At 71.3% G+C, this 54370-nt stretch carries 56 protein-coding genes and 2 tRNA genes (2 of these 58 only partly in view); 25 read left to right on the top strand and 33 right to left on the bottom strand.

Annotation, left to right across the window (positions count from 1 at the left end; genetic code table 11):
- Window positions 1-24, bottom strand: the 5' portion of a protein-coding gene (locus A7B18_RS05775; protein ID WP_146009472.1) for a PH domain-containing protein. Its footprint begins 480 nt before the window's first position; only the first 24 of its 504 coding nucleotides appear in the window; the start codon lies at window positions 22-24; its stop codon lies beyond the left edge, outside the window.
- 77 nt (window positions 25-101) lie between these two features.
- On the opposite strand from A7B18_RS05775, the gene A7B18_RS05770 reads away from it, so the two are divergent.
- Complete coding sequence (locus A7B18_RS05770; RefSeq protein ID WP_102125734.1) at window positions 102-1130, top strand: aldo/keto reductase; 1029 nt, start codon at window positions 102-104, stop codon at window positions 1128-1130.
- Between the two features lie 86 nt (window positions 1131-1216).
- Complete coding sequence (locus A7B18_RS05765; RefSeq protein ID WP_102125772.1) at window positions 1217-1963, top strand: chlorite dismutase family protein; 747 nt, start codon at window positions 1217-1219, stop codon at window positions 1961-1963.
- Between the two features lie 51 nt (window positions 1964-2014).
- On the opposite strand, the gene A7B18_RS21300 is transcribed toward A7B18_RS05765, so the two are convergent.
- From A7B18_RS21300 to A7B18_RS05710, 12 genes are all read right to left on the bottom strand, one after another.
- Window positions 2015-2941 (bottom strand): endonuclease NucS domain-containing protein, encoded by a 927-nt coding sequence (locus A7B18_RS21300; RefSeq protein ID WP_146009471.1) that lies wholly within the window; start codon window positions 2939-2941, stop codon window positions 2015-2017.
- A gap of 22 nt (window positions 2942-2963) precedes the next feature.
- On the bottom strand, window positions 2964-3632 hold the full coding sequence (locus A7B18_RS05760; RefSeq protein WP_102125733.1) for a response regulator: 669 nt from the start codon (window positions 3630-3632) through the stop codon (window positions 2964-2966).
- Window positions 3629-4690, bottom strand: a complete 1062-nt coding sequence (locus A7B18_RS05755) for a DUF4097 family beta strand repeat-containing protein (protein ID WP_102125732.1) — start codon at window positions 4688-4690, stop codon at window positions 3629-3631. The genes A7B18_RS05760 and A7B18_RS05755 overlap by 4 nt, the downstream gene beginning before the upstream one ends.
- Entirely contained in the window at window positions 4687-6411 is a 1725-nt protein-coding gene (locus A7B18_RS05750) for a sensor histidine kinase (protein ID WP_102125731.1), read from the bottom strand. The genes A7B18_RS05755 and A7B18_RS05750 overlap by 4 nt, the downstream gene beginning before the upstream one ends.
- A 69-nt stretch (window positions 6412-6480) precedes the next feature.
- Entirely contained in the window at window positions 6481-7176 is a 696-nt protein-coding gene (locus A7B18_RS05745) for an alpha/beta fold hydrolase (RefSeq protein WP_102125730.1), read from the bottom strand.
- Window positions 7177-7185: 9 nt separating this feature from the next.
- A complete protein-coding gene (locus A7B18_RS05740; protein ID WP_245872754.1) occupies window positions 7186-8655 on the bottom strand; it encodes a M1 family metallopeptidase in 1470 nt (489 codons plus the stop codon).
- Window positions 8656-8659: 4 nt separating this feature from the next.
- Window positions 8660-9136, bottom strand: a complete 477-nt coding sequence (locus tag A7B18_RS05735) for an NUDIX domain-containing protein (protein ID WP_102125729.1) — start codon at window positions 9134-9136, stop codon at window positions 8660-8662.
- Between the two features lie 51 nt (window positions 9137-9187).
- Window positions 9188-9469: a hypothetical protein gene (locus A7B18_RS05730; protein ID WP_146009470.1), complete on the bottom strand. Its 282-nt coding sequence runs from the start codon at window positions 9467-9469 to the stop codon at window positions 9188-9190.
- A gap of 51 nt (window positions 9470-9520) precedes the next feature.
- Window positions 9521-9943, bottom strand: a complete 423-nt coding sequence (locus A7B18_RS05725) for an acyl-CoA thioesterase (RefSeq protein WP_102125727.1) — start codon at window positions 9941-9943, stop codon at window positions 9521-9523.
- The gene (locus A7B18_RS05720) at window positions 9940-10227 is read right to left on the bottom strand and encodes a ribosome-binding factor A (RefSeq protein WP_102125726.1); all 288 of its coding nucleotides are present in this window, start codon (window positions 10225-10227) and stop codon (window positions 9940-9942) included. The genes A7B18_RS05725 and A7B18_RS05720 overlap by 4 nt, the downstream gene beginning before the upstream one ends.
- Window positions 10228-10328: 101 nt before the next feature.
- On the bottom strand, window positions 10329-11714 hold the full coding sequence (locus tag A7B18_RS05715) for a LysM peptidoglycan-binding domain-containing protein (protein ID WP_102125725.1): 1386 nt from the start codon (window positions 11712-11714) through the stop codon (window positions 10329-10331).
- A 122-nt stretch (window positions 11715-11836) separates the two neighbouring features.
- The gene (locus tag A7B18_RS05710; RefSeq protein ID WP_102125724.1) at window positions 11837-12124 is read right to left on the bottom strand and encodes a hypothetical protein; all 288 of its coding nucleotides are present in this window, start codon (window positions 12122-12124) and stop codon (window positions 11837-11839) included.
- A gap of 131 nt (window positions 12125-12255) precedes the next feature.
- Between A7B18_RS05710 and A7B18_RS05705 the strand changes: the two genes are divergently transcribed.
- Window positions 12256-13212 carry a LysR family transcriptional regulator gene (locus A7B18_RS05705; protein ID WP_102125723.1) on the top strand — a complete coding sequence of 319 codons (957 nt, stop codon included), beginning with the start codon at window positions 12256-12258 and terminating at the stop codon, window positions 13210-13212.
- A 59-nt stretch (window positions 13213-13271) separates the two neighbouring features.
- Here A7B18_RS05705 and A7B18_RS05700 read toward each other — a convergent pair whose 3' ends face one another.
- Together A7B18_RS05700 and A7B18_RS05695 are read right to left on the bottom strand one after the other, a co-directional pair.
- Window positions 13272-14186, bottom strand: coding sequence for an ABC transporter permease (locus A7B18_RS05700; RefSeq protein WP_102125722.1), 915 nt, complete (start codon window positions 14184-14186; stop codon window positions 13272-13274).
- The gene (locus A7B18_RS05695; RefSeq protein WP_102125721.1) at window positions 14187-16184 is read right to left on the bottom strand and encodes an ABC transporter permease; all 1998 of its coding nucleotides are present in this window, start codon (window positions 16182-16184) and stop codon (window positions 14187-14189) included.
- A 153-nt stretch (window positions 16185-16337) separates the two neighbouring features.
- Here A7B18_RS05695 and ndk point away from each other — a divergent pair, with 153 nt between their 5' ends.
- A complete protein-coding gene (gene ndk, locus A7B18_RS05690; protein ID WP_102125720.1) occupies window positions 16338-16754 on the top strand; it encodes a nucleoside-diphosphate kinase in 417 nt (138 codons plus the stop codon).
- Window positions 16755-16889: 135 nt separating this feature from the next.
- Window positions 16890-17942, top strand: a complete 1053-nt coding sequence (locus A7B18_RS22835) for a GGDEF domain-containing protein (protein WP_281260146.1) — start codon at window positions 16890-16892, stop codon at window positions 17940-17942.
- Between the two features lie 44 nt (window positions 17943-17986).
- Here the strand turns inward: A7B18_RS22835 and A7B18_RS05680 are convergent, their stop codons facing one another.
- Window positions 17987-18478: a hypothetical protein gene (locus A7B18_RS05680; RefSeq protein WP_102125719.1), complete on the bottom strand. Its 492-nt coding sequence runs from the start codon at window positions 18476-18478 to the stop codon at window positions 17987-17989.
- Window positions 18479-18513: 35 nt separating this feature from the next.
- On the opposite strand from A7B18_RS05680, the gene A7B18_RS05675 reads away from it, so the two are divergent.
- The gene (locus tag A7B18_RS05675; protein ID WP_180970032.1) at window positions 18514-18831 is read left to right on the top strand and encodes a hypothetical protein; all 318 of its coding nucleotides are present in this window, start codon (window positions 18514-18516) and stop codon (window positions 18829-18831) included.
- Between the two features lie 43 nt (window positions 18832-18874).
- Window positions 18875-19705, top strand: a complete 831-nt coding sequence (locus A7B18_RS05670; protein WP_102125717.1) for a nitroreductase family protein — start codon at window positions 18875-18877, stop codon at window positions 19703-19705.
- Window positions 19706-19715: 10 nt separating this feature from the next.
- Here the strand turns inward: A7B18_RS05670 and A7B18_RS05665 are convergent, their stop codons facing one another.
- On the bottom strand, window positions 19716-20651 hold the full coding sequence (locus A7B18_RS05665) for a GNAT family N-acetyltransferase (RefSeq protein ID WP_102125716.1): 936 nt from the start codon (window positions 20649-20651) through the stop codon (window positions 19716-19718).
- A gap of 164 nt (window positions 20652-20815) precedes the next feature.
- Here A7B18_RS05665 and A7B18_RS05660 point away from each other — a divergent pair, with 164 nt between their 5' ends.
- Together A7B18_RS05660 and A7B18_RS05655 are read left to right on the top strand one after the other, a co-directional pair.
- Window positions 20816-21709: an aldo/keto reductase gene (locus A7B18_RS05660; protein ID WP_102125715.1), complete on the top strand. Its 894-nt coding sequence runs from the start codon at window positions 20816-20818 to the stop codon at window positions 21707-21709.
- Between the two features lie 154 nt (window positions 21710-21863).
- Window positions 21864-22931 carry a type III polyketide synthase gene (locus A7B18_RS05655; protein ID WP_102125714.1) on the top strand — a complete coding sequence of 356 codons (1068 nt, stop codon included), beginning with the start codon at window positions 21864-21866 and terminating at the stop codon, window positions 22929-22931.
- Window positions 22932-23130: 199 nt separating this feature from the next.
- Here the strand turns inward: A7B18_RS05655 and A7B18_RS05650 are convergent, their stop codons facing one another.
- Window positions 23131-23475 (bottom strand): hypothetical protein, encoded by a 345-nt coding sequence (locus tag A7B18_RS05650; protein ID WP_102125713.1) that lies wholly within the window; start codon window positions 23473-23475, stop codon window positions 23131-23133.
- Between the two features lie 325 nt (window positions 23476-23800).
- On the opposite strand from A7B18_RS05650, the gene acnA reads away from it, so the two are divergent.
- Window positions 23801-26521 carry an aconitate hydratase AcnA gene (gene acnA, locus A7B18_RS05645; protein WP_102125712.1) on the top strand — a complete coding sequence of 907 codons (2721 nt, stop codon included), beginning with the start codon at window positions 23801-23803 and terminating at the stop codon, window positions 26519-26521.
- Between the two features lie 498 nt (window positions 26522-27019).
- Here the strand turns inward: acnA and A7B18_RS05640 are convergent, their stop codons facing one another.
- Entirely contained in the window at window positions 27020-27565 is a 546-nt protein-coding gene (locus A7B18_RS05640; RefSeq protein WP_102125711.1) for a Uma2 family endonuclease, read from the bottom strand.
- Between the two features lie 155 nt (window positions 27566-27720).
- Complete coding sequence (locus A7B18_RS05635) at window positions 27721-28305, bottom strand: Uma2 family endonuclease (RefSeq protein WP_102125710.1); 585 nt, start codon at window positions 28303-28305, stop codon at window positions 27721-27723.
- 98 nt (window positions 28306-28403) lie between these two features.
- Between A7B18_RS05635 and A7B18_RS05630 the strand changes: the two genes are divergently transcribed.
- Window positions 28404-29768 carry a S8 family serine peptidase gene (locus tag A7B18_RS05630; protein ID WP_102125709.1) on the top strand — a complete coding sequence of 455 codons (1365 nt, stop codon included), beginning with the start codon at window positions 28404-28406 and terminating at the stop codon, window positions 29766-29768.
- Window positions 29769-29842: 74 nt separating this feature from the next.
- On the opposite strand, the gene A7B18_RS05625 is transcribed toward A7B18_RS05630, so the two are convergent.
- From A7B18_RS05625 to A7B18_RS05615, 3 genes are all read right to left on the bottom strand, one after another.
- Complete coding sequence (locus A7B18_RS05625; protein WP_102125708.1) at window positions 29843-30118, bottom strand: hypothetical protein; 276 nt, start codon at window positions 30116-30118, stop codon at window positions 29843-29845.
- 89 nt (window positions 30119-30207) lie between these two features.
- Window positions 30208-31296 carry an enolase C-terminal domain-like protein gene (locus A7B18_RS05620; protein WP_102125707.1) on the bottom strand — a complete coding sequence of 363 codons (1089 nt, stop codon included), beginning with the start codon at window positions 31294-31296 and terminating at the stop codon, window positions 30208-30210.
- Entirely contained in the window at window positions 31293-32072 is a 780-nt protein-coding gene (locus tag A7B18_RS05615; RefSeq protein WP_102125706.1) for a DEAD/DEAH box helicase family protein, read from the bottom strand. Before A7B18_RS05615 ends, A7B18_RS05620 begins: the two co-directional genes overlap by 4 nt.
- 122 nt (window positions 32073-32194) lie before the next feature.
- Here A7B18_RS05615 and A7B18_RS22830 point away from each other — a divergent pair, with 122 nt between their 5' ends.
- Both A7B18_RS22830 and A7B18_RS05610 read left to right on the top strand, forming a co-directional pair.
- On the top strand, window positions 32195-32329 hold the full coding sequence (locus A7B18_RS22830; protein ID WP_281260145.1) for a hypothetical protein: 135 nt from the start codon (window positions 32195-32197) through the stop codon (window positions 32327-32329).
- A 40-nt stretch (window positions 32330-32369) separates the two neighbouring features.
- On the top strand, window positions 32370-34064 hold the full coding sequence (locus tag A7B18_RS05610) for a PRC-barrel domain-containing protein (protein WP_102125705.1): 1695 nt from the start codon (window positions 32370-32372) through the stop codon (window positions 34062-34064).
- A 61-nt stretch (window positions 34065-34125) separates the two neighbouring features.
- Here A7B18_RS05610 and A7B18_RS05605 read toward each other — a convergent pair whose 3' ends face one another.
- Window positions 34126-35373 (bottom strand): ABC transporter permease, encoded by a 1248-nt coding sequence (locus tag A7B18_RS05605; protein WP_102125704.1) that lies wholly within the window; start codon window positions 35371-35373, stop codon window positions 34126-34128.
- Window positions 35363-36118, bottom strand: a complete 756-nt coding sequence (locus A7B18_RS05600) for an ABC transporter ATP-binding protein (protein WP_102125703.1) — start codon at window positions 36116-36118, stop codon at window positions 35363-35365. Before A7B18_RS05600 ends, A7B18_RS05605 begins: the two co-directional genes overlap by 11 nt.
- Before the next feature lie 380 nt (window positions 36119-36498).
- Here A7B18_RS05600 and A7B18_RS05595 point away from each other — a divergent pair, with 380 nt between their 5' ends.
- Together A7B18_RS05595 and A7B18_RS05590 are read left to right on the top strand one after the other, a co-directional pair.
- Window positions 36499-37002, top strand: a complete 504-nt coding sequence (locus A7B18_RS05595) for a transcription initiation factor IIE subunit alpha family protein (protein WP_102125702.1) — start codon at window positions 36499-36501, stop codon at window positions 37000-37002.
- 66 nt (window positions 37003-37068) lie between these two features.
- Window positions 37069-37398, top strand: coding sequence for a cyclic-di-AMP receptor (locus A7B18_RS05590; RefSeq protein ID WP_102125769.1), 330 nt, complete (start codon window positions 37069-37071; stop codon window positions 37396-37398).
- 13 nt (window positions 37399-37411) lie between these two features.
- Here A7B18_RS05590 and A7B18_RS05585 read toward each other — a convergent pair whose 3' ends face one another.
- The 3 genes from A7B18_RS05585 to polA all read right to left on the bottom strand — a co-directional run bounded on the left by A7B18_RS05585 (window position 37412) and on the right by polA (window position 41321).
- On the bottom strand, window positions 37412-38011 hold the full coding sequence (locus A7B18_RS05585; protein WP_102125701.1) for an HAD family hydrolase: 600 nt from the start codon (window positions 38009-38011) through the stop codon (window positions 37412-37414).
- 98 nt (window positions 38012-38109) lie between these two features.
- Window positions 38110-38433, bottom strand: a complete 324-nt coding sequence (locus A7B18_RS05580; RefSeq protein ID WP_102125700.1) for a hypothetical protein — start codon at window positions 38431-38433, stop codon at window positions 38110-38112.
- Window positions 38434-38594: 161 nt separating this feature from the next.
- A complete protein-coding gene (polA, locus tag A7B18_RS05575; RefSeq protein ID WP_102125699.1) occupies window positions 38595-41321 on the bottom strand; it encodes a DNA polymerase I in 2727 nt (908 codons plus the stop codon).
- Window positions 41322-41397: 76 nt separating this feature from the next.
- On the opposite strand from polA, the gene A7B18_RS21295 reads away from it, so the two are divergent.
- Window positions 41398-41748, top strand: coding sequence for a hypothetical protein (locus tag A7B18_RS21295; RefSeq protein WP_146009469.1), 351 nt, complete (start codon window positions 41398-41400; stop codon window positions 41746-41748).
- A 34-nt stretch (window positions 41749-41782) separates the two neighbouring features.
- On the opposite strand, the gene glmM is transcribed toward A7B18_RS21295, so the two are convergent.
- Window positions 41783-43117 carry a phosphoglucosamine mutase gene (gene glmM / locus A7B18_RS05570; RefSeq protein WP_102125698.1) on the bottom strand — a complete coding sequence of 445 codons (1335 nt, stop codon included), beginning with the start codon at window positions 43115-43117 and terminating at the stop codon, window positions 41783-41785.
- Window positions 43118-43232: 115 nt separating this feature from the next.
- Here glmM and A7B18_RS05565 point away from each other — a divergent pair, with 115 nt between their 5' ends.
- A complete protein-coding gene (locus A7B18_RS05565) occupies window positions 43233-43508 on the top strand; it encodes a hypothetical protein (protein WP_102125697.1) in 276 nt (91 codons plus the stop codon).
- A complete protein-coding gene (locus tag A7B18_RS05560; protein ID WP_245872753.1) occupies window positions 43505-44533 on the top strand; it encodes a phosphotransferase family protein in 1029 nt (342 codons plus the stop codon). Before A7B18_RS05565 ends, A7B18_RS05560 begins: the two co-directional genes overlap by 4 nt.
- A gap of 130 nt (window positions 44534-44663) precedes the next feature.
- On the opposite strand, the gene A7B18_RS05555 is transcribed toward A7B18_RS05560, so the two are convergent.
- The 3 genes from A7B18_RS05555 to yedA are packed head-to-tail and all read right to left on the bottom strand — an operon-like array spanning window position 44664 to window position 47021.
- Window positions 44664-45785, bottom strand: a complete 1122-nt coding sequence (locus tag A7B18_RS05555; RefSeq protein ID WP_102125696.1) for a DNA glycosylase AlkZ-like family protein — start codon at window positions 45783-45785, stop codon at window positions 44664-44666.
- Between the two features lie 40 nt (window positions 45786-45825).
- Window positions 45826-46110, bottom strand: coding sequence for a hypothetical protein (locus tag A7B18_RS05550; protein WP_146009468.1), 285 nt, complete (start codon window positions 46108-46110; stop codon window positions 45826-45828).
- Between the two features lie 32 nt (window positions 46111-46142).
- The gene (yedA, locus tag A7B18_RS05545) at window positions 46143-47021 is read right to left on the bottom strand and encodes a drug/metabolite exporter YedA (protein WP_102125694.1); all 879 of its coding nucleotides are present in this window, start codon (window positions 47019-47021) and stop codon (window positions 46143-46145) included.
- Window positions 47022-47091: 70 nt separating this feature from the next.
- Between yedA and A7B18_RS05540 the strand changes: the two genes are divergently transcribed.
- Both A7B18_RS05540 and A7B18_RS05535 read left to right on the top strand, forming a co-directional pair.
- On the top strand, window positions 47092-47469 hold the full coding sequence (locus A7B18_RS05540; protein WP_102125693.1) for a ComEA family DNA-binding protein: 378 nt from the start codon (window positions 47092-47094) through the stop codon (window positions 47467-47469).
- A complete protein-coding gene (locus A7B18_RS05535) occupies window positions 47469-49700 on the top strand; it encodes a DNA internalization-related competence protein ComEC/Rec2 (RefSeq protein ID WP_102125692.1) in 2232 nt (743 codons plus the stop codon). The genes A7B18_RS05540 and A7B18_RS05535 overlap by 1 nt, the downstream gene beginning before the upstream one ends.
- A gap of 55 nt (window positions 49701-49755) precedes the next feature.
- Here A7B18_RS05535 and A7B18_RS05530 read toward each other — a convergent pair whose 3' ends face one another.
- Window positions 49756-51573, bottom strand: coding sequence for a 30S ribosomal protein S1 (locus A7B18_RS05530; RefSeq protein WP_102125691.1), 1818 nt, complete (start codon window positions 51571-51573; stop codon window positions 49756-49758).
- A gap of 276 nt (window positions 51574-51849) precedes the next feature.
- Between A7B18_RS05530 and A7B18_RS05525 the strand changes: the two genes are divergently transcribed.
- The 5 genes from A7B18_RS05525 to A7B18_RS05505 all read left to right on the top strand — a co-directional run.
- Window positions 51850-51923: transfer RNA gene (locus A7B18_RS05525), tRNA-Gln, on the top strand.
- A 160-nt stretch (window positions 51924-52083) separates the two neighbouring features.
- Window positions 52084-53058 carry a thioredoxin-disulfide reductase gene (gene trxB, locus A7B18_RS05520; RefSeq protein ID WP_102125690.1) on the top strand — a complete coding sequence of 325 codons (975 nt, stop codon included), beginning with the start codon at window positions 52084-52086 and terminating at the stop codon, window positions 53056-53058.
- Between the two features lie 70 nt (window positions 53059-53128).
- Window positions 53129-53626, top strand: coding sequence for an HD domain-containing protein (locus A7B18_RS05515; RefSeq protein WP_102125767.1), 498 nt, complete (start codon window positions 53129-53131; stop codon window positions 53624-53626).
- Between the two features lie 96 nt (window positions 53627-53722).
- Window positions 53723-53797 (top strand) — tRNA-Glu (locus A7B18_RS05510).
- Between the two features lie 61 nt (window positions 53798-53858).
- Window positions 53859-54370: the 5' portion of a hypothetical protein gene (locus A7B18_RS05505; protein ID WP_102125689.1), read on the top strand. 169 nt of this gene lie beyond the right edge of the window; 512 of the gene's 681 nt are visible here — the first part of the coding sequence; the start codon lies at window positions 53859-53861; its stop codon lies beyond the right edge, outside the window.

Below are 54370 nucleotides of genomic sequence, written 5' to 3'. Positions count from 1 at the left end.
GGCGAGGGGGATGGGCTGTCTCACGGCCAGATGATAGTCGCCTTCCCCTGACCGCTCGTTCGGGGTGCATTGTCCCCGTGAGGCGGTGAAATACTCCGGGCATGGAATACCGACAGCTACTTGGCACCGACCTCACCGTGAGCGCGGTGGGCTTCGGCGTGTGGACGGTGGGCACGACGTGGTGGGGCGTGAAGGACGAGGACATGGCCGTGCGGCTGCTCCGGCGCGCCTTCGACCTCGGCCTCACCTTTTTCGACAACGCCGACACCTATGCCTCGGGCCGTGCGGAGGAGATCCAGCGCCGGGCCCTCGGCGATGTGCGCGATCAGCTCGTCATCGGCACGAAGTTCGGCTACGACATCTACACCCACCCCGAACGCCCCGGCCAGCAGGAGCGCCCCCACGACTGGACACCCGCGTACCTCCGCAAGGCGCTGGAGGGCTCGCTGAAGAGATTGGGCACCGACTACATCGACTACTACCAGCTTCACAACTGCCGCGTGGACGCCATCCGCAAGGACGACTTGTGGGCGGAACTGGAGGGGCTCAAGGCGGAGGGATTGATCCGCGCCTACGGCACCGCCCTCGGCCCCGCGCTGAACGAGCGGCAGATCGAGGAGGGCATCGCCTCCATCAAGGAGCGCCGGGCGCCCACCCAGATCATCTACAACCTGCTGGAACAGGTGCTCGGCGAGCAGATTCTTCCCGTCGCCGAGGGGGAGGGCGTCGGCGTGATGGCCCGCGTGCCGCACGCCTCGGGGCTGCTGGAGGGGTACATGACCCTCGACACCGAGTTCGAGCCCGGCGACCACCGCAACTGGCGGATGACCACCAACGCCCGCCGCAAGGCGTGGATGGAGGACGGCCTGAAGAAGGTCGAGGGGCTGAATGCTGAGTTTGTCGAGGGCCGGGGCCGCACCATCGGCCAGCTCGCCCTCCAGTTCGCCCTGCGCTCCCCCGCGATGGCGAGCGTTCTGCCCAACATCTACGACGAGAAGGGGCTGGAGGAGTACGCCGCCACCTTTGGGGCCGCGCCGCTGACGGACGCCGAGTACGACGCGATTCAGGCGCTCTACCGGGAGAACTTCGGCCTCACCCATGACCTGCGCGGGCAGGAGGTGGCGCGGTGACCGACGATCAGAAGCCGACGCAGACGGAGAACACCCCGCCGCCCACGGGAGGCAGGCCCGGCAGTGCCCCCGGTGGCCGCCCGAAGATGATGGTGGACCTCGACCCCAGCGGGCAGGTCACCCAGCGGGAGCCCGACCGCGCCCAGCGCCAGTTCCTGAATTACGCCTTCTACAAGCTCGACCCCGCCTTCCGCCGCCTGCCGCAAGCGGAGCGCGAGGAGCTGAAGGCCGAGTTCCTGGCCGCCGCGCAGGGCTGGGTGGACGACTCTCCCGCCGAGAAGGGCATCATCCAGCGCACCTACAGCCTCGTCGGCGTGCGCGGGGACGTGGACTTCATGCTGTGGCGGATCGCCTTCGACGTGCGCGAGTTTCAGGAGGCGCAGGGGAGGCTCAACCGCACCCGCCTGATGGGTTACCTGACCCAGCCCTACAACTTCGTCTCGATGCAGCGTCGCAGTCAGTACGTCAACCGCGTCGAGGGGAGCGGGCACGGCCTCGAAATCCTGCCGGGGCAGGGCAAGTACCTGTTCATCTACCCCTTCATCAAGACCCGCCCCTGGTACGACCTGACCCCGCACTCGCGCCAGGGCATGATGGACGAGCACATCTACGCCTCGGGGCCCTTCAAGGGTGTGCGGATCAACACCTCGTACTCCTACGGCATCGACGACCAGGAGTTCGTGGTGTCCTTCGACTCCGACTACCCGCAGGAGTTCGTGGACCTCGTTCACCGCCTGCGCTACACGGAAGCGAGCATGTACACGCTGCGGGACACGCCGATGTTCACATGCGTGAAGAAGGAACTGGCGGACGTGATGGAGGATTTGGGGTAAGGGAAAGAGGGGTGAGGCGGACGTGGTGGGAAGGGCGTCCGTCGCTTCATCTCATAGGTTTTCAGAGTAAGCTCGATCAATGAGGGGAAGGGCTCGTTCGGCGTTCTCCTGAGAGCCAATTACGACCTCCAAGTCACCCGTTCCATGATGACCGATGTTACGCGCATCACTTGTAAAGCCGTCTATGAGTTCGACCGACTTCGGGTCTAGCTTCAAGTAGACGTATAACTTGTTCTTGCGGATGAGTACACACGCAAAATTTTTGACTTTACGATAGGCTATGTACGCCTTTAAAGGTCGTTTCTCAACGTCGCTTCCTAAGGAGAGGATGTGTTGATCCATGATATGGAAGGCATCTTGTATGTAAGGATCACTTGTGGGCAAAACATCAAGGTGACTCGCACCTATTGCTTCGGGCAGAATAAAATCAGATGAGTCGGTAATATCGGCCAAACTACTTAAATTTCCTTTGCCGAAGGGGTTTGCCGCCTCATTTAATAATTCTAAAAGCAGCAAATCGCCTGGGAGACGAGAATATTGTATAAGTTGGATTTCTCTACCAATTTGATTAACTGCATACCTGTCGTAGGGACTATAATTCTCCGCTATACATACGAGTCTTGGCTTTGACCAATCGATCAGGCCAGCTTTGTCACCCCCCAATTTTTGTTGTACAAGCAAAGTGAAGTCTGCCCTGTGATTTACGAGCCAATCAAGGTAAAAAAGTGCCTGCGAAAGAACGGAGTCGTTGATCCCTCTCTTGTACTCGACAATAACAGGACTATTGTTTTCGTCTAGGCCGAGAGTGTCTATTCTCCCGTTAGATATCACGTGCTCGCTTTTGATAAAGCGAATCCCGAGCAGGCCCTCCATGTTCTGCTCGATGAGTCGTTGAAGTTCACGCTCAAGTTTGAACGATTCATGATTGAGTCGCTCGCAATGACCCTCACTTACTCTGAACAAAGAAAAAGTTCCCACGGCCTTACAATACCCCTTCCCCCTACCCCTCCTCCAGTCGCGCCAGCCCGTGCCGCAGCGCGTACAGCGCCGCCTGCGTCCGGCTCTCCAGCCCCAGCTTGCTCAGCAGGCGGCTCACGTGCGTCTTCACGGTCGCCTCGCTCACCCCCTGATCCTGGGCGATGTCGCGGTTGGAGTGGCCCCGGGCGATGAGCTGCAAGACGATGGTCTCCTTGGGGGTCAGCGTCTCGCGCATGTCGGGGGAGCGGAAGTCGCGCACCAGGCGGCGGGCGGCCTCCGGGTGCAGCCGCACCTCGCCCCGGGCGGCGGCGTGGATGGCGTCTGCCAGCGTGTCCGAGGAGGCGTCCTTGAGCATGTAGCCGATAGCCCCTGCCTCGATGGCGCCGTTGACCTTGTGTTCCTCCAACGTGCTCGTCAGGGCGATGACTTCTGTGTCGGGCCATGCGCGGCGCAGGAGCCGGGTGGCCTGGATGCCGTCCATCACGGGCATCATCAGGTCCATCACGACGACCTGGGGGCGCAGGGTGCCCGCCTGGGCGAGCGCCTCCTCGCCGTTGGCCGCCTCGCCGACGACCTCGATGGAGGGGTCGAGGCCCAGGAAGAGGCGCAGCCCCTGCCGGACGACGGCGTGGTCGTCCACGAGGAGAACGCGTACGGTGGGGGTGGGGGCAGGGGTGGGGTCGGCGGTCACGGCGTCGGGTCTCCTTCGGGGGTGGTGTCCGGCTCGCGGGTCGAGAGGTCAATCGTCCGCGCGTCGATGAACAGGTCGAGGTCGGGGGCGTCGAGGGCGCGGGAGGTGCTCGCGGCGGTGTTGCCCTGGCGCAGCCACCCTCGCGGCAAGTCCACTGCACCCCGGTCGGTGAAGCGAACCCGGGTGGAGCGGTCTCGCGGCACCACGAGCGTCACCCGCCCCCCCTCCGAGCGGAAGTCGAAGGTGCCCGCCGCCCCGTCGGGGAGATTGAGGTCCACGTCGCCCGAGCCCGTGGTCACGCTCAGGCGGTCCACGCGCGGCAACTCGCCCGTCACGTCGCCGCTGCGGGTGCCGATGTTCAGGGCCTCGGTGCGGGCGTTGCCCAGGCCCAGGCGCACGTCGCCGCTCTCGGTGTTCACACGCAGGGCGGGCGAGCGCCACCCGGGCCCGGCGCGCAGGTCCACGTCGCCCCCCAGCGTGACGAAGGTCAGCGGCCCGCTCTGGCGCTCCGGCAGGGTGGCCGTCACGTCCCCGAAGCCCGACCGCACGCTCAGGGCCCGCAGCCGCAGGGCGTGGAGGTCCAGCCGCGCCTCCCCGCTGTAGGAGTCGGTGGTCAGGGTGACGGGCACCCCCCGGGTCAGGCCCACGTCCAGCCGGTGTTGCAGGGGCGTGATGCCTCCCCGGATGACGCCCTCGTCCAGCGGTTTGACGTTCAGCCGCACGTTCGCGTGGAGGGTGTTCTCCCGCCGGACCGTCGCCAGTTCCACCGGGTTGCGCTCGCGCCGGGTGACCGTGCCGACGAGGGCCGAGCGCTCCGGCCACGCCAGCCCGCCGACGAGGAACGTCGTGCGGTCTCCCTCCAGCCGGACGTTGAGCGAGTTCGCCCCCGAGAGGGGCACGCGCAGCGGTGTCCTGACCGTCTTCAGGCCGGGCACCGGCGTCACCCGCGCGCCCTGCCAGCCCAGCCCCACCCCGCCCGCCACGAGCGCGAGCCCCAGCGCGATCCGCGCGAGGACGGGGGGGAGGGGTCGGTCGGGGGGTCGGCGGGCGACCGTCACGCGCCCACCTCCGCGCCCGGCTGAGGCACCGGGTGGGGCCCGGCGGGAAGAGTCAGGGTGACGGTGGTGCCCTGGCCGGGTTCGCTCCTCACGTCGAGGGTGCCCTCCACCTCCCGCGCCCGCTCCCGCATCCCCCGCTGGCCGAGGGTGCCGCCCGGCAGGCTGTCGGCGTCGAAGCCGCGCCCGTCGTCACGCACCCGCACGGTGACCTGCCCCCCTTCCTCGCGGACGGTGAGCCACACCTGAGTCGCGCGGGCGTGCTTGACGACGTTGTGCATGGCTTCCTGCGCCACCCGGTAGGCGGCGGCCTGGGCGGCGGGGGAGAGGCGCGGCTCGGCCCCCAGCTCCGCGTGGACGGTCAGCCCGTGGCGGGCCTCCAGGGCGTGCGCGTGCTGCGCGAGGGCCGCGACCAGCCCGCCCTCCTCCAGCGCGTCGGGGCGCAGGCTGAAGAGGAGGGCCTTCATCTCCGAGACGCCCCCTTCCGCGAGGCGGATGGTGTAGTCGAGGCTCGCCCGGGTGCGTTCCGGGTCACGGCCCAGGGTGGCGCGGGCGGTCTTCGCGCCCAGGGTGATGCCGTAGAGGGCCTGGGCCACGCTGTCGTGCAACTCGCGGGCCAACCGGGCGCGCTCCTGCTCTCCGGCCCGCGCGCTCGCCCGCTCGATGAGTTCGGCGGCGTGCAGGGCCGTGCCCGCGTGGTCGGCGATGCTCAGGAGGAAGGCGAGTTCGTCCGGGGTGGGCCCGGTGCCGGGGGCGTACACCGCGCGCAGGGTGCCGCCGTCACGCCCCCCCGCCACGACCGGCAGGGTCGCCAGGGCGCCGCCCCCCGAGGCGAGGCGCACGTCCGCCCCGCCCGCCTGAACGAACGGCCCGGGACCGTGCAGCTCGGGGTGGTCGGGGCCGCTCGCCGACCGCACGCTGCCGTCGGGCGTGACGAGCGCCACCGCCCGCGCCGTGCTTGCCGCCTGCGCCTGGGCCGCCAGGTCGGCGAGGGTCGCGCCCAGGTCGTCGCCGAGGGCCACCCGGCCCGCCGCCCGGCGCAGCGCGGCCACCTCGCGCCGGGCGATCACCTCGTCCGCCCGGTTGGCGAGCAGCGCGGTGGCGAGCCGCCCCCACATCCGCCCGAACAGGTCGAGCACCGCCGCCGTGACGAGCATCCCCCCGAGCCCCGCCACCACCAGCCCCGCGACGCCGAGCCCCGAGAGCGCCACCGTTCCGCCGTCCCACATCAGCGGGAAGAGGTCCGGGCGCCGGGCCCACAGCGGCGCCGTGAGGGCCAGGAGCGACACGCCGAGCAAGGAGCCCAGCACCACCCAGCACAGGGCGGCCAGGGGAAGCTGCACGGTGTGGAACATCAGCGCCCGGTAGGTCGCCCCGTCGCTCAGGGTCGCCCGCAGCCAGGCGAGGACGCCCGCGTGGGTCGGCGGCGGCAGCACCCGGGAGAAGCGCACGCCGAGCAGCCCCGCCAGCCACCGCTGCACCCCCGCGAGCGCCGGAACGAGCCAGAGGGTCCCCAGCAGCAGCGCGGCGCCCACCAGCAGCGGCAGGGTGAGCACGCCCAAGAGCGTCCCGGCGGCGAGCAGCAAGAAGACCAGCCCGCCCAGCGGCAGCGCCAGCCCGACGTACAGGGCCACGCGGTAGGTGCGGGCGCTCAGCAGATCGGCGAGCGGCCCCTCCCGGCGTGAGCGCCCGGGTGCAGGTGGCAGGGTCATCGCCTCCATCATGCGCGCAGGGTAGGAGGAAGGGGAGGGGAGGGGCGTCCGCCGAAAGGGGGAAGGGCGGTTTGGAGAAGATCAGCCCCGGTATTCCTCCAGGCAAGTTCTGAGCATCTCCTTCAGTTCCGCCGCGTGCGTCAGCCAGGCGTTGTGCGGTGCATCAGGCAGCTCCCGGAACTCGCCCCGGGCCAGCAGCGCCGCCAGTTGCGCGGCGGGCCAGCCGGGGCGGATGTCGGCCCCCATGTGCAGGAACGTCACTGGAACTTCCAGCCGGGCGAGGCGGGCGAGCAGGTCGGGCGTTTTGACGAACCGCCGCCAGTCGTCCAGCAGCGAGCGGTGGACCTCCGGGTTCCAGGCCACCTCGAAGCGCGGCTCGGTGTCCTTCGAGGCCTCGTAGGCGGCGTGCCAGTCTCGGTCGTTCTGGATGCCCGTCCCCGCCCAGCTCACCAGCCGGGTGACCCGCCCCGGGTGCGCCAGCGCGTAGGCCAGCCCCAGGTCCGCCCCCCAGGAGTGACCCAGCACCGCCCAACGTTCCAGCCCCAGCGCCTCCCGCACGGCCTCCAGGTCGGTGAGGGCGGTCGCCAGCTCGTGTGGACCCCCCGTGCTCTCCCCGGTTCCGCGCGGGTCGGGGAGGACGCGGCGGAACCCGGGCAGCAATTCCGCCACGGGCGTGAGGTAGTTGGGGCAACCGCCGCCCCCGTTGAGGAGCAGGAGGGGCGGTCCCTCACCGTGCTGGGCGACGTGCAGGACAGCTCCCCGGGCCTGAACCCTCATCGCCCCGTCCTACCGCGCCACCACCGGCAACGGCGGCAGCGTGGGCGACTCCACCCACTCCCTGAGCGCCGCCTCCCCCCGCTCCCCCGTCTGCGCGCGGGCGAAGGCGAGGAACTCCGGGGTGCTCACCGTCCCCCCCGAGAAGCGGGCCGTGTAGGCGCGCAGGAAGGACCGGAAGGCGTCGTCCCCCACCGCCGCGCGCAGGGCGTGGACGGCGAGGGCCCCGCGCTGGTAGGCGCTGCGGTCGAAGAGTTGCTCCTCCCGCGTGGCGACGAGGGGACGGCTGCCGCCCTGCACGAGGATGTCGTACCAGCGGGCCGCGACCGCCTGCCCGTCTCCGCCCTGCGCTTCCGTCCACAGCACGTCCGAGTAGGTGGCGAAGCCCTCGTTCAGCCACACGTCGGCCCAGGTGGCGGGGCTCACGTCGTTGCCGAACCACTGGTGGGCGAGTTCGTGGACGGCGGTGCGCTCGGTGTTCAGGTTGGGCGGGATGGTGCTCAGCGTGGCCGTCTCCAGCGCGGGCAGCCGGGGCGTGACGAGCGCCACCCCGTACGCCCCGAAGGGGTAGGGGCCGAACCACTCCGAGAGCACCCGCAACGCCTCCTCCGTGCGGGCGTAGGCGGTCCGGGCGCTGGCGGGCGTGCCTACCGGGAAGTAGTCGCGCCGCGCCACAGCGGCCCCGTTCACCCCCACGGGCACGGCGGGTGCGGTCACCCGCTCGAAGCGGTTCACGTGGAGGCCCAGCACGTAGGTCGGGATGGGCTGGGCCTGGGTGAAGACGAAGGTGCGCGTGCCCCCCCGCTCGCTGACCGGCCCCTCCACCCCGCTCGCCGCCGCCGTGAAGCCCTGCGGCACGGTGAGGCGGGTGGTGAAGGTCGCCTTGTCGGAGGGGTGGTCGTTGCTGGGCAGGAAGGTGTGGGTGCCGTGCGGCTCGCTGAGGGTGAAGTTCGCCCCCGCCCGCGTGCCCTCCGCCGGAACGCTCTGCCAGCCGAGCCCCACGGGCGCGGCGCCGAAGCCCGGGTCGAGGATCACGCCGGGCCGCCCCCCGTACACGACGGTCAGCCGCGCCTCCTGCCCCGGCAAGAGCGGCGCGGGCGGCGTCACCACGAGTTTCTGCGTCTCCGCGTCCACCCGGTACGGGGCGGCGCGGCCATTCCAGCGCACGGCGCTCACCGCCGGACCCAGGAAGTCCAGCCGGATTTCGGGCAGGGCGCGGGTACTCGTCAGCGTGAGGGTGACGCTGCCGTACAGCTCGGGCGTGCCGGGCCGCTCCACGGTGAGGCTCAGGTCGTAGTGCCGCACGTCGAGACCCGCCTGCCCGAGGCCCGGGTAGATGGGGTCTCCCAGCGTCTGCGCCGGGTCCGCGGTGAGGGGACGCGCGGGGACGGTGGTGGGGGAAGACGGCTGCGCCCCCGTCCAGCCCAGACTCAGGACGCCCAGCAGCAGGAGGGCACGCCTTAGCTGTTCTTTGCGTCGCACGGCGCTAGATGGGGTAGTAGGTCCGGGCCGCGCCGCGCAGGAAGTCGCGGGTGGGCACCCAGATCAGGGGGTTGCGTTCCTCGACCTCGGGGGGCGGGCCGTAGCGCACGAGGCCCTCGACCTGCTCGAAGGGCACCCACTTCACGCCGACGACCTCGGGGTCGGTGGGCGCGATGTCGCCGCTGAAAGTCGCCGTGAAGCGCCCGAAGTTCGCGTAACACTCGTTGCGGGTGCCCGTCAGCATCTCGCCTTCGAGCAGGCTCACGAACACGAGGTCGGTGACGGTCAGGCCCGTCTCCACCGCGACCTGCCGGACGGCGGCGCTCGCCAGACTCTCGCCCGGATAGGCCTTGCCGCCGGGCAGGCCGTAGAAGATGCTGCCGTCGTCCATCCGCTCCTCGACGAGCAGAAGGTGTTCCTCCCGGACGAGGTAGACGTGTGCGGCGCGCTTGATCGGCAGGGTGCGCGACAGGTGACTCATGTAGGGGGCAGTCTAGCGGGAAGGGGAGGGGGAGGATGGGGGAAGGAGCGGTCAGCTCTCAGCCTCCGATCCCATCAGCGGGTTGAGCTGCTGAGCGAACAACTCACGTCGTTCCTGTTGAATGGTCAGGAGTCGGGCCTGAATGAAGTCGAGCTGGGCAGAGCTGGAGCGCCCCTTGAGTTTCCGGTTGAGCCCCTCCAGCGGTGCGGCAATGGCTCTGACCTGCTGGCGGATATGGGGAGTCGCCTGAGGTGTCCTCTCGATGCGGAGTTGGAGCCCCACGACCCGGCCATAAAGTTGCCGTACGGCTTCAAGACGATCTGGCTCAGTCACATCTCCAGTGTGCATCCTCAACGTGGTGTCGCGGAACTTGCCCGTTGCCGCTCACCGACTCCCCGACAGCCGCTCCACCACGTCGTCCGGCAGCCGCGCCGGGCGGTAGCTCTTATCCGTGGCGATGTGGCGCGTCTCGCCGCTGGCCAGCACCTCGTCCCCACGCCGCACCTCGTAGGTGAAGGTCAGGGTGCGCGAGCGGACGCCCCCCACCCGCGTCACCAGGGTCAGGAGGTCGTCGTAGCGGGCGGCGCGGCGGTACTCGACGTTCAGGCCGGAGAGCATCAGGTAGTAACCGCGCGCCTCGACCTCGGTGTAGGGGAGGCCGAGCCGGTGCATCAGGTCGGTGCGGCCCACCTCGAACCAGACCGGGTAGGTCGCGTGGTGCGCCACGCCCATCGCGTCGGTCTCGGCGTAGCGCACGCGGATTTCGCTGCGGCTCTCGGGCGCGTTCGCCGGCAGGGGCGCGGTCACAGCGGCGAGTCTCCCGCGTCGCGGAATTCCAGGGTAGGGGTGCGCCGCATCCGCACCTGGGCGGCGACCTCGCGCTGAAGGTGGCCCCGCGCGTGCGTCAGGGCGTCGAGCAGGGCGGGCATGTCGGCGCCCATCGCGCTCACGTACACCCGCGCCAGCCCGTAGTCCGCCGTCACCATGACCCGCTCGACCGTCACGATCAGCGGCACGCGCGGGTCACGCAGTTCCGAGATGGCGCTCGACAGCACCCGCGCGAGTTGCGCCTGCACCTGCTCCGGTTTCATGGCCAGCTCCGGTGGAAAAGAAACGTCATCCCTGCATGGTAGGGCAGGGAGGGGATGAGGGGCCGCGACTCCTCATCCCCCGTCGCTCGACCCTCAGGCCTTCACCTCGCGTACCGGCGCCCCGTGTAGTCCGTGAAGACCCCGATCCCGTACGCCACCTTCCGCACGCTGTCGAGCACCGCCTTGCCGTTCCAGGCGAGGCCCGCGGAGCTGCCGCCGTCGAGGAGCAGGGCGTCTCTCACGCCGAGGCGGGCCATCACCTTGCCCATCTCGGTGGTCGTGAGCCGCGCGTGGGTGGTGACGAACACGAGGTCGCGGCTGCTCCCCAGGCCCACGGCGCTGCGCGCGGCGCGGCCGAAGAGGGCGGGGTCGCGAAAGACGTTGCCGTAGCGGGTGACGACCCGGCCCGAACTCAGGATGCGCGGGCCGGTGGCGATCACGGTCTCCATGCCGCGCCAGCTCGCCTCCAGCGGGCGCCCGAGCAGGGGCGTGGTGCTCGTGGTGATCGTCGCGCGGTTGTCGGGCGTGATGGCGAGCGCGGCGGGAATGCGGCCCCAGGCGAGGAGCCGCCCCTGCATCACGAGGTCCCCGGCGGGCACGTAGGAGCGGGGGTGGAAGTAGCTGCCGTTCACGACCGCCCGCGCCCCGCTCGTGCGGGCGAGCGTGCCCACCCGCGCGCCCGCGCTCAGGCCCGCCCGGGGCAGCACGGGCGCGACGAGCACGTTCCGGTGCCGCAGGTCCACCCGCAGCACCCGCACGGGGATGCCCAGCGGCGCGAACCGCTTCACGCTGACCGGCTGGCTGCGCGGCGCGGGCGGAATCGGCACGGGCACCCGGCGCGGCACGAGCACCCGCTGCCCGACGTACGGGCGGGCGCGGACGTTCATGTGGTTGAGCCGGGCGAGGCCCGCGGCGGTCGTGTGGTACTTGCGGGCGAGAGAAGCGAGCGTATCGCGCGGACCGGCGCGCACGTACCCGTATACCACCCGGACCTCGGTCCTGGGGCGGGCGGGAGCGGGGGGGCGGGCGGCCACCGCCACCGTGCCGCGCGGGGGCACGCGCAGCCGCTGACCGGGCTTGATCAGGGAGCCGCTCAGCCCGTTCGCCGCCCGCAGCGCGGCCACGCTGACCCCGGCGCGGGCGGCGATCCGGCCCAGGGTGTCGCCCGGGCGGACGGTGTAGTGGGCGGTGACCGGGCGGGCGGGAATCGACTGGACCGACGGGGACCTGGCTGCCGGGGGCTTGGGCACGACCGCCTTGGTCGCCGGAGCGGCCCCGCTGAGCCGCAACTTCTGCCCGGGCTGGATGGTGCTGCCCTTCAGGCCGTTGAGGGCCCTCAGGCGCGCGACACTCACGCCGCTGCGCTTGGAAATACCGTAGAGCGTGTCGCCGGGGCGAACGGTCACCGTCCCCGGTGCCGCGAGAGCATTCGACCCCCACAGCAGGGGGCCGAGCAGGAGGGCCAGCAGGGTCGGGCGGCGGAACATGGACCCACAGCCAAGCACGGGCGCGCGGCGGGCGGGTGAGCCGCAACTGACGCGCTCCCCACACATCTAGGGCGTAATGGGGGCAGGCACCGGGGTGGGTCCACGCGGGGAGTGGGGTGCCCCTACCGCCGCGCCCGCCGAATGGGCCCGAGCGGGGTGTACCCGGCACCCCGCAGGTCCCCGTCCAGGTCCCCCGCCGCCAGCCCCGGGCGGCGCGGCCTCGCCTCCAGCGTCGCGTCCCCCAGCCGGGCGACCGCCCAGGCGCGCAGCTCCCAGTCGGGCAGCCGGGGCACGGTGGGGTGGCCGTCCGGCGTGAGCACCTCGGCGATCAGGGTGCCGAAGACCTCGCCCTCGGGTCGGATCGGGCCGAGGGCGAGGGTGATGGGGGGAACCGGGCGGGCGTGGGTCATCGGGGACCACCTCCTGCCCCCCAGGGTGCGCCCGGGTGCCCTTTCTAGGACATCGGGCGGAGGGGGGACGCCGCGGGTGGGTCATCGGGCAAACCGATGGCTGAACCGGGCCGCGCGCCTACAATCGAGCCATGACCGACCGGACGCCCCCCGGCCCCTCGTTGGCCCAGCTTCGCGCCCTGATCGCGGTCGCGGACGCGGGGGGCTTCGGCGAGGCGGCGGCGGAACACAGCGTGTCGCAGTCGAGTCTCAGCGAGGCGGTCGCCAAGCTGGAGGGGCTGGCGGGCCGTCCCCTGCTGCGCCGCACGCCGGGCGGGACCGTGCCCACCGGGGCGGGCGAGCGCGTCCTGACCCACGCCCGCGCCGCCGTGCAGGCCGCCGCCGACGCCCTGCTCGCCGCGCAGGAGGAAGGCGGGGGGCTGTCGGGGAGGTTGCGGGTGGCCTCCTTCCGTTCCACCGCCACCCACCTCCTGCCGCCCGCGCTCGCCGCGTTTCGCCGCCGCCACCCGGGCGTGACCGTCAGCCTGCTCGACGCCGAGGCCTGCGGCGGGGGCCCGTCCGCCGTGAAATCCGGGCGGGTGGACCTTGCGGTCGTCGTGGCCGACGACTCCTCCGAACTGGCGCTCACCCCCCTGATCGGCGACGAGTACCTGTTCGTCGCCCCCGCCTCGCGTGGCACCCATCCCGCCTCGCTCGCCGACCTCGCGGCCCAGCCCCTGCTGCTGCCGCCGGGGCGCGACTCCTGCCACCGCCGCGTCCGCACCTATCTCGCCGCGCGGGGCGTGCCGCTCACCGGAGTGCAAGAGGTCGAGCAGGACAGCGTGACCCTCTCGATGGTGGGGCACGGCCTGGGCGTGACCGTCATGCCGAGGCTCGCCCTGCTGCCCCTCCCGCCTGGCCTCGTCACCCTGCCCCTGCCCGAGCCCCTGTTCCGGCCCCTCGCGCTCGCCGCGCTGCCCCACCGCGCCGGGTTGCCGATCCTCCGCGCCTTCACCGGGGCCGTGCTCGCCCACCTCCCGGCCTCTGGGCTGCCTGTGGGGGAACCGAGTCCCCTCCCCGTCCCGGTCTCCGCCCCACCGCCCAATTGAGGGGACAAAGGGGAAGGCGGGCCCGGTCGTCCCAGGCCCGCCTCCTTTCACCTCCCGCCTCAGCCGTCGTACGGTCTGCCGAGCGCGCGGGGGGCGGCGCTGCGGCCCGTGAAGATCAGCGCGATGATGGTGATGAGGTACGGCAGCGCCGTCACCAGGGTCGGCGGCAGCAGGTCGGTCCCGCCCAGCGTGATCGAGAGCGCCTGGAGGAAGCCGAAGAGCAGGGTGGCGCCGAGCACGCCGAGCGGCTTCCACTGCCCGAAGATCAGCGCCGCGAGCGAGATGAAGCCCAGCCCCGCGCTGATGTTGCGCACGTACGAGTCGAGGTTGCCGATGCTCAGGAAGACGCCCGCCGTGCCCGCGAGCACGCCCGAGAGGATCACCCCGCTGTAACGCATCCGGCGCACGTTCACGCCCATGCTCGCCGCCGCGCCGGGATGCTCGCCCGTCGCCCGCAGCCGCAGGCCGTAGGGGGTGCGGTAGAGCACGTACCACGCCAGGGCCACCGTCAGGAACGCGAAGAACACGGGCGGGCTGAAGCGCAGTTCCCCGACGCCGATCAGCGGCAGCGGGTTCTGGACCTTGGGGCTTTCCGTGCTCGTGCCGTACAGGGCGGTCAGGATCACGGCGGGCACCCCGCTCGCGAGCAGGTTGATCGCCGTGCCGCTGATGACCTGATCGGCCCGGTACTTGATGGAGACGACCGCGTGAATCCAGGCGATCAGGCCGCCCACGAGCGCCCCCGCCAGCCACCCCAGCCAGGGGGCCAGCGCCCCGAAGGTGGGCTCCAGCACCAGGGTCGCCACCGCGCCCGCGAGCGCCCCGAAGATGATCAGGCCGTCGAGGGCGATGTTCACCACGCCGCTGCGCTCGCTGAACAGTCCCCCCAGCCCGGTCAGGAGCAGGGGCACCACGGAGCGGATGAAGGTCGCCAGGAAGGCGGTCGTCAGGAGTTGGGCAAAGAGGCCTTCCATCTAGCGGCCCCCTTTCTGGGCCTCTTCGACCCGCGCGTTGGTCTCGCTGCTCACCCCGAGGTTGGGCAGCGGCGTGGCGCGTTCCCCGGCGGCGGCGGCGGGCGAGAGCTGAGCCCCCTGGGCCGCGCCGCCCGCGCTGGCCGCCTGCACGAGCTGGGGCGGCGGCGGGTCCGTCACCCGGCGGCTGAGGAAGCCCCCCGCCGCGATGAACAGCACGATCAATGCCTTGAGCACCGTCACGATGTCGCGGTTCACCCGGTCGAGCTGCTGGTCCACCTCCAGCCCGCCCGTGTCGATGGTGCCGAACAGGACGCTCGCCGCCACCACGCCCGCCGGGGTGCTCTGCCCCATCAGCGCGACCGCGATCCCGTCGAAGCCCACGTTCACCGGCGTATTCCCCCGCAGGCGGTACTCGTCGAGCGCCCCGCCGTTCACGTAGTGCGTGCCCGCGAGCCCGGCGAACATGCCCGCGAGCGTCATCGCCAGGATCGTTCCGCGCGCCACGCTGATCCCGCCGTACTCCGCCGCCCGGGGCGAGAGGCCCACCGCCCGCAGCGCGTACCCCGTCGCCGTGCGCCACATCAGCGTCCCGAACAGCGCCACGCAGAGGAGCGCGATCAGGAAGGAGGCGTTGAGCTGGCTCCCCGTCACCTGCACGGGAATGCCGATCCGCCACGTCAGCGCGCCGAGCACGAGGGCCGCGAGAAGGGCGAGCAGGGTGCCCTGCCGCACCCGGGCGCGGGCGAGCAGCGGACGGGCGACGAGGAAGGCGACGAGCGCCACCAGGGGGGCAATGGTGAGCGCCACTCCACCCGCCCCGCCCACGTTGAACAGGCCCAGCAGGGTGGGGAGCCGCGCCGCCTCCTGCAATTCCTCGCTGCGGGGCTCGAAGCCCTCCGCCTTGAAGGGGAGGTTGTATTCCCGCCCCAGGAAGGGGAAGGTCTCGCTGCCGATCAGGAAGATGAAGATCGCCGACGCGATGTAGTTGAGCATGATCGTGTTGATGCCCTCGCTCGACCCGAAGCGCGCCTTGAGAAAGCCCGGAATCGCCCCCCACAGCGCCCCGCCCAGCCCCGCCGCGATCACCGAGAGGGGCAGGAGGAGCCACCCCAGCCCGGCGGGCCCGTACACGCCCACCAGCGTCGCCCCGATGGCCCCCATCGTGAGCTGCCCGGGGGCGCCGATGTTGAACAGGCCCGTGCGGAACGCGAAGGCCACCGAGAGCCCCGTGAAGATGAGCGGCGTGGCGAGCTTGAGGCTGTCGAGAAAGGGGTTGAGCGCCGTGACGGGCGCGAAGAGGGCCGAGTACACGAAGTACACCACGTCGCTCTTGGCGAGCCAGCGGCCCCACAGCGATAAGGGCACGTCGCCCGAGTTCACCCCAGGCTGCACGATCAGGACCACGACGGCGCCCACCAGCACCGCGAGCGCGATGGCGACGGCGGGCACGAGCAGGCCGCGCAGGCGGTCGAGCCGCTCCCACCACGCGCGCCGGGCACTCAGCCCCGCGACCGCCGTGATCAGGCCGCCCAGCACCGCGAGGAAAAGGCCCAGGTTCATCCCGCCCCCGCCGTAGAAGTTCCGCAGTTGACGCCGCGCCCCGGGCCGCAGGCTGGTGTCGGTGAGCACCCGCGCCGTCTCCGCACTCAGCACGCCCCGCAGCACGAAGACCGCCGCCACCCCCGCCAGAAAGGCGAGCAGGCCCGTGAGCCACACCCAGCGTGCCCGCCGCGCCGCGCCCACCACGCTCGCCACGAGCAGGGCGAGGGCCGTCCAGCCCAGCGCGAGCACCGGACCCACGGCGGGGAGGGGCGCTTGCTGGCTGGAGCTGAGGTTCAGGGTGCCCCCCGTGAGGTGCAGCAGCACGCCCCCGGCGCTGAAGTCGCGCCCGAGGGTGGCGAGGGGGAAGAGCAGCAGCCCCGCCGCGGCCAGGGCACTCGCCGTCAGGGCGATGGTGGCCGCCGCCGGTGAGGGGCGGGGGTCTGGGATATTGGTCATTTTTTCATTGTAGGGGCCGGACTGGACAGGCTGGAAGGTGCCGGACGGGCCGAACGTGCCCCCTGAGCCCCGCGCCCGGAGAGGGCCGGGACTGTCCGCCTCAGCCGCGGCACGGGGCCCAGGGCGCCCCTGCCTGCTATCCTCGCGGGCGGTATGGAACGCACCTTTGCCATGATCAAGCCCGACGGCGTGCGCCGGGGCCTGACGCCCGAGATTCTCGCCCGCATCGCCAAGAAGGGCTACCGCGTGGTCGGCCTCAAGCAGACGGTGATCTCCCGCGAGGTCGCCGAGACCCACTACGGCGAACACCGCGAGCGCCCCTTCTTCGGCGAACTCGTCGAGTTCATCACGGGCGGCCCGGTCGTCGCCATCGCGCTGGAGGGTGAGAACGCCGTCTCCGGCTGGCGGGCGATGATGGGGGCGACCAACCCCGCGAACGCCGCCCCCGGCACCATCCGCGCCGACTTCGCCACCACCACGGGCGAGAACGTGACCCACGGCAGCGACTCGCCCCAGAGCGCCGAGCGCGAGCTGGGCCTGTTCTTCAAGCCCGAGGAATTGCTCGGCTGAACCTCCCTCCCCTCCGCGCCGCCCGCAAGCCCCCCCATCCGGGACGCGGGCGGCGTCTTCATGTTCGGAGGTGACCTCCCGGTCAGGCTGCAAGGGAACGGTCAGACGGGGGCGCCTACCCTGCGGGGCGAGACCATGCTGACGCGCCGCCTCGCCTCCCCCCTCCGCCCCGCGCTGCACCGCAGCCGCCAGTGGGCGCTGTGGCTGCTGGGCGGAGCCTACCTGCTGTTCGCCGCCGTCACGGCCCTGCTCGACCCGCCGGGCGCCTTTCCGGCAGCGTACCAGACGCCGAAATTCTGGATGGCGGGCGTGTTCGTGCTGACCCTGCTCGGCGCGGCGCTGGCTCCCCGGCACATCCGCCGGGTGGGGGTGGGGGCCTTCGTGCTGTTGACGCCCCTGCTGTGGCTGGAGGCGTGGCGGATGGTCTCGCTGGGGCTCCAGCCCGCCGAGCTGACCCTCTGGGCGGCGGCGCTGGCCGGAGTCGCGCCCCTGCTGCTGGGCTCGGCGTGGGGCGGCGCGGCGGTCCTGACGGTCCTCGCGGGGCTGGGCCTCGTGCTGCTGGAGGGGCCGCCCCTCTCCCCGGGGCTCCTGGCCGCGTGGGTGTCGGGGGGCCTCGCCACGGCGGCCCTGGCGGGGGTGTCGTTCGTCGCCGCCCGCCTCATCGAGGCCAACCTCGCCCTGCACGAGCAGGCGAGCGCCCAGCTCCAGGCGGCCCGCTTCGACGGCCTGACGCGGGTGCTGTGCCGCGCCGCCACCGAGGAGGAGCTTCTCGACCGGCTGCGCCACGCCCTGGAGACCCGCACCCCCCTGAGCGCCGTGATGTGCGACATCGACCACTTCAAGGCCGTCAACGACCGCTACGGCCACCCGGCGGGCGACGAGGTGCTGCGCGGGGTCGCCAAGCGGTTGCGCCGCACCGTGCGCGGCAGTGGGGGGCTGGTGGGCCGCTGGGGCGGCGAGGAGTTCCTGATCCTGCTGCCCGGCCTCGCCAAGCCCGAGGCGCACGCCCTCGCCGAGCGGCTGCGCCAGGCCGTCGCCGCCTCCCCCGTCGCGGGCCTCCCCGTCACCGCCAGCCTGGGCGTGGCCTCCTTTCGTCCCCCGGACGACACGGCGGACGCCCTGCTCGCCCGCGCCGATCAGGCCCTGTACGCAGCCAAGCGGTCGGGAAGAAACCGCGTGGAGTCGTGAGGAACGGGCGATGAGGAGTCACGGGCCCCGCTGCTCCTCAACCTTCATCGCTTCTCTTCAAAGGCGGGCAGCAGCGACGGTTCCTCCCGGATCACGAAGCCGCGCGTCACGAGGCGCAGGCCCCCCGGCGTGCGGAGGATCAGCACCTCGGCGAGGCGGCCTCCCCGGGGCCTGAGCCCCTCGCCCTGCGGGGTGGAGACGGTGGCGGCCCCCTCCCCCGCGAGGCTGCGGGCGCTGAACTCGGGGCCCTCGACCTCCAGCTCCCACGACAGGGAGCGGACGTTGCCGTCGAAGCGGACGATCACCGCGCGGGCGGGGAGCGGCGGGCGCGAGGTCCAGGTGATGCGCCGCAGCCCGCCGCCCACCCGCTCGCGCCGGTCGGCCTGGGCGTCGTAGGTGCCGTTGACCGTGAACAGCACCCGCGCGGTCAGGTCCTCCCCGGCGCCCCCCCGCGTCTCCGAGCGGCACCCCGAGAGTCCCCCGCCGAGCAGGGCGGCCAGGGCAAGGAAGGCGGCAGACGGGCGCGCGAACTTCATCGCCGCCAGGGTAGCCTGGGGAGAGCTGTGCGAGCATGGGACAAGTGGACCCGCACCGCCTCGCTCTCCTCCTGACCGCCGCCCTCATGGGCGGGCTCCTGACGCTGGGGCTGGGCCTGCAACTCGGGCGCTGGCGGCTGACGGCCCGCTGGGTCCACCACGCCCTCTTCTTCGCGGTGTGCGCGGGGGTCGGCGTGTCGGGGGTGCTCGCGGGCGGGCGCGGCCTTGCCCTGCTGCCCGCGCTGGCCCTCTTGCTGCTGATGCCGCGCACCCGGCCCGGGCGGGCGGGACACTGGCGGCTGGCGCTCGGGTGTGCGGCGGCCTTCGGGGCGGGGCTGTGGGGGGCGTGGTGAGCGCGGGGCACGCCGCCCCGGACCGCCGCGCTAGCCTGCGGGCATGACCGTCCCGCCCGTCACCCCGTCCCCTCCCAGGGTGCCCGCCGCCGGGCTGATCGAGGGGATGCTCGCCCGCCGGACCACGAACGGCCCCTTCCGGCCTGATCCGGTCAGCCGCGAGCACCAGCACCTCCTGATGCGGGTCGCGCAGGCCGCCCCCAGCCACTTCAACAGCCAGCCGTGGCGCTTCGTGCTCATCGAGGACAAGGGCACCATCGGCGAGGTCGCGCGCATCTCGGGCGAGAGCATGACCGAACTCATCGAGGCGGGCGTCTTCTTCGAGCGTTACCGCCGCTACTTCCGCTTCTCGGAAGCCGAGCTGGAGCAAAAGCGCGACGGCATCCACATCGACCACCTGCCCGGTCCCCTGCGCCCCTTCACCCGTCAGGTCTTCTCCGACGCGGGGCTCCGGGTCATGCGCCAGCTCGGCGTGCCGAAAAAACTCGGCGAGGACAACCGGCGGCTGGTGGAGGGCAGTCCCCTGCTCCTCGCCGCCCTGCTCGACAAGGCGGAGTACCGGCCCGGGGAGCTCAGCGGCTTCTACTCCGTCTTCGGCCTCGGTGCGGCGATGGAAAACATCTGGAACGCGGTCGGGGAGATCGGGATGGGCCTGCAATTCGTCTCCACGCCGATGGAGATTCCCCGGCAGTGGCGGGCGATCCGGGACCTGTTGCGGGTGCCGGGGGGGCTCGAACTCATGGCCGTCTACCGCCTCGGCTACCTTCCGGAGGACGAAAAGCGGCCCTCCATCGACTGGAGCAGCCGCCACCGCAAGCGGCTCGGGCAGTTCGTCTTCCGCGAGACGTGCGAGGTGCCGGAGGGGGAGGGCTAGGGAAGGGGCGTCAGAGCGGCGCCTCCACCGTGAACCAGCCCGGCAGCGGCACGTAGCCGAAGCGGCGGTTGACCCTCAGGATCGGCGCGTTGCGGCTGTCGTTGCCCGTCTCGAGGAGTCGTACCCCGCGCCGCCGGGCTTCCCGGACGACGAGCAGCTTCGGCGCGGTGGCGAGCCCGCGCCCCCGGTAGGCCCGGTCCACGCCCGTGAAGGCGTTCTCGCCCACCCCGCTTCCGGCGTTGACGCCCAGGGCGCCGAGCCCCACGTACCGCCCGCCGTCCACCGCCAGAATCTGGCCCGAGGGATCGAACCACGACGCCCGGAAAACCTGCCGGTCGAAGTGCTCGTAGGGTGGAAAGGTGCCGCCACTGTCCGGCACGTCCAGCCCCGCGGCCCGGTTGAGGGCGTACAGCGCCCGCTTGCTCTGCTCGGTCATCCCCTCCCGCGCCAGGGTGGTGAAGCGGAGCCCGGAGACGTGCGCCCGCTCCAGCGCGGACACGAAGGGCGCCTCGTCGAAGGTGGTCACGTCCAGCCGCGAGACGAAGGCGTGGTGCGTCACGGTGAAGCCCCACCTCCGCGCAAAAGCCAGCGAGGCCGGGTCGTCGTGCAGGAACGCCCGCAGGCGGGTGGCCCCGTGCCGCCGCGCGAAGGTCCACACCTCGTCGGCGAGGAGTTGTCCCAGGCCGCGCCCGTGTGCCCCTGGGTGGACCAGGACCAGCCCCTCGAAGGTCCCCGCGCTCTGCCAGGGGTGGTGGATGGCCCGCCCATAGCCCAGCACTTCGCCGCCTGCCCCTGCGAGGACGCGGTGCAGCACCCGCGACTCCGGGGCCCGGTTCTCCAGGCTCCGGGCGAAGTCCTCCGGCGAGGTGAATTCCCGCCAGTGCTCGCCCAGCAGGGCGGCGAGCGGCGCGTGGTCTTCCGGGTACGGGTCGCGCAGCTTGGGCATGACCCAGGGCAGGGGAGGTGCCGTCCGGCCAGCGTCCGTCACCTGGCCTACCGGCCTGTCCCCCACGCCGGGGCACGTTAACGAACGGTCTACCCCTGACCGCCGTCCTCTGCACCGCCTTTTCACGCCCCTTCCCCCACAATGCCCGGTGGAGGGAAAGAACCATGACGACACTGGAAGTGGGCGCCGCGCAGAGCGGCACGTTCCGCATCGGGGGAGAGCTGGAGGTCAACCGCCTGGGCTTCGGGGCCATGCGGATCACGGGCGAAGGGATCTGGGGTGACCCCGCCGACCGCGAGGGGGCCCTCGCCACCCTGCGCCGCCTGCCTGACCTCGGGGTGAACTTCATCGACACCGCCGACTCGTACGGCCCGGCGGTCAGCGAGGAACTCATCCGCGAGGCCCTGTCCCCCTACGACACGGTGGTGGTCGCCACCAAGGGTGGGCTCACCCGAACGGGTCCCGACGTGTGGATTCCGGTGGGCCGCCCCGAGTACCTCAAGCAGCAGGCGTACCTCTCGCGCCGCCGCCTGGGCGTCGAGCGCATCGACTTGTGGCAACTGCACCGCATCGACTCCAAAGTCCCGCGCGACGAGCAGTTCGCCGCCATCCGCGAGCTGATCGACGAGGGCGTCATCCGCTTCGCCGGGCTGAGCGAGGTCAGCGTCGAGGAGATCGAGGCCGCCCGGCAGGTCTTCCCCGTCGCCACCGTGCAGAACCTCTACAACCTCGTGAACCGCAAGAGCGAGGACGTCCTCGACCACTGCGAGCGCGAGGGCATCGGCTTCATCCCGTGGTATCCCCTCGCGGCGGGCGGCCTGACCCGCGAGGGCAGCGTCCTCGACGAGGTGTCGCGTCGCCTGGGCGCCACGCCGTCGCAGGTCGCGCTCGCCTGGGTCCTGAGGCGCAGCCCGGTCATGCTTCCCATTCCCGGCACGGGGAAGGTCAAGCACCTCGAGGAGAACGTGGCCGCCGCCGGGCTCCAACTCTCCGACGAGGACTTCCGCAGCCTCGACGAGGTGGGCCGTCAGGAGTGGGAGAGCAAGCGGCGGCGCTGAGCGGCCTGAGCGGGGAGGCGGAGGGAGGGCAGGCGGGCCTGCCTCCGCCTCCGCACTCTGACGGAAGATGAGCTGTTGATCGGGGTTTTCCCCTCTCCCGGTGGAGGACAACCGTGCTTTTGGTACGGCGGGGCCTCGGTATGCAGACGAGAAAATGCCCACCATGCCTGCCCTCCCCGCCTTGCGCTCGCTCGTCACCGGGCTGCCGCCCTACCGCGTCCCGCAGTCGGACATCCGGGAGGCGGCCCGGACCCTCTTCCCGCGCATGGCGGCCCGCCCCCACATGCTCGACGTGTTCGACAACGCCCAGATCAAGTTTCGCGCCCTCTCCCGCCCCCTGGAGTGGTACCTGGAGCCGCGCGGCTTCGGGGAGAAGAACGCCGTCTTCGTCGAGGAGGCCCGCGCCCTGACCCTGCGGCTGGCCCGCGAGGCGCTGGAGCGGGCGGAGATTGCCCCGGGCGACGTGGACGCCGTGGTCGTCGTGAACACCAGCGGCCTGAGCACCCCCAGCCTCGACGCCTCCCTGATCGAGGCGCTTGGCCTCAACCGCCACGCCGCGCGCCTGCCCGTGTGGGGCCTGGGCTGCGCGGGGGGAGCGGCGGGGCTCGCGCGGGCCGCCGATCTCGTGCGCGCGGGATACCGGCGCGTGCTGTACGTAGCCGTCGAGCTGTGCAGCCTGACCCTGGTGAAGGGCGACGAGTCGGGGAGCAACTTCGTGGGCACGGCCCTCTTCGCGGACGGCGGCGCGGCCCTCGTCGTCACCGCGCCCGACGTGCCCGGCCCGGCCCCCTTGCTCAGCCTCCACGGCGGCTACTCCACCCTGATCGAGGACTCCGAGGACATCATGGGCTGGGACGTGGTGGACGACGGCCTCAAGGTCCGCTTCTCCCGCGACATCCCCACCCTCGTCCACTCGATGATGGCCCAGAACGTGGCCGGGGCCCTCGCCGCCCACGGCTGGACGCGGGAGGAGGTGGAGACCTTCGTCGTCCACCCGGGCGGCGTGAAAGTCCTCTCCGCCTACGAGGACGCGCTGGAGTTGCCCGAGGGTGCCCTGAACACCAGCCGCCGCGTCCTGTGCCGCCACGGCAACATGAGCAGCGTGACCGTCCTGTTCGTGCTGGAAGAGACCCTGCGCAGTGGCCCGCAGGGGAAGGCCCTTCTGAGCGCGATGGGGCCGGGCTTCAGCGCGGAGCACGTGTTGATCGAGTTTCCGGGTTGAGGGGCACTTATCGACCCGTCCCCTTGAGGGGGGAGGCCGGGATTTGTCGAGCTCCGCAGGAGAGGGGGTAAGCGGGCCTGGCGCCGGGGGCAGATGGGATGCCGCGCCAGGCCCGCTCAGCAGGGCAGGTGACGCTGTTCCCGAACCCCCTCCTACAACGCAAGCGAAGCGGGGCCCACCTTCTCACCCTGCCCCCGCCTCAGCTTCCCTGTTCCCCGTCTACCGTCTTCTCGGGATTGGCCGCGGCCCCGCTCGCGGGTTGGCCCTCGCTGTAGCCGCCGTAGCTCTGGGAGGCCGTTGTCATCCCGCCCGCCGGGGCGCTGGGCCGCATCTGGTCGTCGCTCGACGCCCGCTGGTTGACGGGCACGTCCGAGCCCGCCCCCGCGTTCTCGTCGCTGACATGCTGGTAGATACCGTCCTGGATGGCGTCTCCCGTGCTCTTCTCGCCGCCCGTGTCCCAATTGGGGTTGTCGGTCACCTCCCGCAGACCGACATTCTCCTGTGCTCCCGCTGCGCTCGTATCGCCGTTCTTGCGGTCGTCCATGTGCGTCTCCTTTCCCTCGAGGGGATGTGGGGGCTCTGTGGCGGGCGCAGAACCGGATGGTCGGCGCTCCTGCGGGACGGAGGTGAAGGGGGTGAAGCCCGACCAGCGTACTCCGCCCTCCCCCGGCCCGTGCAGAGGGTCAAGGGCGGCTCAAGCTGAGCTGGACGTCGCCTCCCTCTCACCAACCGTGCCTTTGTTGTCCTTCAAGTGGTGACAGCGTGCCTGTGAGGGTAACGGGAGGCGCTCAGCGGGCCTTCGCTTATGATGAAGGCACCAATCCCACCCCTGTGGGCTGCCCCGCCAGCGGGCAAGGAGGAGACCAGAGATGGCGATGAACCTGTTCGGTGCGCGCGAGACGCTCACCACCAAGGCCGGGCAACCGCTTTATTACTACCGCCTCGACCGGTTGCAGGACCTCGGGCACGACGTGAGCAAGCTGCCCTTTTCCGTGAAGGTGCTGCTCGAAAGCGTGTTGCGCGAGGCCAACAACTACGACGTGCGCGAGGAGGACGTGCACGCCGTGGCGAACTGGAAGCCCGTCAACGAGGAAGTCGAGATTCCCTTTAAGCCCGCCCGCGTGATCCTCCAGGACTTCACGGGCGTGCCCGCCGTCGTGGACCTCGCGGCCATGCGCACGGCGATGGTGTCTCTGGGCGGCGACCCCAAGAAGATCAACCCGCTGATCCCGGTCGACCTCGTCATTGACCACTCGGTGCAGGTGGACGAGTTCGGCACCGACTTTGCGCTGGCCAACAACATGGCGCTGGAGTTCGAGCGCAACCGCGAGAGATACGAGTTCCTCCGCTGGGGCCAGCAGGCCTTCGACAACTTCGGCGTCGTGCCCCCCGCCTCGGGCATCATCCACCAGGTCAACCTCGAATACCTCGCCAAGGGCGTTCAGAGCCGCCCCGAGGACGACGGCGCCGTCGTGTACCCCGACTCGCTGGTGGGCACCGACTCGCACACCACGATGATCAACGGCCTCGGGATCGTGGGCTGGGGCGTGGGCGGCATCGAGGCGGAAGCCGTGATGCTCGGCCAGCCCATCTACATGCTGATGCCGGAAGTGATCGGCTTCAAGCTCACGGGGGCGCTGCCGGAGGGGGCGACGGCCACCGACCTCGCCCTGCGCGTGACCCAGATGCTGCGCGAGAAGGGTGTGGTGGGCAAGTTCGTCGAGTTCTACGGGGCGGGCCTGAGCAACATGACCCTGCCCGACCGGGCGACCATCGCCAACATGGCCCCCGAGTACGGCGCCACGATGGGCTTTTTCCCGGTGGACGACGAGGCGCTGCGCTACCTGCGCCGCACGGGCCGCCTGGAGGACGAGATCGAACTCGTCGAGCAGTACTACAAGGCCCAGGGCATGTTCCGCACCGACGAGACGCCCGATCCCGTCTTCACCGACACCATCGAACTCGACCTCAGCACCATCGTGCCGAGCCTCGCCGGGCCCAAGCGTCCCCAGGACCGGGTGGACCTGGGCGACATGCACACGGTCTTCAACGAGGCGCTCACCGCCCCCATCAAGCAGCGCGGCTTCGAGCTGAGCAGCGACAAGCTGGACGCCCAGGGCACCATCGGCGGCACCGACATCCGAATCGGCCAGGGCGCGGTGACCCTCGCCTCGATCACCTCCTGCACGAACACGAGCAACCCCAGCGTCCTGATCGCGGCGGGCCTCGTCGCTAAGAAGGCGGTCGAGCGCGGCCTGAAGCCCAAGGCGTGGGTCAAGACCAGCCTCGCCCCCGGCTCGCGCGTCGTGACCGAGTACCTGGAGACCTCGGGCCTTCAGAGCTACCTCGACCAGATCGGCTTCAACACGGTCGGATACGGCTGCATGACCTGCATCGGCAACTCGGGTCCGCTGCCCGAGCCCGTGGTGCAGGCGATCCAGGAGGGGGACCTCGTGGTGGCCTCGGTCCTCTCGGGCAACCGCAACTTCGAGGGCCGCGTGAACCCGCACATCCGGGCGAACTACCTCGCCTCGCCGCCCCTGGTCGTGGCCTACGCCCTCGCCGGGACGGTCGTGAACGACATCATCAACGAGCCCATCGCCACCGACGGCGACGGGCAGCCCGTGTACCTGCGCGACCTGTGGCCGAGCAACGCCGAAATCCAGCGGATCATGGATCAGGCGATCAACGCCGAGATGTTCAAGCGGGTGTACGACGGCATCGAGCAGAGCAACGCCCAGTGGAACGCGATCCCCGTCACGGGCGGCGACCTCTACGACTGGAACCCCGAGTCCACCTACATCCAGAACCCGCCCTTCTTCGAGACCCTGGGGGGCGGGCCGAGCGAGACGGTCAGCTCCATCGAGGGGGCGCGCGCGCTCGTGAAGGTCGGCGACTCGGTGACGACCGACCACATCAGCCCGGCGGGCTCCTTCAAGGCCGACACCCCGGCGGGCAAGTACCTGCTGGAGCGCGGCATTCAACCCAAGGACTTCAACTCCTACGGCTCGCGGCGCGGGAACGACCGCATCATGACGCGCGGGACCTTCGCCAACATCCGCCTCAAGAACCAGCTCGCGCCCGGTACCGAGGGCGGCTTCACGACCGACTTCACGACCGGTCAGGTTTCCTCGATCTACGACGCCTCGGTGAACTACAAGGCGCATAACATTCCCCTGGTCGTCTTCGCGGGCAAGGACTACGGCATGGGCTCCAGCCGCGACTGGGCCGCCAAGGGCACCTTCCTGCTGGGCGTGAAGGCCGTCGTCGCCGAGAGCTTCGAGCGCATCCACCGCTCCAACCTCGTCGGCATGGGCGTGCTGCCCCTCCAGTACAAGAACGGCGAGACCGCCGACTCGCTGGGGATCAACGGCGACGAGACCTTCGACGTGATCCTGCCCGCTGACCTCAAGCCCCGCCAGGACGTAACCCTGCGGGTGACAAAGGACGGCGTGAGCCGCGACATCACCGTCCAGTGCCGCATCGACACGCCGGTCGAGATCGACTACTACAAGAACGGCGGCATCCTCCAGACCGTGTTGCGCGGCATTCTGGCCCGCAGCGCGCAGGAGGCGGGCGCGCAGGCGTAAGGTCAAGGACTTCAGGAAAGGGAAAGGCCCCTGCTCAGGAATGGCAGGGGCCTTCTTGCTCCCCGAAGAGAGGGAGTGTCCGGTTATCGTCTCAATCTCATGGTGTGGCCCACAGAATCCCTACGTGGAGGTCCACGGCGATACGAAGAGTCGAGAGGGCTGCCTCCAACGCGGCACGAACCTGCGCCCTCGTGAGTCGTGCGTTCCCGATGAAGGGGAGCGTAACGCCGTGTGCTTGTTCTACCTTGAGCAGGGTTGGCCCGAGTGCGACGACCTGCTCGGTTGTGAGGAAGCCAATAAGATAGCCCGTGTGATCATCCAGGTTATCCCGGTTCAGCCACGCGAAGATGTCATAACTTGCCATGTTAACGGTGTCGACACGTGCTGTATCGACGGGGGGTCAGAACGCTTCTCCAGATGCGTTTCAAACGCACTTGATCAGCCGCCTATCAACTCGATCAAGTGTTCGCCACACATCCCTTGTCAAAGGTCGCCAGCTCAAAGCCGAACACCCTCATAGATCGTGGCGAGGCTCAACTCCATCTCCAGGCAGGGGAGCTGGACAGCCTTCTCAATCACTTCCAACACCCACCCCTCGTCGGTGCGGCGGTAGAGGGCGGCGGCGCGGCTCTGGCTGTCCACCATCAGGTAGCCCCGCAGCGTGGGCAGTTCCCGGTAACGTTCTGCCTTGTAGACCTGATCCTCTGATCGTGTGCTGGCGCTCATCACTTCCACAATCAGGCAGGGCGCGGTCTCGGTGTACTCGTCGTCCGAGTCCCTGGCGCAACTCACCACCACGTCGGGGTAGTGATAGCGGGTCGGCGTGACGCGCACTTTCATGTCACTCTGATAGACGAAACATCCTGCGCCCCTCGCCACGGGATGCAGGGCGACGTGGATGTTGCCCGCGATAAGGTTGTGCGTTCGGCTGGCTCCCGCCTGCGCGTACACGAAGCCGTCGATGTACTCGTGACGGGTCGGGTTGTCGCGTTCCAGCCGAAGATATTCCTCGACACTGACGGTACGAAAGGCGGGGTCGGCCATGCCTCAGTTTAGACGCGCCATGCTCTTCCTAGCTGCCGAGCAAGCCAACCTGTGATGCCTACAGCCCTCCCCCCTCATACACCTCGTCCAGCCTCAGCTCCACGTCCAGGCAGGGCAGCCGCACGCCGTCCTCCACAACCCTGACCCGCGACAAGTCAGAGGTTGATCCCCTCGTAGATGTCGGAGAGGACCAGGGGAACGTCCAGACACGGCAACCTCAACTCCCCCTCCTCCGCGTACTGCTCGTCCCAGGCTTCGCCGTTCCTGACGTAGAGGCGGGCGGCGCGGGTGGCCGTATCGACCAGCAGGTACCCTTGCACGCTGGGGAGGGCGGTGTAGGCGAACAGTTTCTCGCGGCGGTCCAGGTCGCGGGTGCTGGGGCTCAGGACTTCCGCGACGAGGCACGGCGAGGCGAGGAAGGTGGCGTCGTCGTCCACCGGGTCGCAGGTCAGGACCAGGTCGGGAGAGTAATACCGCGTGAAGCGAGGCTGCGAAATCCGCACGCGCATGTCGCTCTGATACAGGCGGCAGCCCTGCCGCAGGGCGATTCGGTGCAGCGCCGAGCCGATGTTCATGCAGATCAGCCCGTGCCTGCTCGTCGCGCCCGCCTGCGCGTTCGGCGTGTCCTCGCCGTGGAGAGCAGAGACGAAGCCGTCGATGTACTCCCGCCTGTAAGGGCTGAGTTCCTCCGTGCGGAGGTATTCCTCCTCGCTGATCTTGCGAAGGGCCAGGTCGCTCATGCGGCTATGGTACGCGGCGGCCCCGCCGTCTCCCCTGGGTGAGGGCTGTGCGGGGTGGCCCTCAGTCTGGCGTCAGGGAAATGGGCTATCACGGACGGATGAAACCCGCCCTGCCCCTGCTGGCCCTGACCGTCGCCGTGGCCCTCGCGTCTTGCGGGGGAACGGGGGACCCGCCGGGAGGCGGCGGGACGGACGTGTGCGCCCAGACAGTGAGTGCCGGTGCGGCCCTCCCGGCGAGCGTGACGGCGGCCAGCGTCCTCCCGACGACCGTGCCCGCCCCCGACTGGACGGCGCCCCACGTGCCGGGCCGGGTGCTCGTGCTGAATACGGACGGCACCCTGGGCGCGCAAAGCCTGGGCCTCCTCTCGACCGTGCGGACCCAGCGGGTGACGGAGGGCCTCACCCTGGCGCTCACCCCGGCGGGTGAGACGGACCGGGCCTTCGCCGGGCGGCTGGCGGCGGCGGGGGCGCGCGTGCAGCCGGACTTCCTCTACAGGTCCCTCGCCACGCCGGATGACCCCGGCTACCCCGGCAACGGGGGAGTCGACCTCGGTTTCACGAACGTCTCCCAGACTTACCTCACCCGCATCCGGGCGTCGGGCGCGTGGGACGTGCTGGGCGCCTGCGGCAAGACGCCGGGGGGGGCGCTGACGGCGGTGCTCGACACGGGCGCGGACGGCGGCCACCGCGACCTCCAGGGGCGGCTCCTGGGTGGCCGGAGTTTTGTGAGCGGGGAGAGCTCAGCCACCGTGGACCTGCTCGGGCACGGCACGGCGAGCGTGGGGCTGATCGGCGCGGCCACGAACAACGGCGTGGGCCTGGCGGGCGTGACCTGGAGCGGGCGCAACCTGCTCCCCGTCAAGGTGCTCGGGGCGGACGGCGGCTCGACGAGCGCCATCGCGCAGGGGATCAACTACGCGGTGGCGCAGGGGGCCAAGGTCATCAACCTGAGCCTGGGCACGCCCGGCAACCCGGGGGACAAGGCGCTGGAGACGGCCCTGAACAACGCGGCGAGGACGGCAGTGCTCGTCGCGGCGGCGGGCAACACGCCCGGCGTCGGGGGGTACCAGGGCGTGTACTACCCGGCGAGCAACCCGAACGTGATCGCGGTGGGGGCGGTCGGGGCGAGCGACCGGACGCTGGCCTGCTACAGCGAGCGGCCCACCGCCTCGCAGACGCGCCCGCTCGATCTCGTCGCGCCGGGTGGGGCGGCCAGCGGCTTTTGCCCGGGCGCCACCCGCGACCAGGACCTCCTCGTCCTCTCGCCCGGCAGCGCCTACGGCCTGAGCGCGGGCACGAGCGACGCCGCGCCCCTCGTCAGCGGCGTGGCGGCCCTGGTGCGCGCGGCGAACCCCGACCTCACCGCCCCGCAGACGCGCGCCCTGCTCGTCGGGAGCGCCAACGCCTCGGGCGGCCTGCCCCTCCTCGACGCCCAGGCCGCTGTGAGCGCCGCCCTGCGCTGAGTCGGGAGGTCCGAGAAAGCGAGTGGTGGACTGGGGTTCTTCCCGGTCCACCGCTCGCCTTTCCCTAGCCCCGTCTAGTCGCGCCGCACCCGCTCGGGCGCGAGTTCGCCCCGCGGGGTTTGCAACCCGTGGAGCAGCAGCGCGAAGACGACCAGGCCGTGCACCACGAGCAAACCGAACAGCGCCGCGCCCGGCTGCGTCGCGTGTCCGTAGGCGCCCACGAGCTGAAAGAGGATCAGGCTCAGCAGCACGCGCGGTCGGCGCTCCGGAAAGCGCAGGTAGGCATAGGTACCGGCCCCCATGCTGAACAGAAGCGGCAGGACGAGCGCATTAAGAATGTCTTGACCCATACTTCATGCTGCCTGAAACTGGCAAAAAAGGCGAGATGTACCTAGACGGGTCACGCCTGGCTCTGACAGAAGTCTGACAAAGGGCGGCGCTAGAGCCGGTACCGCTCGACCTGGGCGGGGTTGAGGGCGTGCTCCCGCAGCGAGGCCACGTCGAGCCACCCGTCCCGGAACGTGAGCGGGAGGTTGAGCAGGTCGTCTCCCAGCTTGAGGACGAAGCTCAGCTCGCAGGGCTCGGTGACCTCGGCCTGCGTGGAGAGCAGGGCGGCGTGCAGGGTGCCCAGGCCGGTGCTCGCCTGAGAACCGACCATGCCGCGTTTGCCGCGCCGGGCCGCCGCCCGCAGCATGGCGAGGCCGTCGGTGAAGCCGTTGCGGGCCGTCTTCACGTTCAGGATGTCGAAGGTGTCGAAGTCGAGTTCCCGCGTGAGGTCGGCGGGCGTCAGGCAACTGTCGTCGGCGACGATGGGGAGGAGTCCCCGGGCGCGCAGCTCGGCGCGGGCCCTCAGGTCGCGGACGGGGAGCGGCTCCTCCACGTAAGACAGGCCCGCGTCCCGCATGGCGGCGAGGGCGGCGGGGGCGGTCTCCGGGGTCAGCGTCTCATTGCTGTCGGCGTAGAGCTCCACCTCTTCCCCGAAGGTGCGGCGCAGCTCCCGAATCACCTCCAGGTCGCGGGCGTGGTCGCGCCCCACCTTCACCTTCAGGCAGCGCACGCCCGCGCCCACCACGCGCTCCGCCTCCGCGAGCATCTCGGCGGGGGGGGCGATCCCCAGGATGAAGCTCACCCGCACCCGGCTCCTGGGGCCGGGGAGAAGGTCGAACAGACTCCCGCCCCGCGCCCGCGCCCGCGCGTCCCACAGGGCCATGTCGAGCGCCCCGCGCGCCGTGTGGTTGTTCGCCACGCGGCCCCGCACCCGGTTCAGGGCCGCCTCGTCGTCGATGCTCACCCCCCGCAGCGCGGGTTCGAGGAGGCGCAGGATGGCGAGCACACTCTCCGGGGTCTCCCCGTAGATCGTCGGGCGCGGGGGGGCCTCCGCCACGCCCACCGTGCCGTCGTCGAGCGTCACGCGCACGAGGACATGTTCGGCGGCGCTGAGCGTGCTGTGCGCCCCCCAGGCGAGCGTTCCTTTCAGGGGCAGGCGGTAGGGCAGGCCCTCCACCCGGGTGACGGCGGGGGCGCTCACACCCACGCCCGGACGGCCTGCGCCACCTGCGCGGGGGTGAGGGCCACCGTGTCGAGGATCAGGGCGTGGGAGGGCGGCAGCGTCCGCAGGAAAGCGCTCGCCGCGTCCGGGTCGTAGTGCGCTCTCTCGGTCACCACGATCCGCACCTTGGCCAGGATGTCCGCCGGGGCGTGGCCCTCCTCCGCGAGCGCGGCGAGGCCACCAAATTCGGCGGGCGTGAACACCGCCCCCGCGCCGGGCAGGGCGGCGAGGCTGGCGCGCAGGTCGGCCCCCGCCCCGGAGCCCGCCACCCGGTCGAAGGCGTCCGCGCGGCCCAACAGCCGCCGCACCCGCACGGGGTCGGGGGCGTTCAGGGCCACGAAGCGCCACCTCGGGAAGTGCTCGGCGGCGTGCCGCACCTCCTCCAGCCCGCGCAGGCCGTCGAAGAGGGGACGCTTTCCCCAGTGCCGGGTGTCCGCGCTCAGCGTCCCCAGCGCGTGTGCCATGCCGCCGGGGTGCCGCTCGCGGTAGAGGGCGGTGAGGCGGAATCTCTCGGCGCGGTCGCCCACGGGGCCGCCCGCCAGCGGCAGGATCACCACGTGGTCGGTGAGCTCGCGGCGGTCGGGCAGCACCCGCGCGCCCGGGTCGGCCTCCATCAGGGCGGCGAGCGCGGTGCTCTTGCCCACGCCCGTCACTCCCACGAGGACGGTGAGCGGCAGCTCCGCGAGGGGGCGCTCGTGCGGGGAGTGGGGCGGGGCGGCCCGCAGGTGGGGCAAACCGGGCGCGGGAGCGGGCATGGGCGGAGTCTAGGCCGCGGGGCTGCCTTAAGGCTGGCGTAAGGTTCAGTCAACCCGGGGTGAGCCCCGAAAATCACATTGTGGGGGCGGTGTTTTTAGACTTTTCCTCGGAGGATCGACACATGGCCCGACTGCAAGGAACTGGTGGCGGCGGCGGCAGAACCGCCCTCATGATCATCTTGATTCTGATCGTTCTTTTTCTGCTCGCCTATTTCCTGTATCTCAAGCCGCAGGGCATCCTGAACCTCGGCTTCTGAAGCGGGTCACCCCAGCGCTCACCCGAAACGGAGCTCATTCATGATCAAAGGTAAAGAACTGCTCGGACGTCCCGTGATCGCCATCGACAGCGGCGAGCGGCTGGAGACGGTGCGTGACCTCGTGTTCGACCACCAGGCCAACCAGGTGCTCGGCATCCTCGTCGACGAGGGCGGCTTTTTCCGCGCGGCGAAGGTCGTGCCCTTCGAGGCGATCCGCAGCGTGGGCGAGGACGCCATCATGGTGGACAGCTCGCACTCGGTGACCACGACCCGCGAGGACGGGCGGCTCGCCGAGGTGCTCGACTCCAAGGTGAGCCTCGTCGGAATGACGCTGCTCACGACCGACGGCCAGAACCTCGGCAAGATCGCCGACGTGTTCTTCGACGAGCACTCGGGCCGGGTCGAGGGCTACGAGGCGACGGGCGGCATCTTCAGCGACCTCTCCAGCGGGCGGACCTTCGTGCCCGCGCCCGAGCACGTGCAGATCGGCGAGGACGCGGCCATCGTGCCCATCAGCGTGGCGACCTCGATGCAGGAGCAGGAGCCGGGCGGCCTCAAGGGGGCCTACCAGAGCGCCGCCGAGAGCGTCAAGCAGGGGTACGGCAACATCGCCGAGGCCACCAAGGAGCGCCAGAAGGAGTTCCTCGTCGGCAAGACCGCCGGGGGCGACCTGACCCTCGACGACGGCACGGTGCTCGTTCGCCAGGGTGAGACCATCACCCACGAGCAGGTCGAGCGGGCCGACTCGGCGGGCAAGCTCACCGCGCTGCTGACGAGCGTGACGGGTGGGGCGCTCTCCGGGGCGTACGACACGGCCAAGGAGCGGGTGCAGGGCAGCGTCGAGGAGCTGCGCAGCGCCTCCACCGAACGCCAGCGCGGGTTCATCGTGGGCAAGACGGCCTCGACCGACGTGGTGGCCAACCTCGCCGACGGGGTGCAGGAAGTCATCGTGCATAGGGGCGCGACGATCACCGAGTTCCAGGTTCAGCGGGCCGAGCAGGCCGGGGTGCTCCCCGCGCTGCTCGCCGCCGCGACGGGCGGGGCCTTGCAGGAAGGAATGCAGGGCCTGCGCGCGCAGAGCGACACCGACGCCCAGTCCCAGCCCGTGCAGGCGCAGATGGACCCCCTGGAGGCCACGGTGGGCCGCCGCGTGAAGACCGACGTGCGCGCCCCGAGCGGCAGCCTGGTCGCGGTGCAGGGCCAGATCGTGACCCCGGCGGTCGCCGAGCGGGCCCGCAGCTTCGGGGTGGAGTCGGCCCTGATCAACGCGACCGGCAGCCGGACGGGCGCGGTGGCCCCGGCGGCGGGCGCGGCGCTGTCGGGCGGCGTCGCCAGCGTCAGCGAGGGCGCGAGCAACCTGCTCGAACGCGCGCGGTCGTGGTTCGGCGAGAAGCGCGAGGACGTCGGCCAGGCCCTGGAGGAGCGCCAGGAACAGCAGCAGGAGCAAAAGATCCGCGACGCGCTGGGCCGCCCGGTGACCCGCGTGATCCTCGCCCCCGACGACACGATCATCCTCAACGTCGGCGAGATCGTGACGAACAAGGCCGTGCAGCTCGCCCGCGAGGGCAACGTGCTCGACATCCTGGTCGATTCGGTCAGCAAGGAGACGGTCAGCATCAACCCCCTGGAGTCCCGCCCCCACGAGACGGGTGTCGCCGCGCTGGAGGGGCAGGACGAGGCGCCCGTCGCCCAGCACCCCACGACCCCCACCGATCCCAAGAACTCCAGCCGCTGATCTTTCGGAGCGACGAGGCGGGCCCCCCCCCACGGCGGGGGGGGCCCGCTTCTCGCACCGCTCAGGTGCGGAAGATGACCTCCTCCCGTCCGAAGGACCGCCACGCGATCAAACCGAGCACGAGCGCGCCGAGCAGGTTGGCCCCCACGGCGGCGAGCAGGTGCCCCGGGCTCAGGTTGCCGCGCACCGTGTCGAGGATGGCGAGCATGCTCCCGAAGAGGGGCAGGGCGTAGAGGCCGCTCCCCGGCGTCAGGAAGTCGCTGAATTGCAGCAGCACGGCGGGAAAAACGATGGCGAGCGAGAGGGGCGTCACGTACGTCTGCGCCTCCTTGTAGCCCCGCGCGTAGATGCTCAGGGCGATCAGGACGGCGCTGATCAAGAGGGCCGCGCTGAGCACCGTGGCGAGCAGGGCGAGGGCGCTTCCGGGGCTCAGGGTGAGTTGCCCGCCGAGACTCCGCGCGATCTCGTCGGAGGTCCCGCCCCGGGAGAGGGCCACGCCCGCCACCACCCCGGTCAGGAGAAAGCCCAGCACGCTGAAACACGCCGTCGTGAGCGCCGTGACGGTGGTGGCGAGGAGTTTGCCCGCGACGACCTCCGAGCGGCGCACCGGCGAGACGAGCAGGCTCTCCAGGGTGCCGCGCTCCTTCTCGCCCGCCGTGGCGTCGAGGGCCGTCGCCGTCGCCCCCGTCAGGATGAAGTTGAGCATCAGCAGCGGAATCAGGAAGGCGAGCTGCCCGCCCCGCCGCTCCCCCTCTGGGCTGGCGTCGATGGGGGCGAGCGTCACGGGGGTCAGGGTCCCCGCCCCCAGCCCCAGCGCGGCGAGGCGATCCACGGCGAGCCCGCGGTTGTACCCCTCCACCACGTCCTGCACCTTGGCGTAGGCCCCGGTCTGGGCGCGCAGGTTCCCGAGCCTCGCGTAGACCTCCAGCCGCCCCGTGCCGTCCCCCGCGCGGGCGGGCAGGGGAGAGGCGACCCGCAGCGCCGCGTCCACCTCGCCCGACGCCACGGCAGCCCGCGGCTCGGTCACGGGCACGAGCCGGACCCCGGCGCGCGTGACGGCGCCGTCCGGGCCCCGCTCGTCCCGCGTGAGGGCCTGTCTCAGGGGGGCGGGGAGGGTGCCGACCACCCCCACCCGCTGCCGTTCCTGCGCCTGCCCGCCCACGAAGCGGCCCAGCAGCAGGGGCAGCCCGAGCGTGAAGAGCGGGATGAGCAGCAGCGGGATCAGGACGCTGCCCACCAGGGCCCGGCGGTCGCGCAGGGTGGAGAGCAGGTCGCGCGAGGCCACCCGCCACACGAACTCAGGGCGCACGGACGACCTCCGCTTCCCGCGCCCCGGCCTGTTCCCGCACGAGGGCGAAAAAGGCCCGCTCCAGGGTGCGTTCCCCGGTGCGGCTCAAGATCCCGGCGACCGGCCCGACGGTGACCACCTCGCCCCGGTGGAGGATCGCCACCCGGTCGCAGACCTCCTCGGCCTCGCTCATGACGTGGGTGGAGTAGAGGGTGAGCCTGCCCGGGCGCCGCGCCGCGAGCACGAAGTCGAGCAGGGCCCGCCGCGCGAAGATGTCGAGCCCGCTCGCCGCCTCGTCGAGGATCAGGACCGGGGGATCATGGATGACGGCGCGGGCGATCACCACCTTCTGCGCCATGCCGGTCGAGTAGTCGCCCGCCCGGGTGTCGAGCGTTCGGCCCAGCTCCAGCGCCCCGTCCAGCTCCTCGATCCGCGCGTCGGCCTGAGCCCGGCCCAGCCCGTACAGCCCCGCGAAGGAGCGCAGCACCTCGCGCCCGGTCAGGCGGGCGGGCAGGCCCATGCCGCCGTTCACCACGCCGACCGAGCGCCTGACCGCCTCGGGCTCGCGCCGCGTGTCGTGTCCCGCCACCCGCACCGTGCCCGAGGTGGGGGCGAGCAGCGTGGCGACGACCCGCAGCAGGGTGGTCTTGCCCGCCCCGTTCGGGCCCAGCAGGCCGAAGACCTCGCCCTCCCCGGCGCGCAGGGTCACGTCCGAGAGGGCCGGGTGCCCCCCGTAGGTCTTGCTCAGGTTCTTGATCTCGAGCACGCTCCTGTTTTCCCCCTTCCGTCCCGCCGAGGCTCTGCCGCCGGGTCCCGCCCTTGCCCCGCGTCCGGTTCGCAGCATACGCGGGCGACGCCGACCGCCCTGCGCAGCGGCCCCGCCCAAGCTGACGAGAGCTTCACAGGGGGCGCCGGGTCACGGTGCTGCCCCGCGTGACCGCTTACGATGCGCCACCGCTCGTCGCCGGGAGCCTGGGCCCGGCGTGACCTCCTCGACCGACTCGCCCGGGTCTCATGCAAAGGGCACGAACTTCTGTCACAATAGGAAAGTTGCGCTTCTGGGCGCAGTTGAACTCGGTTCATCATCAACAACCACGCCAGGGTGAAGCACAGGTGTTTTGCTCTGGTTTTGTCGGAGGATAGCGCATGTTCAACCCCCCCACCCTCGAAGATCTGCAAGAGACTCGCCGGGCGAACGAGAAGCTCGTCTTGAAGGCGCTGGAGAGCAAGCCCGAGTGGGTCGAGACCGAACTCGCCAAGACGACGGGGCTGGCCCTGTCGCACCTGCGCGCCGCGCTCGCCAGCCTGCTCGACCAGGGCCGGGTACGCCGCCTGCCCGGCACCGGGACCCGCGCCGTGTACGGGCTCGCCGACCCCGGCCTCGCCGACGTGCCCGCCACGCCGCTCACCGCGGACGCCAAGCGGGTGCGCGACTATCTCGAGGGCCGCGCCGACTCCGCCCTGTACATGAGCGAGCAGCTCCGGATGAGCCGCGAGGACGTGATGAGGGCCCTCTCTCTCCTCAACGCGCACGGCATGATCACCTGCACCTTCGTGGGCAGCCTGGTGATCTTCCGCCTCAAGGAGACGCAAGCACTCGGCCAGGAGCAGGGTGCCCCGGTGACTGGCAAGAAGAAGCAGGTCGCGTAAGCCCCTGACCCGCCTGCCCCGCGGCCTCCCGCCCCGGAGGCCGTTTTGCTTGTTATGCTGCGCTTCATGAAGCTGGTTCTCGCCGTGATCCAGGATGCCGACGCCGCCGCCCTCGTGCGTGTGCTGTCCGAAAACGCCTTCGAGGTCACGAAGCTGGCGAGCACGGGGGGCTTCCTGCGGGAGGGCAACACCACCCTGATGATCGGGGTGTCCGACGAGCGCCTCGCCGAACTCAAGCGGCACGTGCAGCGGACCTGCCGCACCCGCACCCGCCTCGTGACCCCCAGCGTCCCGATGGGCGAGCAGGGCGAGGGGCTGGTCGCCGACCCCGTGGAGGTGGCGGTCGGCGGCGCGGTGATGTTCGTGCTCGGCGTGCAGGAGTTCGTGAAGGTCTAACCCCTGCTCCGCGTCACCTCACCCCGAGCGCCGACAGTTCCTCCCGGAGCTGGGCGGCGTCCTCGTAGCGCACGGCGTGCATCCCCACCGAGCGGGCCGCCTCCACGTTCTGCGGGCGGTCGTCGATCATGACGGCTTCGTCCGGGCGCACCTGGGCGAGACTCAGGGCCAGGCGGTACATCGCCGGGTTGGGCTTGAGCAGGCCGAGGTAGCAGGAGGTGAAAAAGGCGAGCAGGAACTCGCCCAGCCCGTAGGTGCGGATGCGGTGCTCGTTCAGGTCGCGGCCCTCGTTGTTCAGCGAGTACATGCGGTGCCGCCCCCCCAGCTCGCGGGCCAGGGCCAGCGGCTCCTCACGCGGGAGGCTCTCGGCCTCCATCGCGGCGCGGAAGTCTTCCAGGGTGAAGGAACGCGGCGTGTGGAAGACCACCTGCTCCAGGTACTCCGCCAGGGTCATGCGGCCCCGCTCCAGTTCCGGCACGGCCAGCTTGTGCCGCTCCGAGAAGTCCTGCGCGTCCAGACCGAAGCGGGCCACCACGTCCGCCCGCTGCTCGCGGTCCCACCCGTTCGTGAGCAGCACGCCGCCGATGTCCCAGAACAGGGCCTTGATCGTCATGCCGGAGCCTACCCCCGGAAGGGCCCAGGCCGCCCACAGGGTCCAACAGGAAAGGGCGCCCGGGGTTGATCCCAGGCGCGCCCCAAGTTCGGGTTGACTCAGGCGTCCAGCCCGCCGTCCGAGAGGTGCAGCACCTCGGCGAGGCGCATCAGCGTGTCGCGCAGGTCGTCGGGGGCGGTGCGGGCCAGGGTCTCGACCTCGGCGCCCATCGGGGGAAGCGAGGCGGCGGCTTCGGTGTACTGCCCGGCTTGCAGGAGTTCGGCGACCTTGCCGAGCTGCGCGGCGAGCATCCCGCCCTTGGGGTGGTCGCCCAGCGACGCCTGCCACGAGCGCAGGTGGGTCACGGCGAGGTTGGGGTCGATATTCTCCGCGCCCCCCGAGAGCAGGGCGAGCGTTTCTTCGAGCTGGCTGTTCATCGTCATGGGTAACCCTCCGGCGCCCAGAAGACCCGACCCCGGCGCGCCCGAAGGTACGTCCCCTCCCCGTGTGAAGCGAGGCTGAAGGAAGGCCGCAGGTCGAGAGCAGAGGGCACCCCCGGTCGGCCTTTCGCCTTTTGCCTTCCGCGACCCCCGCAGGAGGTCTCTTACTTCGTGTCGTACCAGTTCGGCCCCACCCCGACCTCCACCGCGAGGGGCACGCTGAGACTCGCCGCCCCCTCCATCACCTCGCGGGTGAGCCGGCTCGTCTCGTCCACCCGGCCTTCCGGCACCTCGATCAGCAGTTCGTCGTGCACTTGCAGGAGGAGGCGGGCACCGAGGGCTTCGAGTTCCCGGTCGAGCCGCACCATCGCGAATTTGATGATGTCGGCGGCGGTCCCCTGGATGGGCATGTTGTACGCCAGCCGCTCCCCGGCCTCGCGCACGTTGCGGTTGGTGGCCGTCAGCTCGGGGACGTAGCGGCGCCGCCCGTAGAGGGTCTCGACGTAGCCGTGCTCGCGCCCGAAAGCGAGCGTGCGCTCGATGTAACCGCGGATGCCCGGGTAGGTCGAGAAGTAGATGTCGATGAAGCTCGCCGCCTCCGCGTACGAGATGCCGAGGTCGTTGCTCAGGCGGTGCGCGCTCATGCCGTACAGCACGCCGAAGTTCACCGTCTTCGCGGCGCGGCGCTGCTGGGCGCTGACCGTCGTCTCCTCCAGCCCGAGCACCTGCGCGGCGGTGCGGCGGTGGATGTCCGCCCCCTCCTGGAACGCCTGCTGCATCAGTTGGTCGCCCGCGATGTGCGCGAGGAGCCGCAGCTCGATCTGCGAGTAGTCGGCGCTCAGGAGCACGTAGCCCTCGTCCGCGATGAAGCCCTTGCGAATCTCGCGGCCCAGCTCCGAGCGGATGGGGATGTTCTGGAGGTTGGGGTTGAGGCTGCTCAGGCGCCCCGTCGCCACCGCCGTCTGCGCGAAGGTGGTGTGCAGCCGCCCGGTGCGCGGGTTGACGAGGTTCGGGAGCGGATCGAGGTACGTGCCCCGCAGCTTCTCCAACTCGCGGTATTCGAGCAGGGCGGGGATGATCGGGTGCTCGCCTCGCAGGGGTTCGAGGGCGGAGACGGCGGTCGAACGCTTGCCCGTCAGCTTGGTCTTCTTGCCCGAGGCGAGGCCGAGTTCGTCGTACAGCACGGCCTCCAGTTGGTCGCGGCTGCGGATCGGGAACTCCCGGCCCGCGTGGCGGTAGATTTCGGCCTCGAGCTCACCTATCCGGGCGGTCGTCGCGCCCGCCAGTCCCCGGATGTAGTCGCTGTCGAGGCGGACGCCGCGCACCTCCATTCGGGTCAGCACGCCCGCGAGCGGCCTTTCCGTCTCCTCGTACAGCCGGCGGCGGGGCTCGTCGAGTTGAGCGGGCAGGTCGCGCAGGAGGTGGTGGGTCATCACGGCGCGGGCGGCGGCCTCGGCGGGCCACGAGGTCTTCAGGTACCGCTCGGCCACCGCCGGCATGTTCGTGTTCGCGGGGTCGAGCAGGTAGGCGACGAGGAGGGGATCGTCCCCCGGCTCCACCGTCGTCCCCCGCACGCTGAGGTGCGCCGCGAGGGCCTTGGCGCCCGCCGCCGTGACGGCCCGCTGCCCCACGAACTCGGCTTCGGAGACGGTGGGGGGGAAGAGGGCGGCGACCTTCTGCGCGGCCTTCTCGGCGGCCTTGCGCACCTTGTCCGCCGCCTTCTGCTCGGCCTTGGTGAGGGGCTGGGTCTCCTCCTCCCCGGCCAGCAGGAGGCCGCCCGGCGACGCGGCGACGAGCGACGCCGCCGCCCCGTCCGCCTCCCGGGGCCGCTCCTCGGTCGGGGCCACCCGCGCGACCCGCCCGTCGAAGGTCGCCGCCGCGAGGAGGTCGGCGGTGAGGTCGTCCTCCCGCGAGAGCACGAAGCCCCAGGTCACACCCTCGCCGGGGGTGCGCCACTCGGCGACCTCGATCTCCTCGGCGGGCCCCTGCGGCACCGGGTCGGGCTCGGTGGGCTCCGGCGCCCCCAGGGTCGTCAGCTCGCGCTTCACGCTCACGAGTTCCAGCTCGTCGAGGAGGGCTTCGAGCCGCGCCGGGTCGCCCGCGCCGCGCAGGGCGCCGAGTTCCACGTCGAGCGGCAGGTCGGTCACCATCCGCGAGAGGTCGCGGCTGAAGAGGATGTCCGACTCCGAGGCGAGCAGCTTCTCGCGGGTGCCCCTGGGTTCCAACGTGCCGTCCTTCGCGCGGGCAAGCACGGTGTCGAGGTCGCCGCACTCCTGAAGGAGCTTGGCCGCCGTCTTCGGCCCGATCCCCTTCGCGCCGGGAATGTTGTCGCTCGCGTCTCCCGTCAGCGCCCGGTAGTCCACCCACTGCCGCACGGTCACGCCGTACTTGTCCAGCACCTCGCCCGGCCCGATCAGGGCGAAGTCGTTGGAGATCACCCGCACGTGGTCGTCGAGCAGTTGGTAGGCGTCGCGGTCAGAGGTCACGATCCGCACCTGAAAGCCCTTGCCCTCGGCCATGCGGGTGAGAGAAGCGATCACGTCGTCGGCCTCGAAGCCGGGCTCCTCCAGCCGGGGAAAGCCCAGCGCGTCCACGATCTCGCGGATGCGGTTGATCTGCCCCGGCAGGTCCGAGGGCGTCTGGGCGCGGCCCGACTTGTAGCCCTCGTACTGCTCGTGGCGGAAGGTTTTGACCGGGGGATCGAAGACCACGATGATCTGGTTCGTCGCCTGCCGCGCCAGCCGCAGGGTGAAGCGCAAGAAGCCCAGGATCGCGTGCGTCGCCTCGCCCCGGCTGCTGCTCAGCGGCGGCAGCGCGAAGTACGAGCGGAAGGCCAGCGCGTGCCCGTCAATCAGGACGAGCGTGTTGGGCGAGGGGACGGAGGCAGTCATGCGGGCATTCTACGGGGGCATCCGGGTTGGCTTACGGCTCCCCGCCGCTTTGTGACTATGCCTGATAACTTGTCTTATGGCTCTGGAACGCCTGACCGCTAGAGAACGCTTCCTCCTGGGTCAGTGTCTGTCAGCCGCAGCGGAAGGCCCGTTTTTCGATGACGATGACGGGTTCGACACCATCTTTGGAGTGAGTCTTGAGGAGGTGGCCGAGGTTGCTCATGCGTGGCCCCACGTTGACGACAACGAGGAAATCGTAGAACTTGTCATCAACAACGCAGTGGCTAATCTCTTGGGTTATCCACATGGTCGAATGAAGGACTGGCCGAAGTTTATCTCGGCTCCTCCAGGGGAGATTCGCCGCGTACTGAGTAAGTGGAGGCGCTTGAAGGGCTGGGACGACCCTGAGCGGCAGCACCTCCTTTGACGCAGCCTCTCGATTCCTGACGGGTGGAAACGACCTACGCCCCGACCTTGCCCCGCTCCTCCACCACGCTCGCAATCTCCCCGGCGACCTCGTGGATTTCGGCCTCGTCAGGCCCTTCGACCATCACCCGGATCAGGTTCTCGGTGCCGCTGGGGCGCAGGTTGACGCGGCCCCGGCCATTCAGGCGGGCCTCGGCCTGCTGAACGGCGGCCTGGACCGCCTCGTCGCGGGCGATGGCCTTCTTGTCGCCGACGCGGACGTTCACGAGGGTCTGCGGGAACATCACCAGCTCGTCGTTCAGTTCGTCCAGCGTGGTGCCAACTTGCTTCATCGCCGCGAGGGTGAGCAGCGAGGTGAGCACCCCGTCGCCGGTCGGGCTGTGGTCGAGGAAGAGGACGTGCCCGCTCTGCTCGCCGCCCAGGGTGAGACCCTGCTGGTGCAGCCGCTCGTGGACGTAGCGGTCGCCGACGGCGGTGCGCTCCAGCAGGGTTCCGGCCTCGCGCAGCTTCACCTCCAGCGCCATGTTCGCCATGATCGTGGTGACCACGCCCCGGTCCCCCCGGGCGCGGGCGTTCAGGAGCAGCATGTGGTCGCCCTGCACCACGTTCCCGCGCGAGTCCACGAAGAGGGCCCGGTCGGCGTCCCCGTCGAAGGCCACGCCGAGGTCGTAGTCGCCCTCCCGCACGATCTGTTGGAGGTGGCCCAGATGCGTGCTGCCGCAGCCCCGGTTGATGTTGCGCCCGTCGGGGGTGGTGTACACGGCGAACACGTCCGCCCCCGCCGCCTGGTAGACCCGCGGCCCCACCCGGTACGCCGCTCCGTTCGCGCAGTCCATCGCCACCCTGAGGCCCGTCAGGTCGGGCGCGTGCGAGCGCAGGAAACCCACGTACAGCCGCTCGGCCTCCGTGTAATTGGTGACCGAGCCGAGGTCCACGCCCGTCACGGGGGGGAGGCTGGCCACCCCGTCCACGGCGGCCTCGATCTCGTGTTCGGTCGCGTCGTTGAGCTTTTCTCCGCCCCTCCCGAAGAACTTGATCCCGTTGTCCTCGTAGGGGTTGTGCGAGGCGCTGATCACCACGCCCGCGTCCGCGCCGAGGTGGCGGGTGAGGTAGCTCACCCCCGGGGTGGGCAGCACGCCGACGTGGATCACGTTCACGCCCCGACCCGTCAGCCCCGCCGCGAGGGCCGCCTCCAGCATGTCGCCGCTTTGCCGGGTGTCCTTGCCGATCACCACGCTGGGGTGGGGACTGCGCCGCCTCAGCACCTCACCTGCCGCCGCGCCCAGCTCCATCACCCAGGCGGGGGTCAGCGGAAACTCGCCCGCGACGGCCCGCACGCCGTCCGTTCCGAAATACTTGCGCTCGCTCATCGTGCCGCCAGTGTACCCCCGTGAGTGAGGTGTGCATGATGCTCATGCCAGCCCGGTTCGCCGCCGGGCGAGGGGTGCGGGCAACTTTTGTGAGCCTCGTCGCGTACCCTGGGGCATGAGCGGACATTCGGGCGGCTCCTTTTCCTTCAGTCATAGCGGCGGGCGCCGGGGCGCGTTCGGGCGGCGGAGTCACAGCAGCGGGCACCGGGGTGGCTTCCTGGGCGGCGCGCTCGGCCACAGTCACAGCAGCGGCCACCGGGGGCATTACGGTCGGGGCGGGCACTACCGCCAGACCCGGCGGCGCAGGGGGCTGGGGTGCCTGGGCGTGTTCCTCGTCGGCGCGGCGCTCGCGGGGGGCTCGGCCCTGGGGCTGCTCACGCTGCTCGCTTGAGGCTAGGCGCCACCCTGGAGGACTGGCGGGACACGCTGCGGGGCGAGGGTCCCGCCGTCTCGTCCCGGGTGTGGCCCGCCGAGTTGCGCGCGGCCTTCCCCGGCCCGCGCCGCGCCCTTGAGGCCTGGGAGGGGGAGGGGGCCGCCTTCGCGCGCTACGTGACCGGGCACGGCCCCCTCTTCCTGAAGTACCTCCCGGCGGGGTGGCGGGACGGGCGGGCCTACCGCCGTCTGGCGCGCGAGGCGAGCTACCTGCGTGACCTCGCCCCCCGCTCGCCCGTGCCGCACGCGCCGCTCCTCCACGCGGCCCTCGACCCGGACGGATGGCGGGCGCACCTCGTCACCCGCGACCTGACGGACACGACGACCGGATGGGGCGCCTTCGGGACCGACCACGAGCGCGAGGCCGCCCTGCTGGAGGTCGCCCGGCTCCTCGCCCGGCACCACGCCTTCTGGCTGGACCGCCCGGAACTGGCGGGGGAATGGGGCTGGGATGCAGAGCGCGCTGCGCGCCACGCGGGCCGGATCGCCGCCGACCCGGACCCCGGCTGGACGCCCGCCGAGGTGGAGGCCGTCCGGGAGGCCGCCCGCCTTCTCCCCGCCCTGCTCGGCGCCACGCGCGGGGTCACCCTCGCCCACGGCGACCTCCACGCGGGGCAGGTGCTGTGGCCGGGAGGGGGCGGCCCGCCTATCCTGATCGACTACGGGCAGGCGCACGGCTCGGTGCTCGGGGAAGACCTCGCGCACCTCCTCCACGTGCGGCTGGACGCGCAGGGCCGCGCCCGCCTGGGTCCCGGAGTGCGGGAGGCGTACCGGGCCGAACTCGCCGCGCACGGGCCGCGCCGCACGCCCGCTCAGCTTATGGACGAGGAGCGGGCGGGCCTGGCCCTGAACCTGCTCGCCACGGCCCGGCAGGCGCGGGGCGGGGGAAGCGGCGGGGTGCGGGAGGCCCTCGGGCGGGTGGCCGGGGCCTGGGCGCAGGAGGGGGCGGCCTTCCGGGAACGGCGCCCCTCCCAGAGCGGTTGACAGAAGAACACTTGTCACCGTCAGCGGGGCAAAGCGCCTCTTCCGGCATGTCGGACGCTCCCCGGTCTGGTTCGGCGGTGCCCTTCGCCTTCCTCCCCTCGGAGCCCACCCCCCTCGCGCCGCTTCGGGCCTACCCCGCCAGCACGGGGTCCTCCAGCCCCAGGAAGCCCCGGTAGCGGCCCAGCTCCGCCTCCAGACCCCTTCCCAGCGCCGCCGTCTCACGCACGCCGGGGACGAGCCTCACGTCCGCGCGCAGTTCTCCGCCCTCCACCCGCAGGTTGGCCCAGCCCACCGCGCGCTCGGCCTGAAAGACGGGGAGGGCGTAGTACCCGAACTGCCGGTTCGGGGGCGGCGTGTACGCCTCGAAGCGGTACGTCCAGCCGTGCAGGTGGGCGAAGCGGCGGCGGTCCCACACCAGGGGGTCGAAGGGCCCCACGATCCGCACTCCGCGCGGGGTGGGCAGGGCCTGCGCGTCCCACCCCGCAGGCCACACGTACCGCACGCCGTCCACCCGCGCGCCCGTCAACTCCTCCCGCACGGCGACCCTCAGCGCCCCGCGCAACTCGCCGTGCAGGTGCGGCAACCCGAAGCGCGAGAGGGTGACGAGGTACCCCAGGCTCGCCTCCGGCAACGGCCCGTAAAGCGCCGCGAGGAGGTGAACTGTTCCCCGCACGCGCTCCGGGGTGGGCAGCGGGTCCGCCCGCAACGCCGCGAGGTGGGGAGCCGGGCCGTACAGCCGCACCCCGCTCACCCGGCGGGTCACCCGCACCTCGCCCCGGCGGTGCAGGAGGTCGAGCGCCCGCGTGGTCGCCGCCGACTGCCCGCCCCAGGCGTTCACCACCCGGCCCCGCCCCAGTTCGGCGGCCACCTCGCGGGGGTGGACCTCCGCCCGCTCCGACACCAGCGCCCGCACCGCGTCCAGCAGCTCCGGGTGTTCGCGCTCCAGGGGGCTCTGACCGACCTCGCGCGGGTGGAGGAGGGCCTGCACCGCCCGCGTCACGAAGCCGTAGTTGGGCAGCATGTCCTCCTCGGCGTCGAGGGCGGGGTACAGCCGCTCCAGGTCGCCCGCCCGGTAGCCGCGTACCCTCTGCATCAGGGTCAGGTCCTGGGCGCGGGCGGGGGCGCGGATGGGGTCGGCCTGCACGAAGCCCATCCGGCCCAGGGCCGTCCTCAGGGGCGTGCGCGGGCCGAGGGTCCGGAGAGCGAGGGCCCGCAGCCCGGCGGGGGTGAGGGGGGCGGGGTGGTCGGGCATGGGGGGAAGGTAGCGCGCGGGTGAGGTGTGGGGCCCCGACCTACCGCCGCCACGCCCGCATGATCCCGGCGAGTCCACCCAGCACGACCGACGCGAGCACCACGGTGTTCGGCACGGAGCGGGTGCCCCGGAGATCACTCACCCACGCCCCGAGGGGGAGGCTCCCCCCGCCTCCACCACCTCCGCCGTTCTCCGCCTCGTCACTCCCCGCGCCCACCCCGCAGGCGACGAGGGCCACGGGGGTCAGGGTGCCCGAGGGGGTCTGCACCGTCTCGCCCTGCGCGGCCCGAACCCACAGGGTCAGCACCGCTTCGGCCAGCCGCACGGAAAGACTCGTCAGGACGCCCACTGGACGGCTCAGCCCTGCCGCGGCCACGCGACGAGCGCCACGCCCGTCAGGATCACCCCCACGGCGGCCCAGCCCAGCCCCGTCAACGTCTCGCCGCCCAGCCCCACCCCCAGGAGGACGGCCACGACCGGGTTGACGTAGGCGTAGCTCGTGGCGAGGGCCGGGCGGGTGTGGGCGACGAGGTACATGTAGGCGCTGTACGCGACGAGGCTGCCGAAGACGATGAGGTACGCCAGCGCCCCCAGGCTCGCGGCGCTCGGCGTGCCCCAGCGTTCACCGAGCACGCCGCTCAGCAGCGCCAGCAGCACCCCGCCCGCGACCATCTCGGCGGCGCTGCCCATCAGCCCGGCGGGCAGGGGCAGGTGCCGCGACCACTGGCTGCCGAACGTCCAGCACAGCGGCGCGAGGATCAGCAGCAGGGCGGCGAGCGGCGTGGCGCGCAGTTCGCCCACGTTCAGGAGCGCGATCCCGACGAGCCCCACCCCGATGCCCAGCCACTCGCGCCCGCTCGTGCGCTCGCCCCACAGCCGCGCGAACAGGGCCGCGAAGAGGGGAGAGACCGCCAGCACGAGCGCCGCCACGCTGCTGCTCGCGTCCCGCTCGGCCAGCGTCACCAGCCCCGTCCCGCCCCCCAGCAGCAGCAGGCCGACGAGGGCGCTCGCGCCCCACTCCCGCCCCGTCGGGGCAGGCACCCCCCGCCAGCGCAAGAAGGCATAGAGCGCGGCCCCCGCCACCAGGAAGCGCAGGGCGAGCATCCCCAGCGGCGGAAGGCTTCCAATCGCCACCTTGATCCCGAAGTAGGTGCTGCCCCACACGACGTACACCAGCGCGAGGCACACGAGGACGGCGGGCGTGGGGCGGCTGGCCGGGGCGGCGATGGGGGTCACCCGCCGAGGATACGCGCGCTGTGCGAATTTGCCGCCCGGACACCCGGGGGCCCGCCCTACACTGACCGCCGTGTTCAGCTCGGAACGTTCCTGGACGCTGCTTCTCGCGGGCGGCGTCCTGACGGTGGGGGTGCTGGCCCTCGGCCCCGTCCTCTTGCCCCACGCGCAGGCTCCCACCGTGACCCACGCCGACCTTTCCCCCCCGGCCCAGGTTCAGGAGGCCGCCCCCGAGTACCCGACGGCGGAGAGCGTGAGGCCCCTCATCTCGGGGAGGGTCAACCTCAACTCAGCCTCGGTCGAGCAGCTCGAAGCCCTGCCGAAGGTCGGCCCTGCCCTCGCCGCGCGGATCGTGGCGGGCAGGCCCTACCGCAGCCTCGCCGACCTCGACCGGGTGAGCGGGATCGGGCCCTCCACCCTCTCGGCCCTCACGCCCCTCGTGACCTTCTGATGCCCGGCAGACACGCGGCGCCCGCCCCCCGGACGGCGAGCCTCAGCCCCACGCGGGCCACCTCGGGCCGCCTCGCGTGGTCCGTCCCGCTCGCCTGTGGGGTCATCGGCGGCATCCTGCTCGGGCTGGGGATGGGGTGGGGCCTGGTCGTGGTGGGCCTCGGCGCGGCGCTCGCCGTGCTCGACGGGCGGGCGGCGGTGGCGCTCCTCGCCCTCGTCGGCGCCGGGCTGGGGCTGGGCTCGGAGCGCCTGAATGCCGCCCAGCCCGACCGCATGGCCCCCTGGGTGGGCGCGCAGGTCACGCTGACGGGCGACTGGGACGGCCAGTTCCTCAGCCTCGAAGACCCGCCCGCCCGGGTGGCCGTTTCCCCCAAACCGCGCGTCCCGCCGGGCCGGGTGGTGCTGAGCGGTCGCCTGGTGCGTCCCGAGGGGCAGGACGTGCCGGGCGGCTTCGACCAGGCGGCGTGGCTGCGGGGTCAGGGCGGCCTCCTCGTGCCCACGCCCACCACCGTCCTCGTGGGGGCCCGGGTGCGGCAGAGCACGCCCGAGGGGGGCCTGCGCGGCTGGTTTCGCCGGGGCCTGACCGCTGGGCTGGGCCAGCGGGAGGCGGCCCTGATGCAGGCCGTCGAACTCGGCGACCGGGGCGACATCGGGCGCGAGGACTTCGGGGCAGGGTACTCGGTGCGCGACGCCTTCGCCCGCTCGGGCCTCTCGCACCTGATGGCGCTGAGCGGCCAGAACGTCGCCCTGCTGACGGGCGCCGTGATCTGGCTGCTGATGTGGCTGCGGGTGCCGCTGGGGTGGCGGTACGCGGGGGCGCTCCTCTTCCTGGGGCCGTACCTGCTGCTCGTCGGCGTGTCCCCCAGCATCTTCCGGGCGGTGCTGATGGGCGGCGCGGTGCTCCTCGGGTACGCCATCGGGCGCGGGCGGCCTGATCCCTACGGCGTCATCGCCCTCGCCGCCACCCTCTGCCTGCTGCCCTTTCCGCTGTGGCTGCTCGACGTGGGGTTCCAGCTCTCCTTCCTGGCCGTCTTGGGACTCACCCTCTCCGGGCAGGCGGCGGCGCGGCTCCCGGGGCGCTGGCCGCTGTGGCTGCGCCTTGCCCTCGTCGCCACGGTGCTCGCCGAACTCGCCACCCTGCCCGTCATTGCGGGGAACTTCGGGCAACTGCCCCTCGTGGGCCTGCCCGCCAACCTGATCGCCGGGGTGATCATGGCCGCGCTCGTGCCCCTGGGCTTCGTGGCGGGGCTGCTCGGTCCGCTCGCCGTGGCGGTGAATTGGCTCAACGGTCTCCTTGCGGCGGCGCTGCTCGGCGTGGTCGAGGTGTTCGGGCGGGCACCGGTGCTGACCTGGGGCGAGGTCGGCCCCGCGGGCGTGGTCGCCTACACCGTCACGGCCCTCGCGGGGGTGCTGTGGCTGCGGGGCCGCCTCCGTGCTCCTGTGGCCCTCGGCACGCTCCTCGCCTGCGCCCTCCTCACCGTGCTGCCCGGCCTGCTGAAACCCGCGCGGGAGCTGGTCTTCCTCGATGTCGGCCAGGGCGACAGCACGCTCGTGCGCGCTCCCGGCCTGACGGTCCTCGTGGACGGCGGCGGCTCGGTGGGCAGTGACTACGACGTGGGCGGGCGGACGGTCGTCCCCGCCCTGCGCGCCCTGGGGGTGAGGAGTTTGTCGGCGGTGGTCGCCACCCACGCCGACACGGACCATGTCGAGGGGCTGTCCAGCGTGCTGCGCGCCCTCCCTGTCGGTGAACTCTGGATCGGGCAGCGCAAGACGGACGACCCGGTGCTGACCACCCTGCTCACCGTCGCCCGCGAGGAGGGCGTGCCCGTGCGCGAGGTCCGGCGCGGCGATACGGTCACGGCGAGCGGCGTCACCCTGACCGTCCTGTGGCCCGCCGGGCAGGGGTGGAGCCCCAAGGACAACGAGAACAGCGTCGCCCTGCGGGTCGAGTCGCGCGGCTTCCGCGCTGCCCTGCTCGGCGACCTGCCCGCCCCCGTTGAGGCGCGGCTGGGCGTGGGTGACCTCGACCTGCTCAAGGCCGCGCACCACGGCAGCCGCCACAGCACGGGCACGGCGATCCTGCGGGAGAGCACCCCCGCCGACGTGCTGATCAGCGTGGGCCGCAACACCTACGGCCACCCGCACCCGGACGTGCTCTCCCGCGCCGGGGAGGTCGGCGCCCGCGTGTGGCGCACCGACCGTCTCGGCACCGTGCGCTGGCCGCTGCCCTGAACGGCAGGGCAAAACCCACCGGGATCGCTCCCAGCGGGTCTTGATCTCTAGAGGCTTATTCGCCCTGCTTCTCGTCCTGGCCGCCCTCGGTCTTGGCGTCGTCCTTCTTGTCGCCGCCGAGACCGAACTGCGCGAAGAGGTCGGCGTACACGTCGCCCAGCTTCGTGCTGATCTTGCCGCCGCCTTGAGAAGCGTCCTTCGCGTTGAAGGTGTAGTCGGCGCCGCCGCCACGTCCGCCGCGCCCGCCACCGCCGCCACGGTTGCCGCCCTGGCCGCCCCCGCTGTACCGGTCGCTGCGCGAGCCGCCGCCCTGGCTGACAAAATCGCGCACGGGGCCGCCTCCACCGCCGAGCGCCCGGCGCCGCGAGAGGCTCGCGCGCTGCTCCACGGGGTCGATGTTCAAGATCACGGCCTCGATCTCGTCGCCCTTCTTGAAGAGGTCGGCGGGGTTGTTCACCCGCTGGGTATCGAGTTCGCTGATGTGGATCAGGCCCTCGATGCCTTCTTCGATCTCCATGAAAACGCCGAAGTCGGTCATGCCGGTGATCTTGCCCTTGACGGGCGTGCCGGGCGGGTAACGGTCGGGCAGCGCGCTCCACGGATCGTCCGTCGTCTGACGAATTCCGAGGCTGATCCGGCGCTCCTTGGGATCGATCCGCAGGATCACGGCCTCTACCTCGTCGCCCTCCTTGAGCACCTCGTTGGGGTGACGCACGCGCTTCGTCCAGCTCATCTCGCTGACGTGTACCAGCCCCTCCAGGCCGGGCTCGAGCTCCACGAACGCCCCGAAGTTAGTGAGGTTGGTAACCTTGCCGCGCACCCGCTGGCCGATGTGGTACTTCTCCACCGCACCCTGCCAGGGGTCCTCGGTCAGTGACTTCATCGAGAGGTTGATGCGCTCGCGCCCCTCGTCCACGTCGATGACCTGCACCTGCACCTTGTCGCCCACCTTCACCACGTCGCGGGGGTGGTTGAAGCGCCCGTAGGTCAGCTCGCTGCGGTGCACCAGCCCGTCGATCCCGCCCAGGTTCACGAAGACGCCGAAGTCGGTGATCTCGACGACCTCGCCCTCAAAGGTCGCGCCGGGCACCAGCTTGCCGATGGTCTGCTCGCGCGCCTGGGCCTTCTGGGCCTCCATGATCGCGCGGTGGCTGATGATCACCCGGTTGCGCTTGCGGTTGAGCTCGATCAACTTGACCATCAGGGGCTTGCCGACATAGGGGTCGAGGTCGTTCACCCGCCGGGTGTCCACCTGCGAGGCCGGGAGGAAGGCCCGAATGCCCTCGACCTGCGCGACGAGCCCGCCGCGCACCTTCTCAAGCACCTCGACCTCGAAGGCCTCGTCGCGCTCCTGCATCCGCTCGAGCACGCGCCAGCCCTTGTCCTGATCGGCCCGCTTCTTGGACAAGACGATCTGGCTGTTGGCGAGGTCCACCCGCACGACGTACGCCTCGATCTTGTCGCCGGGCTTGTACATCCCCTGGGCTTCTTCGAGGGTCACGGGCTCCTCGGCGATCTGGTTGAGGGGAATGGTGCCCTCCACCTTCGCGCCGACGTCCACGGCGATGCCCTCCTGGCCGATGAACACGACCGTGCCGTCCACGATGTCGCCGCGTGACACGGCCTGGTGTTCGGTCGCCTCGCTGGCGAGCACGTCCTCCATCGTCATCGCGGGGTAGTCGCGGTCGTCGGTGCTGGCCGACGTGGGGCTCGCCTGGGCCGGGGTCGCCTGAGCCGCCGGAGCGCTGCTCGTCTCCGTGGTCGGGGTCTCCGTCTGGCCGGTGCTCGTCTGCTCCGCGCCCGTCTGCTCGGTGCCCGGCGTGGGCTGAATGGTCCCGCCTTCCATGGCGGGGGTCTGGGTCTGGTCTTCCATGAACTCCTGTCCTCCTGGGCTCCCGGCACTTCACGCGCCCGGCGCCCTGTCCCTGTACCTGCGCTTAAGCGCGGCAACACCACACTCTAGCACCGCCCATCCGGGGGGGGCAAGCGCGACGTGGGCGCGCTATACGCGGTCTATTCGATGTTTAGCCGCTTTCGCCGCCGCGCCGCGCCGCTGAGCCCTGTGCCCGGCGGTTGACGCCCGGCGGAGGGGCGGCTATACTCCCTCACGCTCACCATGCACTCAGCGGTGGGCGGCCAGAGCAGGTGGTGGGGCATCGTCTAATGGCAGGACGACGGTTTCTGGCACCGTTAATCAAGGTTCGAGTCCTTGTGCCCCAGCCAACATGACACCCTCGCCGAGTGCGGGGGTGTGTTGCTGTCTGAGCCTGTCGCCGGAAGAGTGCGCCCCGCCAGACCTGGATGTGGGCGTTGCAAAGTGCTTTGAAAAGTAAAGTGTGCCCGGCTGACCTTCCCGAAAGGTGGCCGGTGGTACGCTTTTTGGATGACGAGTGCCCCCCAGGACTACGACGTGGTGATTGTCGGCGGCGGTCCCGCCGGGCTGACGGCGGCCATCTACACGGGCCGCGCCAACCTGAAGACCCTGGTTCTCGAAAAGGGCCTGCCCGGCGGCCAGATCGCGCAGACCGAGGACGTGGAGAACTACCCCGGCTTTCCCGAGCCCATCAGCGGGATGGAACTCTCGCAGCGGATGGTGCAGCAGGCCGAGAAGTTCGGCGCGCGCATCGAGATGGAGGAGGTGGAGGCCATCGAGGCTACCCCCGGCGAGCACGGCCACACCTTCACGGTGCGGGGCTACGGCGGCACCTACCGCGCCCGCAGCGTGATCCTCGCCACCGGGGCCAACCCCAAGCGGCTTAACGTCCCCGGCGAGGAGCACTTCTGGGGCAAGGGCGTGAGCACCTGCGCCACCTGCGACGGCTTCTTCTACCGCGGCAAGAAGGTCGTCGTGATCGGCGGCGGCGACGCGGCGGTCGAGGAGGGCCTCTTCCTGACCAAGTTCGCCGAGGAGGTCACCCTGATTCACCGCCGGGACACCCTGAGAGCGAACAAGGTCGCCCAGGCCCGGGCGTTCGCCAGCCCCAAGATGAAGTTCATCTGGGACACGGCGGTCGAGGAGATCCAGGGCGAGGACAGCGTGACGGGCGTGCGGCTGAGGAACCTCAAGACGGGCGAGGTGCAGGAGATGCCCACCGACGGCGTGTTCATCTTTATCGGGCACGTGCCGAACACCGACTTCGTGCAGGGCACCGTCAAACTGCGCGAGGACGGCTACGTCGAGGTGACGGACGAGATCTACACCAGCGTGCCCCTGCTCTTCGCGGCGGGTGACGTGTCGGACTACGTGTACCGCCAGCTCGCCACCAGCGTGGGCGCCGGGACCCGGGCCGCGATGAGCGCCGAGCGGGCCCTCGCCGCGCTGGAGATCGAGTCGGAAACCGTGGCGGCGGACGACTGAGCCGGGGCCGGAGGGGGACGGGTGCCGGGGGGTGCGCCCTCCCGCCCGTCCCCTCATCGCTCCTCCCCCCATGCCCGCCCGTCTGAGCCGCAAGGTCCGGGGGTACGTGGGAAAGGTAGGGCGCCTGACCCGCAGCCTGAGCCCATCCCACGCCCGCCCCGACGATGTATGGGCGGCCCCCTACCTCACCCCCGCCGAGCGGCGCGTGTACCTGGGCATGGACCCGCGCGACCGTGAGCACGCCTGCCGGGTGACCCGCCACCTCCTGCGCGACCACCCGCGCGCCGCGCCCGAACTCGTCGCCGCCGCCCTGCTCCACGACTGCGGCAAGAGCATCCGCCCGTACCGGGTGTTCGAGCGGGTCCTGGTGGGGCTGGTGCCGGGCCGCCTCGCGCGGCTCGTGCCCCTCGGGCCCCTCTCGGTCCGCGCCTATCACCCCGAACTCGGCGCCGAACTCCTCGCCCGGGCGGGAGCGCGGCCCCGCGTCGCCCGCCTCGTCGCCCGGCATCACCACGCGGGGGGCGACCCCGACGCGGCGCTGCTCCACCACTACGACGACCTGGAGTGATAGGCCCCGTTCCTCCTTGACTTCCCTGCCAGGCCTGCTAGAATCTCTCTTCGCGCCTGACACCGCCCCACCGGGCGGGCTATGCACCACGGAGACGGCCCCATCGTCTAGCGGTCAGGACAGCGCCCTCTCAAGGCGCAGACACGGGTTCAAGTCCCGTTGGGGTCACCACATCAGCCGCCTTCCCCCGTGGAGGCGGCTTTTCGCTTGCCCACCCGCTAGGCTGCCTCCCATGAGCCTGCCGCCCGCCCTGGCCGAACTCGTCGCCTATTTCGAGCCGCTCTCGACGATCCGCCGCGACTTCCGGGGGGCGGTGACGCTGCACACGCCGGGGGTGAACGTCCTCGCGCTGAACGCGACCTACCTGCCCGACGGGAACGCGGACCGTCTTCCCCTCGTCCGCGCCTGGCACCACGCGCAGGAGATGCCCGCCCTGGTGGCGAGCGCGGGGGAGAGCGCACCGGGCGAGGAGGTGGCCGCCGTGCGGGTGGGCGAGTACCACCCCACCGGGGCCCCGGGGGTGATCCGGGTAGAGCAGGTGGGGCGCCTCCACCTGCCCGTCTGGGCGGCGACGCTGGCCGAGGCGCACGGGACGCCGGAGTGGGCCCCCGCACTGTCGCGCCACCTCGCGGCCCGGCTGGAGGGGGAGCGGGACGTGACGCTGCTGCTCGCCTACGCGGGTTCGGAGGAAGTCGGGGCGCTGCTGTGGCGGGCGGGCCCCGGCGGGGGTGGGGTGGCCCACCT

The sequence above is a fragment of the Deinococcus planocerae genome, assembly GCF_002869765.1.
Taxonomy (GTDB): Bacteria; Deinococcota; Deinococci; order Deinococcales; family Deinococcaceae; genus Deinococcus; species Deinococcus planocerae.
This window is presented reverse-complemented; position numbering and strand designations above follow the sequence as displayed.

Coding starts and splice junctions, on each gene's coding strand:
- A7B18_RS05770 (WP_102125734.1), top strand. CDS start 102: ATGGAATACCGACAGCTACTTGGCACCGACCTCACCGTGAGCGCGGTG.
- A7B18_RS05765 (WP_102125772.1), top strand. CDS start 1,217: ATGATGGTGGACCTCGACCCCAGCGGGCAGGTCACCCAGCGGGAGCCC.
- A7B18_RS05750 (WP_102125731.1), bottom strand. CDS start 6,411: ATGATGGAGGCGATGACCCTGCCACCTGCACCCGGGCGCTCACGCCGG.
- A7B18_RS05745 (WP_102125730.1), bottom strand. CDS start 7,176: ATGAGGGTTCAGGCCCGGGGAGCTGTCCTGCACGTCGCCCAGCACGGT.
- A7B18_RS05735 (WP_102125729.1), bottom strand. CDS start 9,136: ATGAGTCACCTGTCGCGCACCCTGCCGATCAAGCGCGCCGCACACGTC.
- A7B18_RS05720 (WP_102125726.1), bottom strand. CDS start 10,227: ATGAAACCGGAGCAGGTGCAGGCGCAACTCGCGCGGGTGCTGTCGAGC.
- A7B18_RS05715 (WP_102125725.1), bottom strand. CDS start 11,714: ATGTTCCGCCGCCCGACCCTGCTGGCCCTCCTGCTCGGCCCCCTGCTG.
- A7B18_RS05710 (WP_102125724.1), bottom strand. CDS start 12,124: ATGACCCACGCCCGCCCGGTTCCCCCCATCACCCTCGCCCTCGGCCCG.
- A7B18_RS05705 (WP_102125723.1), top strand. CDS start 12,256: ATGACCGACCGGACGCCCCCCGGCCCCTCGTTGGCCCAGCTTCGCGCC.
- A7B18_RS05700 (WP_102125722.1), bottom strand. CDS start 14,186: ATGGAAGGCCTCTTTGCCCAACTCCTGACGACCGCCTTCCTGGCGACC.
- A7B18_RS05695 (WP_102125721.1), bottom strand. CDS start 16,184: ATGACCAATATCCCAGACCCCCGCCCCTCACCGGCGGCGGCCACCATC.
- ndk (WP_102125720.1), top strand. CDS start 16,338: ATGGAACGCACCTTTGCCATGATCAAGCCCGACGGCGTGCGCCGGGGC.
- A7B18_RS22835 (WP_281260146.1), top strand. CDS start 16,890: ATGCTGACGCGCCGCCTCGCCTCCCCCCTCCGCCCCGCGCTGCACCGC.
- A7B18_RS05680 (WP_102125719.1), bottom strand. CDS start 18,478: ATGAAGTTCGCGCGCCCGTCTGCCGCCTTCCTTGCCCTGGCCGCCCTG.
- A7B18_RS05675 (WP_180970032.1), top strand. CDS start 18,514: ATGGGACAAGTGGACCCGCACCGCCTCGCTCTCCTCCTGACCGCCGCC.
- A7B18_RS05670 (WP_102125717.1), top strand. CDS start 18,875: ATGACCGTCCCGCCCGTCACCCCGTCCCCTCCCAGGGTGCCCGCCGCC.
- A7B18_RS05665 (WP_102125716.1), bottom strand. CDS start 20,651: ATGCCCAAGCTGCGCGACCCGTACCCGGAAGACCACGCGCCGCTCGCC.
- A7B18_RS05660 (WP_102125715.1), top strand. CDS start 20,816: ATGACGACACTGGAAGTGGGCGCCGCGCAGAGCGGCACGTTCCGCATC.
- A7B18_RS05655 (WP_102125714.1), top strand. CDS start 21,864: ATGCCCACCATGCCTGCCCTCCCCGCCTTGCGCTCGCTCGTCACCGGG.
- A7B18_RS05650 (WP_102125713.1), bottom strand. CDS start 23,475: ATGGACGACCGCAAGAACGGCGATACGAGCGCAGCGGGAGCACAGGAG.
- acnA (WP_102125712.1), top strand. CDS start 23,801: ATGGCGATGAACCTGTTCGGTGCGCGCGAGACGCTCACCACCAAGGCC.
- A7B18_RS05640 (WP_102125711.1), bottom strand. CDS start 27,565: ATGGCCGACCCCGCCTTTCGTACCGTCAGTGTCGAGGAATATCTTCGG.
- A7B18_RS05635 (WP_102125710.1), bottom strand. CDS start 28,305: ATGAGCGACCTGGCCCTTCGCAAGATCAGCGAGGAGGAATACCTCCGC.
- A7B18_RS05630 (WP_102125709.1), top strand. CDS start 28,404: ATGAAACCCGCCCTGCCCCTGCTGGCCCTGACCGTCGCCGTGGCCCTC.
- A7B18_RS05625 (WP_102125708.1), bottom strand. CDS start 30,118: ATGGGTCAAGACATTCTTAATGCGCTCGTCCTGCCGCTTCTGTTCAGC.
- A7B18_RS05615 (WP_102125706.1), bottom strand. CDS start 32,072: ATGCCCGCTCCCGCGCCCGGTTTGCCCCACCTGCGGGCCGCCCCGCCC.
- A7B18_RS22830 (WP_281260145.1), top strand. CDS start 32,195: ATGGCCCGACTGCAAGGAACTGGTGGCGGCGGCGGCAGAACCGCCCTC.
- A7B18_RS05610 (WP_102125705.1), top strand. CDS start 32,370: ATGATCAAAGGTAAAGAACTGCTCGGACGTCCCGTGATCGCCATCGAC.
- A7B18_RS05595 (WP_102125702.1), top strand. CDS start 36,499: ATGTTCAACCCCCCCACCCTCGAAGATCTGCAAGAGACTCGCCGGGCG.
- A7B18_RS05590 (WP_102125769.1), top strand. CDS start 37,069: ATGAAGCTGGTTCTCGCCGTGATCCAGGATGCCGACGCCGCCGCCCTC.
- A7B18_RS05585 (WP_102125701.1), bottom strand. CDS start 38,011: ATGACGATCAAGGCCCTGTTCTGGGACATCGGCGGCGTGCTGCTCACG.
- A7B18_RS05580 (WP_102125700.1), bottom strand. CDS start 38,433: ATGACGATGAACAGCCAGCTCGAAGAAACGCTCGCCCTGCTCTCGGGG.
- polA (WP_102125699.1), bottom strand. CDS start 41,321: ATGACTGCCTCCGTCCCCTCGCCCAACACGCTCGTCCTGATTGACGGG.
- A7B18_RS21295 (WP_146009469.1), top strand. CDS start 41,398: ATGGCTCTGGAACGCCTGACCGCTAGAGAACGCTTCCTCCTGGGTCAG.
- glmM (WP_102125698.1), bottom strand. CDS start 43,117: ATGAGCGAGCGCAAGTATTTCGGAACGGACGGCGTGCGGGCCGTCGCG.
- A7B18_RS05565 (WP_102125697.1), top strand. CDS start 43,233: ATGAGCGGACATTCGGGCGGCTCCTTTTCCTTCAGTCATAGCGGCGGG.
- A7B18_RS05555 (WP_102125696.1), bottom strand. CDS start 45,785: ATGCCCGACCACCCCGCCCCCCTCACCCCCGCCGGGCTGCGGGCCCTC.
- A7B18_RS05535 (WP_102125692.1), top strand. CDS start 47,469: ATGCCCGGCAGACACGCGGCGCCCGCCCCCCGGACGGCGAGCCTCAGC.
- A7B18_RS05530 (WP_102125691.1), bottom strand. CDS start 51,573: ATGGAAGACCAGACCCAGACCCCCGCCATGGAAGGCGGGACCATTCAG.
- trxB (WP_102125690.1), top strand. CDS start 52,084: ATGACGAGTGCCCCCCAGGACTACGACGTGGTGATTGTCGGCGGCGGT.
- A7B18_RS05515 (WP_102125767.1), top strand. CDS start 53,129: ATGCCCGCCCGTCTGAGCCGCAAGGTCCGGGGGTACGTGGGAAAGGTA.